This window comes from Wolbachia endosymbiont of Ctenocephalides felis wCfeJ, from assembly GCF_012277315.1.
In the GTDB taxonomy this organism is placed as follows: domain Bacteria; phylum Pseudomonadota; class Alphaproteobacteria; order Rickettsiales; family Anaplasmataceae; genus Wolbachia.
This window is the reverse complement of record NZ_CP051157.1, coordinates 1,037,570-1,095,240: the sequence shown is the minus strand read 5'-3', so window position 1 is coordinate 1,095,240 and position 57,671 is coordinate 1,037,570. Positions and strand designations below refer to the sequence as shown.

Here is a 57,671-nt window from a genome sequence, read left to right as displayed (position 1 = left end):
GTCAACAACAGAGATTATGCATTGCTCGTGCAATTGCAGTGAAACCAACTATTTTATTAATGGATGAGCCGTGCTCTGCGCTTGATCCAATGGCAACTAATGCAATCGAAAATCTTATACAAGAGCTGAAGTTGAGATTCACCATAATTATGGTAACTCATTCAATGAAGCAAGCTAAAAAATTATCTGATAGTGTAATTTTCTTTTGTAACGGCAAGATTGTTGAATCTGGAAGTGTCCAAGAAATATTTGAAAACGCTCGCTCTTCCTTAACAAAGGAGTATATTCTGGATCATTAAGTTCCTAGCTATACACAAGAGTTTTGTATTCAATAATTTCTTTGGCAACAACACGACTTTCAAGATCGATATTTATTATATCAGACAGTGAATTAATATTGGTGTAACTATCAAAACTTTCTATTGTTGACTCTACCACTTTTACTATCTCTAAAAAGCTGATTCGCGACTTCAAAAATTCGTTGACAGCTACTTCATTTGCAACACTTAGCACAATGCTGTTTATGTGTGGTGAAGATGAATTTAACACTTCCATGCTAAGTTTTAGTGCAGGAAAACGCTTGTGGTCAGGTTCTTGGAAGGTCAATTTTTTTTGCTTTGTTAGGTCTAATTTATAGCTCAAAGCTGACCTTTCTGGCCAAGACAGAGCATATGAGATGGGAATTGCCATGTCAGTCTCTGCGAGCACGGCAAAATTGAAGCCATCCTTGTAAACTACAACTCCATGTATTATCGACTCAGGGTGCACCACTGCTTCAATTCTATTTGGGCCAATATTAAACAAGTTATGTGCTTCTATTATTTCTAGCACTTTATTCATCATCGTCGCACTATCAATTGAGATTTTCTTTCCCATGTTCCAAGTAGGGTGGCTTAGCGCTTGATCTGCTGTAACGTTTCTTAATTGCTCAAGGCTATAATTTAAGAACGGTCCGCCAGAAGCAGTGAGTATAATCTTTTCTACGCATCTATCGTCATTTTGCAAAACTTGAAAAATTGCATTGTGTTCAGAGTCAATAGGAATTATCTGTACGTTTTTTTCTTTAGCTTTACGAAGTAACAGCTCCCCACCACAAACAATACTTTCTTTATTGGCTAGTGCAATGGCTTTAGTACCACTCTCTATTATGTGCATGACTGGTTCAAGACCTGCAATTCCAACTACTGCAATAACTGAAAGATCAACAGGTAGGGCAGCAATATTTGCTAGACCTTCAGCACCAACTTCTACTTTAATGTCTGTACCAAATAAACCTTCTTTCAAATCTTTGTAAAATCTTTCATCAGAGATAGCAACATATTTTACATTTAGAAGTTTTGCTTGATGTGCTAGTAAAGCAAAATTCGAATGGGTACTAAGTGCTTCTACCTGATATTCTTCTTTTCTCTTCAGTAGTAAGTCTACAGTCTTTTTTCCAATACTTCCTGTTGATCCTAAGACTGAAACTTTTTTCACTAAAACAAACTCACGTTAATTAAACGAGCTAAACCTATTCTCATTTAGCAGTTTCTGGATTTAACCACCAACCTCATGTCCATGATCATCGCCAACAGATGGTGAAGGGCCAGGTGAAAAGGACTGACCATGGTGATCACCTGCATTATGCATGTCATGTAAACCTTCAGCGCTGTGAGCCATTTCATCGCTGGCATGGGGATAATCGTCCGGATGAGGTCCCTCATCACCGTGACCCATATCCATCCCTTCCGATGGCATATCTTCCCCACCTCCACCACCTGAAAAATGTTCTGCAAGATTTTCAAAAAACTTTATGCCAAACATATTACCTGATTTACCGAACAACGTTGCTAAGCTACTACCACTTACCAAACCTTCAAACACGTTGCTATAAGCGGGAATTGCTCCTTCATGAAAGTTGAACATCCACTTCATTCCATCCACAACCGTTGCAACAGAGTCACTATGACCAAGACCAAAGCCACTTTTTCCTCCTTGCTGCTCTTGGTGTTGTTGTTGAGCTTGCCACTCTGAAATGTTTGGACCTTGGGCTTCAGTCATAAACTTTTATTCTAAACCTTAGACTACTATTTTACCACAAATATTGAAAAATATCAATAGGGAACTACCATTTTCTGAACGACAACACGCTTTGAAGCGCTTATTGATGAGACTAGCGAAATGGTTTCACGATAACTGCAATAATTATAATTACTATTAGTACTGTAACTATCTCATTTAGAACGCGGAAATAAACGTGATTTTTCCTATTTAAACCCATTGCAAAATTTTTCCTATGTTTTGCAAGTAGTCCGTGAATAGCGAACATAAAGAACAAAGCTAGTGCTTTTATGTGAAACCACCCCTCACGGTATGCTTCTCTTATCACCATTAATGTAATGCCAAAGCCTAGTGAAAAAAGCATTGCAGGGTTCATAATATATTTAAGTAGCCTCTGCTCCATTGTTTGAAGTAAACTGTAACTTTCCGATCCTAGCTTTACAGCTGCATGATAGACGTAAAGCCGAGGCAGATAGAGCATGCCTGCCATCCACATAATGACAGAAATAACGTGAAAAGCTTCAAGCCAGTGATAATAATCCATTACAAAATGTTAAAAATTTCTGATATTATCTGAGTTTAATGAAAAAGAAATCGATATGAAAGCAGAAAATTTCACCAAAGAACAGGTGATCAGATTCTACAGAAAAATGCTACTCATACGCAGGTTTGAGGAAAAAGCAGGACAATTATATGGAATGGGGTTAATAGGAGGATTTTGTCACCTATCAATAGGACAGGAAGCAGTTGCAGTTGGAACTCACGCTGCATCAAAACCTGGTGATGCTTTTATCACAAGTTACAGAGATCATGGTTTAATGCTTGCCTGTGATTCTGATCCGAATGTTGTGATGGCAGAACTGACCGGTAAAGAAACGGGATGCTCAAAAGGCAAAGGTGGTTCAATGCATATATTCGATATCGAAAAAAAATTTTTTGGTGGACATGGAATAGTGGGCGCACAAGTTCCAATTGGAACGGGGTTAGCATTTGCTAATAAATATAAGAAAAAAGATAACGTGGTATTCACGTATTTTGGTGACGGTGCTGTCAATCAAGGGCAAACGTATGAATCATTCAATATGGCATCTTTGTGGCAGTTGCCTGTGATTTATATTATAGAGAATAACGGGTACGCAATGGGTACTTCTGTAGAAAGATCAACTTTAATAACTGAGCTATATAAAAGAGGGGAGGGTTTTGGTATTCCTGGAAAACAGGTCGATGGAATGGATTTCTTGTCTGTTTATGAAGCTACAAGCGAAGCAGCCAAGCATGTACGTAGCGGAAAAGGGCCTACTTTGCTTGAAATGAAGACATATCGATATCGTGGTCATTCAATGTCAGATCCTGCTACTTATCGCTCGAAAGAAGAAGTTGAAGATATGAAGCAAAATCATGATCCTATCAGCACGTTGAAGAAGTATATGATAGATAATAAGATCGCTTCAGAAGAAGAATGCAAAGCAATCGACAAAGAAGTGCGTGATTTAGTGAAAAAGTCAGAGGATTTTGCTAAAAATAGCAAAGAACCAAGCGTTGATGAGCTGTATACTGACATTTACAAATCTGCTTGACAACCCCCAAAAGTCTGCTTACCATATGATTGAAGCTATTTATTTATCTTCAGTCTGTGCAGATAAAATGACAAAAAAACTCAATGTATTTGGCGTCTCATGTTTAATTTTTTGCACTATGTGCACTTATGTCTTTAATAAACTTTCAGGGTTTTTACCTATATAAGCTAAAATGCGCTTGTTAAAGCGTTTAAAACAGTAAAAAACGCCGATTAAAAGATAGATAGTGAATAACTAGCTAACAGGGTTTCTTTTGCCTTTTTTCTGCTTAGTAAATTTCTTAACGTTTAAAATTAGATCAGTTGCGGTTTAAAAGCAGCGAAATTAGACGTTTAGAATAAAAAAACGCCAGTTTATAAAGTTAATATAAATAATTAGCCACCAACGGGGCTTCTTTTGCCTTTTTTCCTCATTTGGTAAATTTCTTGAACTCTGTCATTCCAGCGCTTGACGCTGGAATCCAGCCTTATTTTCATTTTTACGCAAAATCGAAAATAAGAGATTTTTTATGTTCATCCACGCAAATAGATAAGCCTTATTTTCATTTTTATACAGAATCGAAAATAAGAGATTTCTTATTTTCATCGAAGGGTGTCATTCCAGCGCGTAACGCTGGAATCCAGTAGAGTTTGCTTGCTAAACTAATCTTGTGAACATAGAAAGTAGCTAATTTTAATTTGAAACACAACATCTTAATTATTATGGAAACCTGGATCCCAGTGTCGGAGCACTGGGATGACACCCATAACCCTGTCATTCCAGCGCGTAACGCTGAAATCCAGCCTTATTTTCATTTTTACGCAAAATCGAAAATAAGAGGTCTCTTATATTTATCCACGCAAATAGATAAGCCTTATTTTCATTTTTATACAGAATCGAAAATAAGAGATTTCTTATGTTCATCGAAGGGTGTCATTCCAGCGCTTGACGCTGGAATCCAGCCTTATTTTCATTTTTACGCAAAATCGAAAATAAGAGGTCTCTTATATTTATCTACGCAAATAGATAAGCCTTATTTTCATTTTTATACAGAATCGAAAATAAGAGATTTCTTATGTTCATCGAAGGGTGTCATTCCAGCGCGTGACGCTGGAATCTAGTGAAAAAAAAGTGGATCCCATTGGATGACAAGAAGAGGAGCTACTTGGACGACAGAAAATGGCTACTTGGATGACATCGTAGAGGCTACAGGGATGGACACCACTTTTGCTTCAATATTCGCACATTAGCCACGTTCCTGAACAGACAATGTTCTTAACTTAAGTTTACTTAAGAAGACCAGTTACACCTCTGGTTTGGGTTGAAAATAGGTGTACTTATGGGGTTTCTTTTGCCTTCTTTAGTAGTTGCCTGGCAATGACCACTCAAAGGGGGGATATAATGCCTTGATGGAGTTTTCAAAGTGCTCAGGAAGAAGAGCAGTAATAGTGATCTTTTTGTCACTTGGCAGTTTTAAAGACAAAGAATGTGAATGAAGGTGAATTTTGTTTGCTATTCCTTCAACAAAAGCCTTTCTGCCACCATATTTACCGTCACCAAGGATGGGACAGCCTATATGGGCTAAGTGCGCCCTTAATTGATGAGTCCTGCCGGTAATGGGTCGTAGTTCCAAGTAAGCAACATTGTGCTCTAGCCTTGCTACAATTGAAAAACGTGTGGTGGCACTCCGAGATGAATTTTCATCAATGACCACTTTTTCTTGACCTGAAACATATTTTTTTGTCAACGGATAGTTTATTATTCCTCTACTCTTGTTTGGTATGCCAGAAGTTAATGCTAAATAAGTTTTTTTCACTCTACGTGCCTTAAATTCCTCCATAAGATATCTGGCAACATCAGCATTGCGTGCAAATATTATTGCTCCGCTTGTATCCCTATCCAGTCTATGGACAATTTTAAATGTTTCTCCCTCTCTTATTTGATCAAGCAAATCACTAATGCTAACCGTTACCTTTACACCACCTTGAACAATTACTCCGGCTGGTTTGTTGATAGCTAAGATATATTCATCCTCATACAATATGTTATCTCTCAGTAGATTCACTAATCCTTCGTTATATTTGCGATCGGAGCTGGTATTTCCAATATAATCCAGGTATTTTATTGTTATAGTTTGCCCAGAGTTTACTCTATCACTAGACTTTGCTTTACAAGCATCAACTTTGATCAATCCTCTCCTTAAAGACTTCTCAATTGCAGATTGCTTTAAATTAGGAAAAATTCTTCTTATGTACCTATCGAGTCTAACATTGTTATCTTCTACTAGTATAGTTTTGATATTTTCCATTATCTCTTGCTCTTAACTTCTGTTTTATCTTGTCAATTATGTTACCCTTGCTTAAATCTTTTTCGTTATTAACTTCGTTTAATATTTTTCCCACTGTTCATATCGCATCAGAATTGACCTCTAAGTTTAAATAATATTTTTAATCATTGTGTATTATAGCAAAAAGTCAATCCTTTAAGTGTCTTTCAGTATATTTAAGCAAGCAGTATATAAGAACTGCAGTTGTAGAACATGCGACTGTTAGCAGTGCATTTGACAAAATGCCATAAGAAAAAAATTCTCCTATTATATATATTCCAATAGCCCCAAACATCATGTTGCAGAACGAAAGAACTGCACTCCCAAGTCCTATGCCTTTAATCGTTTCCAGTGCAGAAGTTACGTTGTTGCTTATTACGAGTGCAAGACCTATGTTGCTTGGAATCCAAAAAGTTTGCAGGACAAACATGTTCAATTTGTTTGTAGAGTAAAAATACGCCAGTAAACTTTCAGGTATTATTGGCAACATCAACCCTATTATTAACATCCGGCTAACCCCTATTTTTGGTACACACTTTCTATTAATCAGAGTCCCAATTATGAAAAATATAACTATAATTGATATAAAGTACCCGAAATACTGTACTTCAATACCCATAGACTCAAATATGAACGGGTAGTTAGCAACATATGCCCAAAGCCACATGAAAGTCAATCCATGAATAGTTGAAAATCCAAGAAAACGATAATTTCTAAATATTAATATGTACTGTTTAAAAATACCAATGATCAAATTAGCCACGCTAGTTTCATTTTTACTTACAGTGAGTGTCTCTTGTAACTTAAAGTAAATAAAAATGAGCATAGCAATTGCTGCTAGTGACATAATAAAAAACAAAAATTTCCAGTTATAACCGTGTGAAACTATATAACTACCTACCACTGGCGCTATTCCAGGTGAAAGCGCTACTACCATATTTAACTTTGAAATCACCCGCGAATATTCACTACCTGAGTACATATCCCTTATTGCCGCATAGCCAACAACACTTGCAACACCAGCCCCTATTCCTTGTATAAAGCGAATAAGTATTAAGAGCACAATATTGTCAGCTACGTAACACATAACACTTGCTAAAGCAAAAATTGCCATGCCAATTAGCATTATCGGGCGTCTACCGTAGTGATCAGATAGTGGACCATAAATTAATCCAGATATCGCAAGGCCAACTAAATTTAAGCTAATTGTAAGCTGCACTACACTGCCTTCTACATTAAAATGATTGGCAATACTTGGTAGTGCAACTGAGTACAGGTCAGTTGCCATATCGGCAATTGCTACAGATAATATCATGATCAAAGAGATAATATTTTGTATTGCCACTTAATGGATTCGCTAAACTATAAAGGTTTTATTATAATACATTTTCCCATTGGTTACATTAATTTAACTACTGAAGTTTAAAACAGTTATGCAAGGCATCTATTAAAAGACCTGTGAAAATTTCATAGAATTATCGTATAGTGTAATGGTTGATATAATAGATAGCATGGATAAGTCACAGTTGGTCAAAGAGGTTTTCGATTCGGTAGCAAGTCGCTATGACATAATGAATGATATAATGAGCCTTGGAATGCACAGGCTTTGGAAGGATAAGATGGTAGATAGTGTGCATTTTACAAAAAACTCTAAGGTCCTGGATGTTGCTGGAGGAACCGGGGATATAGCAATAAGAATAGCGAAAAGAGAACCAAGTGCTCAAATCACAGTATGCGATATAAATCAAAACATGCTAAGCAGAGGACGTGATAGAGCTATAAATTCAAATCAGCTCAACTTCAATTGGGTGTGTGCAAATGCAGAAAGTTTACCATTTGAAGACTCCAACTTTGATTATTGTACAATAGCTTTTGGTATTCGAAACTTTTCTAACCGCAAAAAGGCTTTAAGTGAGGTGTATAGGGTATTGAAATCAAGCGGGAAATTTGTCTGCTTGGAATTTGCACCTATGCACTACCAAAATGAGATGTTTACCAAATTTTATGACTTATATTCATTTAAAATAATCCCCAAAATCGGCAGCATCATTGCTAAAGACAAGAATTCTTATGAATATTTAGTGAAAAGCATCAGAGAATTTCCAACTCAAGCTGAGTTTAAAGTGGAAATTGAAGAGGCAGGCTTTCAGAATGTTGAGTTTCATAATATAAGCTATGGGGTAGTAGCATTACACATCGGAACAAAATGAATATCAAACTCTGGTATAGAACACTTGACTACTACCTCATCGTTCCAGTAATTTTTTTACTTGCTATAAGCTTTGTTCTTGTCCATTCAGCGAGTCCTGTAATTGCACAGCGTCTTTCTTTACCACAAGATTATTTTATACGACGTCATATAATTTATATAATTCTGTCGCTGGTTACCTTAATAACATTCTCTTTTCTCAATGTAAAAACCATATTTAACCTCTCATTTGCGGGTTTTACTCTATTTATTATTCTCATGGTAGCTGTGATAATACTTGGTATGGAAGCAAAAGGGGCGAAACGATGGTTACATATTTTCAAAATTTCAATTCAACCATCCGAATTCATGAGGCCGTTTTTTTCTGTTGTCATAGCTAGTATCTTAGCTAGCAGAATGAAGTTTAGAGTGCATATATCAATTGTAGTATTTCTACTAATTTTTGCATTATTACTTTTGCAACCTGATTTTAGTATGTCCATGCTTCTGACATATTCTTTTGTTAGTCAAATGCTCATCGCATGCATACCACTTTTATACTTTCTGTGTATTGCAGGAATAGTCACAACTGGAATCACGACAGCTTACTTATGTTTTCCCCATATAAAACAAAGGGTTTACAATTTTCTCTTCTTTACGCAGCGCGATAACTTTCAAGTTACAAAATCATTAGAAGCATTTAAAAGGGGCCAATTAACTGGAGTTGGGCCTGGTGAAGGTAGCGTAAAAACTTTTCTTCCTGATTGTCATACGGATTTTGTGTTTTCTGTTTTGGCAGAAGAATTTGGTTTGATTATGTGCTTAGCCACATTAATGTTATTTGGTGTCATCTCAGCCCGCTTATTTTACGTTGCATACAGGGAAAGTGAATTATCTAATTTGTTGACGATTCTTGGCATTTCAATGCAATTTATCACACAGTTTATAATAAACATAGGGGTAACGCTGAGCATTTTTCCCACCACCGGTATCACTTTGCCGCTGCTCAGTTATGGTGGTTCCTCTCTTTTATCTTCAAGCATTGCAATTGGTATAATGCTGTCTTTTAGTAGAAATCAGGCCATCGCATTAAACATCCGTGAGCGTATCGCACTTGGAAGGTATATCATAAACCAATAGCCTAACGCTATTAGTTTCCTAACCTCTGAATTTCATCTACAGAAAGACCTGTAGACTCAGCTATTAAGTCCACAGATACGCCAGATTTAAGTAGGTTTTTAGCCACTGCGATTTTAGCTTTCATTTCACCTTTTTCTTCGCCGATTTGGATGCCTTCTTCCCTACCTTTTTCTTGAGCAGTCTCAAGTTTGTATTCAAGGATAGCTTCCTCTTTGTAAAGATCCATTATTCTTTCTTCATATGCCGTTAGATCTTTTTCATTCCAGTTAAACCTGTCTAATTCATCATATGCTCTCTTTATTATAGGCGCTTCTCTTGCAATCTTCTTTAGATCTTTTTCAGTGGTTTCTTCTGCATGCTTGAAAAAGTAACACCAGCGTTCTACTATGCTTGTTAATTGCTCTACTTTATTTTTAGGAAATTTAGGTAGTTCAATAAACACAAATTGAAAATCTTGTAAGTCATGCTCATTAGTCTTCTCATCTCTGATGGTGTGGCTAGATATGTAATTGGACTTATCAGGAAATAAAACACAATTTGAAATCGCAATAAAGAAGATCTTCTGTAAATTAGCGTACTTACCAACTTGCCTTGAGTAAGCTTTAGCAGCATAATATTGAGCGCGTTTTTCGAAACCTTTATCACGAGTAAGCTGCATTTCAACCACAAATCTGTTGCCAACAGAATCCTGACAGAGAACATCAACTATACTTTGTCTCTCAGAGGCAATTTCAGGGTTCAAAATGGTGCTGATAAATTCTATTTCTTGTATAGTATTAACTTCAGTACACCCTAGAATATCATTTAAAAAATGGATAAGGATTTTCTTATTTTTTTCAGTACCAAAGATTTTCTTGAAGGTTAGGTCCAATTTTGGATCGAGAAATTTAGAAAAAGCCATAACAAGTGAACTTAAAAAGTATTAAAAATTATACACAATTATGAGAAAATATTCAACCTTTTTACATATCAAGTCCTTAGTTTTTTAAACTTTAGGCAGATAATTTATACTATCTACTTCATGTAAGAGGTTCAAGTTGCAGTGCTGTTGAGCTAACCATCAATCCATATTTGCACGTATAGGTGGTTAAAACAAGCTCTGCAGCAAATTTTGTACTATATTAAAATTAGCATACGAAGAGAACCAAAAAAAAGTGGTGCACCCTGAGCGACTTGAACGCCCGACCTTTTGATCCGTAGTCAAATGCTCTAATCCAACTGAGCTAAGGGTGCCTTTATATAAAATGAATTTTAACAGGTTTCGTAGTTTGATTCAATCAGTTTGGCTGAAAATAAAATAGACTACAAAGCTGAATTGATGATATGACAAATTTACTAATATTCTTAACTCAAATTTAATAAATGCAATGGAAAATCTAGCATAAAATTATTGGAGTCATAGTGAAAAAATTTCTTGTATTTATAACTTTAATTCTCTTTTTTGCATTTGATGCAAATGCTGCTAAGCAAAATAAAATAGGTGATGAAACATCAGAAGTGATGTGCAGCATAGTAAAATATACCCAAAGCATAGGTGGATCGATGATTACAGCAGTAATAATAGGCGCAGCTTTGCTTGCAATATTTGGTAGAATGCCGTGGCCAGCACTCTTTGCACTAGGTGCATTTACTGCTGTGTTCTTTGGTGCACCTAAGATTGTAACAGCAATAGCACCGGGTACAGTACAGGCATGCATCCCGTAGAAAAAAATATAAGTTTCATGAGCTAAAGAGCCTCAATTTAGGTAAGTGATACTTCTTGTATCATTTACTTAAATTTAATTAAAGCAGAGTAACATACAGCAAAAATTATTGGAGGCATGATGAAAAATTTTCTTCTACTTGTGGCTTTGGTTCTTTCCTTTGCGTTTGACGCAAATGCTGCTATTGATACCACAAAAGATGCAACAGCAGCAGTAATATGCAATATCATACACTATACTAAAACATTAGGTGGACCAATGATCACGATAGTGATAATTGGTGCAGCTTTGCTTGCGATATTTGGCAGAATGCCATGGCCAGCACTCTTTGCGCTGGGAGCATTTACTGCTGTATTTTTTGGTGCTCCCGCGGTTGTAAGTGCACTGATGGGTGGAAACGACAAACTATGTCCTGGCAAACAGACAGTAATTGATGGCTCAAGTGGTGGTGGTACAGCCAGTAAGCCAGCTGAGAAGCCAGCTAGTGGACCATAGTACAGAAGGAGAGATCCTACTAGTGAAATTTATTGTTTGATACACTTAACAGATGTTCGAGTTTTCAAAAAAGTTTTAAGTAAATGATACTTATTGCATTATTTACTTAAATTTAATCAAAGCAGGGTAGGATAAAATATGAAATTATTGGAGGCGTGATGAAAAAGTTTTTTCTACTTATGGCTTTAGTTCTCTCCTTTGCATTTGACGCAAGTGCGGATGATACAACAACAAAGGTAATATGCAATATAATAAACTATACTAAAACATTAGGCGGACCAATGATTACGATAGTAATAATAGGTGCAGCTTTGCTTGCGATATTTGGCAGAATGCCATGGCCAGCACTCTTTGCACTAGGGGCATTTACTGCTGTGTTCTTTGGTGCTCCTGCAGTCGTAAATGCGTTAATGGGTACAAGTGGAGAGATATGTCCTGCAGACAGTCAAGCGATTAGTAATGACTAGTTAGTACAGAAGCAGGATATTGTTTATGCTGCTAATAAAGCTTGGCTTGGTGATCGGTACACTTAATAGATGTTGAAGCCTCAAAAAAGTTTTAAGTAAATGATGCTTATTGCATTATTTACTTAAATTTAATCAAAGTAAAGTAACATAAAAAATAAAAACTATTGGAGGCGTGATGAAAAATTTTCTTCTGCTTGTAGCTTTAGTTCTCTCCTTTGCATTTGATGCAAGTGCGGATGATACAAAAGATAATACAGAAAAGGTAATATGCAACATAATAAGCTACACTAAAACATTAGGCGGACCAATGATCACGATAGTGATAATAGGCGCAGCTTTGCTTGCTATATTTGGCAGAATGCCATGGCCAGCACTCTTTGCACTGGGGGCATTTACTGCTGTGTTCTTTGGTGCCCCTGCAGTTGTAAATGCATTAATGGGTGAGGATAAAAAGATATGTGTTGACGGCAAGCAAGCAATTAAATGACTAGTGTACAGAAGCAGGATATTGTTTATGTTGCTAATAAAGCTTGGCTTGGTGATCGGTGTACTTAATAGGTGTTGAAGCCTCAAAAAAGTTTTAAGTAAATGATACAAAATATCATTTACTTAAATTTAATCAAAGTAAAGTAACATAAAAAACAAAAACTATTGGAGGCGTGATGAAAAATTTTCTTTTGCTTGTAGCTTTAGTTCTCTCCTTTGCATTTGATGCAAATGCTGATGCAACAACAAAGACAATATGTAACATAATAAACTATACTAAGACGCTAGGTGGACCAATGATCACGATAGTGATAATAGGTGCAGCATTACTTGCGATATTTGGCAAAATGCCGTGGCCGGCACTTTTTGCACTCGGAGCATTTACTGCTGTGTTTTTTGGTGCTCCCGCAGTTGTAAAGGCAATAACAGGAAAAGAGACGACTTGCACTCAAGAAGGATGTACTGCGAATAAAGGAACTTGGGATCCAGCTAATAAAGAATGTAACTTTACTTAAAAGTGGCAAACTTAGCCACTTTTAGTATTTACGATTCCCTATTCAAAACTTTCAATATTAAGTTGAGCTCATCTGGGTTATTGTACCGTATCATAACTTTACCCTTAGAATTGTTATCATTAATTTTGATCTTTAACCCAAGTTGAGAAGATATGGTATTTTCTATCGCTGCCATATCTCGATTTTTAGTGTGTTTCTGCTCTTTTTGATCATTGCTGTGATGCAAGTCTCTTATCAACTTTTCCGTTTGTCTAACGCTTAAACCCTGGGAAATTATCTTTTCTGCGATACTTTCTGCATTTTCAACATTAATGAGCGCCCTTGCGTGGCCCATAGACAACTTTTTTTCATTAATCATTTTTTTTACACTGTCAGGGAGCAACAGCATTCGGGTCATATTGGTTATGTGACTGCGGCTTTTACCCAAAGTTGAGGCTAATTTTTCATGTGTATAAGAAAATTCATCTATTAGTTTTTTGTATGCTTCCCCTTCTTCTATCGGATTAATATCTTGTCTCTGTATGTTTTCAATGATGGATACCTCGAGGCATTCCCTGTCACTTAAATCTTTTATAATAACTGGTACACTATCGAGATCTGCAATCTTCCCTGCTCGCCAACGACGTTCTCCAGCTATTATCTCGTAGCCATCATTATTTGAACCCTTGCGTGCTACGATAGGCTGTATAATGCCATTTTTCTCTATGGAACTTGCCAGCTCTTTCAGCGATTCTTCATCAAAGTGCTTCCTGGGCTGAAATTTGCTTGGGTGCAACAGTGAAATAGGTAAATACTCTTGCCGATTTTCTTTGTTATCATAATTATCACCTATAAGACCAGCAAGGCCTCTGCCTAAGCGTCTGTCATCCCTCATACTATACACCCTCACTCACTAGCTTTTTCTCCTTACAGCTACTTGCATGCTTCTTCAAAATCTCCTTGGCTAAACTTATATATGCTTGTGCACCGGGACATTTAAGATCGTATACGATAGCAGGCTTTCCATGAGAAGGTGCTTCCGATAGTCTGACATTACGTGGAATGATGGTTTCATATAATGGGATAATAGTCTTATACACCTTGTCATTTAAATACTGACAAATATCATTTTTTATCTGTTCGCTGAGTTTGTTACGTTTATCGTACATTGTAAGTAATATTCCCTCTATCACCAAAAAAGGGTTTAAGTTATTTCTTTTTATCAACTCTACAGTTTTAACTAGATGACTTAATCCTTCCAGAGCAAAAAACTCACACTGGAGAGGAACAATAATAGAGTTAGCAGCAGTCAAAGCATTGATAGTGAGCAAACCAAGTGACGGAGGACAATCAATAATTATATACTCATAATTGTCGCGTATTTTTTCTAATGTGCTCTTCAATACAAATTTTCCCCGTTCAAGTTGTGATAATTCAATTTCCGCAGCCGATAAATCAACTACCGACGAAATTAGCGACAGATTTGGAATTTCCCTTATATTGAAGATTGCTGACTCTATCAGTGTGTTTTCATTACCTAATAGTATTTTATATATATTTTTTTCTTCTCTACTACGATAAGAAACCCCAAGCCCGGTACTAGCATTTCCTTGAGGGTCAAGATCTACTAATAAAGTATTTTTTCCTACAGCAGCAAAGGCTGTCGATAAATTTATACTGGTTGTAGTTTTACCAACCCCACCCTTTTGATTTACTATTGCAATAACCTTGCTCACGCTCTTTATCTTATGTGTAAAATAACTCTATTGTATATATGCTAGAAACTTTTGCATTAGAAAACTTTTTTATCATCTAAAATTAAACTATTTTTTTGCCTTGTGTAGTACACTTTCAACTTTATTCCCCAATTCACTTAGAGTGAATGGTTTTGGTAAAAAATGAAAATCTTCTATATTAATGCTGTCGTTTTTCAGAAATGCATCCTCTGCATACCCGGAAATAAAAATGACATTGATATCTGGCCTGTGAATCAAGGCTTCTTTGACTATCTCCGGACCACTAACTTCTGGCATTATCACATCAGTGATTATGAGATCTATATGTCGGCTTTTTTTACTTATTATTTCCAGCGCCTGATTGCCCATGCTAGCTTCTATTACATCAAATCCTTTTCTTTGTAATGCCTTAGTAGTAAATTCCCTTACTGAATCTTCATCTTCAATTAATAAAATCGTACCATTACTTTTAACTTCATTTACTATAGGTTTTTCTATTTCTTCGGTGTCTTCCTCTATATTATTTTCATCCGATATGTAAACCATAGGCAAAAATATGCTAAATTTAGTTCCACTGGTCACTTTACTAGAAACATAAATATACCCTTCAGTTTGCTTAATAATACCATATACAGTAGAGAGGCCAAGGCCTGTACCAGAAGTAATGTCTTTAGTAGAAAAGAATGGGTCAAATGCCTTTTGAATTGTATCGCTTGTCATTCCACATCCTGTATCAATTACTTCAATTACAACATAATTTCCATGTTCAATTGCCTCCTTGTCTGGAGAAAACATATTCTTAGGTGTAGAATTTAGTGAATCAATCTTTTTATTAAAAGTGCGTATAGTGAGTTCTCCCCCTTTTTCCATGGCAGCACTAGCATTGACTACTAGGTTAAAAATAACTTGTTCTAGTTGCCCTTGATCAGCCTTAACCATGCCTAAATCTCTACCATAATAGGCAGTAAATTTTATATTCTCACCTATCAACCTTTTTATCATTTCGTAAAGGTTGGCTATCGTACTATTTACATCGATAATTCTTGGCTGCATAGTCTGCCTTCTTGAAAAGGCAAGCAACTGCTTTACTAAATTTGACCCACGTTTTGCATTTTGCTGTATTTGTATTATATCTCCAAAAGATGGATCACCAGCTGAGTGCCGAAGTCTCAGCAAATCACAAAATCCTATTATCCCAGTCAATATATTATTGAAGTCATGTGCAATACCACCTGCCAACTGTCCTATAGCCTGCATTTTTTGGTAGTGTTCAAGCTTTATTTCCAGGTTTTTATGCTCAGTGTTGTCAACAAAATAGCAAAGTATAAACATCATTCTATTATGAAGAAACTTATTGAAATATATCTTCATATTATCGTTATTGCTGAGCTGCACATCAAAAGATGCGTTATTTATCCTGTTACTCGAAAAATATTCGCGTATTTTAATATGATAGTCATCCGATATTAATTTAAAGATTGAATTGTTATCTGGACCTGCAAGTTTTATTAGTGCTGTATTTTTCTTTATGAAGTTGCCACTTGAATCACACTGTGCAACAGCAATTGGTGAATTTGTAAAACATGGGTGCAGTTGGTAATCAGTTATGTTTGACTCAACTGGTGTAACAAAGCCATATATATAGTTATGATTATGTTTATCACAAAACATAGCAGTGTTCATATGAGCCTTAAATGGAACACCACTTACAGTACAAAACAAAATTTCATTGCCAGTTGCTGCATTGCTATGATTAGATTGGAATATAAAATCATTAATTGAGCTACCTTTTTCGAGTCTTTTCAATTCGAATATGTCTAAAAACCTTCTATTTGCAGATAGAATCACCCCTTTAGTATTGGCAATGTAAGTTCCTATATTGTGCTTTTCTATTAATTCTTCGTACACTTGCTCTTTATTCATTTGTGTTGCTTTTAGCACAAAATACCCATGCGGCCTTGCTATTGGCGCTAATGATAAGTTAAAAATCTTATTACTATCCAGGACAACTTGGGGATTATCTGGTATTGGGTCAAAAAGCAAGAAAAAATTGAATGTTCTATTTTTCTTGCTTAAAGTGATGCGTACCTGTACAGAAGAGCTGTTTTTTAGCGCATTATGTAATGCCTTTTTGTCTTTCTCTGAAATATCTCCTGCTTCGAGAATCTTGTCTAATGTAACGTCATTATCTATGTGATCTTTGAACCTTTCATAGAATCTTGCATCAGCATAAACAATGCCCTTGTCTTTGTGCAAAATAAGGCAGAATTCTGTATTATGATTCAGCGCATTTGCAAATATTGCATTTTGAAATTCTATACTATTAAGTAGGTACCTATGACGTTTCACATTATATGCCATAAAGAAAGTCATTAGTGTACCAACCAATAAATTGGCCCCTATATTAATATGCCAGTCATACATATCAAAGAAGTAGAGTGCTGATATTCCTATTGGGGGTAAGGACATAATAATTGCTATAAGGATAATTGACATTCCATGGTTTCTTAATATGAAGTCAACCCTGTTTTCTTTCTTGCTATCTATGTACCTTTTACTCATTTTTGCGTATAAAAATGATTTATTGTATTTATTTAATTATTATAGATTCATTAACATCTTTGATATGTAATTACCATTAAAATTTTATTGAATATTGGCAAAACATTATGAATGAACAAAAAACACAAGCTTTTGAGTGGTTCTGCGCACTAAGAGACGAAATTGTGGAATCTTTTGTGTTGATCGAAAGACAGTTACTCACAGACCCAAAGATTGAAAAAAGACGATGGGATCGTTCAGGTGGCGGAGGTGGTGAATCTACAATCATTTACGGTAACGTTTTTGAAAAAGTAGGAGTAAACGTTTCAAAAGTACATGGAAAATTTGCAGATTCAATTATAAATGAAATTCCTGGTGCCAATGAAAGCAATGGAAAGTTTTGGGCAAGTGGCATATCTTTAGTATCTCACATGCAATCGCCCCTTATTCCTGCAGCACATATGAACACAAGGCTAATGTACACGTCGGAGCAGTGGTTTGGTGGTGGAATGGACTTTACTCCAACATATAAAAACGAAGAAGATTATAAGTATGTTCACGAGTCAATTAAGAAAACATGTGATAAGTTTGATGCTGGATATTATCCAAAATTCAAAGAGCAGTGTGACAATTACTTCTTCTTAAAACACAGAAAAGAACCGCGTGGCATTGGTGGAATTTTTTATGATAATCTTAATTCTAGTAATTGGAAAAGTGATTTCGAATTTACAAAAACAGTAGGCAAAGCTTTTTTAGAAATTTATTTGCATATCATACACCAACACATGCAAAAACCTTGGACAACAGAGCAGCGAGAAGCCCAATTAATAAAACGTGGCAGATATGTAGAATTTAATCTGCTCTATGATCGTGGTACAAGGTTTGGTTTAATGACAGATGGTAATCCAGATGCAATTATGATGTCGATGCCACCTCTCGTTAAGTGGGTGTAGGAAAGCTTTGTTGCACTGCTATTTATGCAGGACTCACTAGAGTTAGGATTACAAACAACTTTGTGGAAGAATCAACGTATCTTCTCGCACATACATAACGTTGAAGGTTAAAATCCCACTCTTGCCTTCCGTAGAACTAGTGAAACCAGGCTTGCTTAAAACCACTTAATTAGGTATAGTGTGAACTTTCAATTGTAATAAAATGATTGCTTTTATTCCCCTAGTTATCTTTTTAACCTTATATCTTGGAAGTGGTACTTATTTTTCTTTTATCGGAATTGACAATCCACTTCGTCAAGTTTCACCAGTCATTTGCTTATTGCCAGCATTGTTTTTTGCTGTTGCGCGCAACACAAATAAAGTTCAACGGAATATTGATACTGTTATTGAGGGTATGGGTGACAAAAATACCCTTACTATGTGCTTAATTTTCTTATTTTCTGGGGCATTTTCTTCTGTTACTCAATCAATTGGTGGTGCAGACACTGTTGCTAATCTAATTCTCAAATTCCTTCCAGCAAGATTATTGTTGTCTGGGATATTTTTGGCTTCTGCTTTTATTTCAACTGCAATTGGCACATCCATGGGAGTTGTTGCACTGATGGTACCAATTGCTGTCAACCTAGCAAAAAGTGGAGCTTTTGGTCTTGAGATAGGTGCTGCAACTGTGGTTGGGGGTGCTGTATTTGGTGACAACCTCTCAATGATATCCGATACCACTATTGCATCTGTTTCCTCACAAGAAGCTACAATAAAGGATAAACTTAAAATCAACTCTAAGGTAGCATTCGTTGCCAGTATTATAACGCTTATCTATTTAGCAATCACTGCAGGTAGTACAGAAGTTGCTGCTATATCAAACTTAGATTATTTATCAGTAATAAAAGTCATTCCTTATATTTCTTTAATAATTATGGGTCTATGTGAAGTTAATACTTTGATAACGATAACTGTAAATATTATCATTGCTGGTGTACTAGGAATGACTTTTTTTGACTATGCTATCATTCAATTCTCTCATGACATATATAATGGCTTTAAGAAAGTAAATGAAATAGTGATCTTTGCCCTATTTATTGGTGGGCTAAGCCATATAATGTACAAACAAGGTCAAAAAGCATTACATAAACTCATCGATGAAAGTAGTATCACAAAAACTAAAGCTGAGTTTGTGATAGCGGGAATAGCATCCATGTTTACTATCTTAGTTGCCAATAATACCATTGCTATTTTACTAAGTGGTGGCATTGCAAAAAGGCTTGCAAAAAAGCATGATATTGCACCATACCGTAGTGCATACTTATTAGATGTTTTTGCTTGTGCTACAAAAGGTGTTTTGCCTTATGGTTCTCAACTACTGCTAGCAGGCAGCATTGCTTCTGTATCACCTATTTCTTTATTAACACAGGTATATTACTGCTTTATTCTAGCAGCAGTTGCAGTAGGTGAGGTAGTTGTCAATAGCAGAAAAAAGAAACATTGCACAGCTACAATTTAACGCACAAGCGTTTATGCGTAACTTAATGCTATACTTTCCGCTCATTTCCGGCAACTTGTTCAACACTAGGCTCTGATAGCATATATGTAATACTACCAACTGTCAGTGCTGCCACCGTAACTGCAGCAATTGCTATTAATATAGATGTTAACTCAACTGCAACCGTCCCGGTTGCGAAAAGTGCCACTGCAACAGCAGTGCTTAATAATGCAGTTAGCAATAAAACTTCTTGTAGTTGCTTGTTGCTTCAGTTGTTTTTCTTCTGCTTCTTTTAGAAGATTCTCTATATCATTCGCAGCTAAGTCTATTGGGATACTATATTCATCTTCTAACAAATCTCCTGGAGTTATACCAGATTCATTCTTTAATAAGTCTCTTGGAGTTCTGCCATGTTTATCCTTTAATAAAGAGTCCGCTCCATTTGCTAGTAGAGCTTTTACTACTTCTATATGGCCCAAAATAGCAGCATCATGTAAAGGGGTATTTCCATCTTTAGCTATTGCATTAACATTTGCCTTTCTTTCTACTAGAGTACTTACTATCTCTACTTGACCATTTTTAGCAGCTAAATGTAAAGGAGTCCATCCCTCCTCAACTACTATGTTAACATCGATTCTTTTTACTTTTAACAAGGCTCTTACTATCTCTGTACGAGCATCTCTAGCAGCTAAATGTAATAATGTTTGACCATTTTCCCTATCTAAAAAAACAACTTGAAACAAGTAATTTACATCAAAACCAGCTCCTTTCCACTTTTTATACTCGTCTCCACCTTCTGCTTTTAATTTCTCTTTTATTTTTTCAATTATGTTATCCCCATTTAAATCTTTCTCTCTCTTAATCGCACTTAATATTTTCCACCACTGCTCATCTCTCATAGCTTTACCCCTGATTTCAATAATATTTGAATCATCATGTGTATAGCTAAAAAAGTCAACTCATCTCTTCCAAAGGCTCTATATTAAAGACAGAGAGTCCAGAAGCGATGACGTGTGCTAAGGCTTGGACGAGAAACATTCTTGCAGCAGTGAGGTTTAAATTGTCTTCCAGTATGAACCGCATGTTTAAGTCGTTTTTGCCATACCCCCACAGAGCGTGAAACGCTTCTGCAACTTCAAGTAAGTAGAAAGTAATTCTATGTGGCTCGTAAAGCCTTGCTGCAATTTCTACTACATCTGGCCACTTTGCTAAGGTTTTTATAAGGAAGAGCTCTCCATCTGTCTTTAGAAGTGAAAGGTCTGCACTTGGAAGCTCTTTTGGAGCATTACGCATTAGTGAATGAGCACGAGCGTGTGCATATTGTACATAAAAAACAGGGTTGTCTTTTGATTGTTCCTTCACTTTAGCAAAATCAAAGTCCAAAACCATATCATTTCTGCGTGTTAGCATTATAAAACGGGTAATGTCCTTGCCAACCTCTTCTACCACATCTCTTGCTGTGAGGAAATTTCCTGATCTTTTTGACATTTTAACAGGTTTGCCATTTTCGAAAAAATTCACAATGTTATGTAGTTTTACCTCTATTTTTGCTTGCTCATCACTCAGTGCAGAAACAACTGCTTTGAGCCTTTTTACATAACCACCATGGTCACTACCAAGCTCTACTATCATATTGTTAAAGCCACGTGATATCTTATCAAAATGATAAGCGATATCTGAGGCAAAATAAGTCCAACTACCGTCCTCTTTTTTCAGTGCACGATCAACATCATCACCAAATTTTGTCGAGCAAAACAACATCTCTTTTCTGGCAGTCCAATTTTTGCTCTCCTTGCCTTTCGGTTTTTCCAAATATCCTTCATACACTAAACCCTTATCAGACAACACCTTTATGCTTTCTTCGATTTTGCCACTTTTTTGTAGCTCATACTCTGAAGTGAAAACATCGTGACTTACTCCCAGCAAGTTCATATCTTCCCTGATAAGTTCTAAGATATAACCTAAAGTGTACTCTCTAATTACTTGATTATCTTGCTTTTGTAGAAGCTCCTCACCATATTTTTTAGCTAGCCCTTCCCCTATCGGTTTTAAATATTCACCTGGGTATAAACCTTTTTCAATGCTAATTTCTTCTCCCAGAGCTTCCCTGTATCGCAAATATACTGATCGAATTAGCGTATCTATCTGTGCTCCAGCATCATTGATGTAATACTCCTTAGTGACTTTATAACCAACTTTTTTCAGTAAATTTGCTAAGACATCACCAAACACTGCTCCTCTTGCATGACCGATATGCAGTGGGCCAGTTGGGTTTGCAGATACAAATTCAACATTGACAGCCTGGTTATTTCCAATGTTTAGAGTGCCAAACTCTGTTTTCAGCTCATTTATTTGTTTGAGGATCCCATGCCATACTTCTATTTTTAAGTGGATGTTGATAAAGCCTGGGCCTGCTATTTCTATTCTCTCAACTTCATCAAAAAGTTGAAATTCTCCTGCTAACATTCCTGCAATCTCAATAGGATTCTTCTTTTCATGCTTTGCGAGCACCATGGCAACATTTGTATAGACATCACCATGTGCTTTATTGCTTGGAGGTTCTACGATAAAATTTGCTGCACTTGTATTGATGATACCCCTTTGCTTTAGTTCATCTAACTTGCTCAAGATTAGCGAGGAGACCCGCTTAAAAATATTCATTAACTAGAAAAACTATGGAAACCTATAGGAGTATAGTGAATAAGTAAGACTAGTTAAAGGGTTATCTTGTGTCAAAATGATTCCTTTTCCGAAGAATTCAAGGAGAGCTTCAGTGTCTTGCCATTCATCTTCGTAAAAGAACTTGTTTTCTTGTAAAGATATTTTTCTGAATCAGAGAATCCAAAAAAAGTTTAGCTATATTAAATAATCCTCTTGATTAATGTAGCCAATAGTTTCATTCTGATCATTAATAACAACAGGAGAGTGGGAGGGTTTTTCTCCAATATTCTCAGGAATTTTTAGCTCTACTTCCTTATCAGAAGTCCATAGAACTTGATCTACTATTTTAGCGTATTTTTGACAATCTACATTATCCCCACAGTCTTTCATTGTGCCGTTAGGGTTTAAATATGGTTTTAATTCTACATAACCTATACCAGTATTATTACCATCTTTGTCTATCACCTTGTTATAGTAGTCAAGAATTACTAATGGTGATTCTAATCTTGCAACTATAGTTTTACCCGCACACTCTTCCAATTCTTTCTCTTTAAGGTCTAATATTAAATTAGGACACTTATCAGTTAAAAAGAAATTTCTACTGTATATATAATCATAGTAAGGTGCATCAGATGAGCAACAAACACTCGTTTTGTGGTTTAAAAACTCCTTTGGACACAACAAACCAGCATCTCCTTGCTTACCTTCCTTATTACACCACATGTTACTAGGTGCACCCCATGTAAAGTTTACGTTGCTTCCACATTTTATATTTTCCTTACACTTAAAAGTTATAACAAATTGTTCTGCATGGTACTGTTGCGTACTTCCCGTATACAAATGATCTACAATCTCTTTTTTGCTCATCAGGTCAGGAAGAAATTTCTCCAAAAGGTCTTTTGTAAACCACGCAGGTTTACCAATATGACTATTGCTTGCTGATTTATAATACCCAACATAACTTCCACAGTGGTTTGTATCTGCAGCGTGTTTTTCGGTTATGAATATACCTTCTACATTTTCATTGTGTGCTACGACCTTACTATCGTCACCTGTGTTATCTTGATCTTTACTATTTTTGTCTTTAGCTTCATCTCTAGTCTCATCTTTATCAAGTTCGCTTATACAAGCTCTTTTTTCTTTTTCTTCGCTTACTTCATTTTCTTGAACTTGTTTTACCTTTTCTTCAAGTTTTGCTCCTATTTCCTGATACTCAGTTATAACTTGATCGTCAATTGGGGTCTGGTCTTCATCTACACCTTCATCATCAAGTTCGCTTATACAAGCTCTCTTTTCTTTTTCTTCGCTTACTTCATTTTCTTGAACTTGTTTTACCTTTTCTTCAAGTTTTGCTCCTATTTCCTGATACTCAGTTATAGCTTGATCGTCAATGGAGTCTGGTCTTCATCTACACCTTCATCATCATAAGAGAATTTGTCGGTGTATAATTGTGTTAGGATAAAACAAGTTATGAAGGCAATGTAAATAATGCCGTGGAAAAAACCAAGGATCACAAGATTTCCTGATAACTATGGAATGATTATAAATTAAAATAGTTAAGAATTCAATAACTTTATCACGGATTTAGCATATCAATCTAATTTACGACAGCATAGTTTGATTTTTTTGATTGATATTATACTTCAATGGATTATTTACTATATTTTTGCTAATTTTGCATACAGTCCATTTTTGTTTAGTAGAGAGTCATGAGTTCCTACTTCTTCTATTTCTCCATGGTTGATTACTATAATCTTGTCGGTTTTGAGTGCAGTTGACAGCCTGTGTGTAATCATGATCGTTGTTCTATTTTTCATTAACTCATTAAGTGCTTTTTGTACAAGGTTCTCGCTTTTATAGTCAAGAGCTGAGGTTGCCTCATCCAATATTAGAATCTGAGGGTTTTTGAGTATAGCTCTCGCTATTATAATACGTTGTTTTTGTCCTTCAGACAATTTTAACCCTCTTTTTCCTACAAATGTGTCAAACTTATCGGGTAGCTTATCAATAAACTCCACTGCATAAGCGCTAATTGCTGCTTGTTTGACTTCCTCAGGCCCAGCACCTGGTTTGCCATACAGTATATTTTCCATTATTGAGCAGGAAAATATCATGTGGTCCTGCGGTACCAAACCAAATAATGACCTTAGGTTACTTAGTGCAATTGACTGAATATTGTGTCCATCAATGGTAATACTACCTTCATTTGGATCATGAAAACGAAGCAAAAGCTTTAAAATGGTGCTTTTACCGCTACCTGACGGCCCAACGATTGAGACAGATTGACCAGCTTCTATAGAAAATGATACATTGCTTAGCGCTGGTTTATTAGGGCAAGATTCGTAAAAAAATGTTACATCGTTAAACGCAATTTCTTTTTGAACACTATGAATTTTTATAGGATTACTGGTGTCTACTATGGAGCTTTTCGTGTTTTTAAATTCAAACAAACGCTCTACAATTCCAAGACCACGTTGTAAGTCACTGATATTATCGCTTAAATTATTTACAGCTCCTGCTGCAAGTGCTGAATAAAACACAAATGAAGAGAGCTCTCCAATAGTCATATTGTTGCCTAGAACTTCTCTAATGCCAAAAAAGAGCAAAACAACTAGCGAACCTATCACACATGAGATAACTAAAGTGACCAAAATAGCGCGCAAGAGTACTAACCTTATGTATGATTTTGATACTGAGTTTAAGTGTTCTTTAAAACGAATTTTCTCATTTTCTTCCAACACAAACGACTTGATGGTTACTATAGACCTAAAGTTTTCCTCACTAAGTGATGCAAGCTCACTTAATTTATCTTGAGCAAAGCGTGCATAATTGCGTACCTTTTTTCCAAGTGAAGTCATGATAATGAGTAGTATAGGTATTATTGCGGCTGCATATGCAGTTAGGTGTATATTTGTATATAATAGCATGGCAACACTACCAATCAGTATTACGAAATTTCGCAATATGGTGAGTAAGCTGCTATTTATTATCGATTGTAGCACAGAGGTATCAGTAATTAGCGCTGAGATAACATCTTGTACACCCGTATTCTCGAAAAAACTTGGTTGTAAATCGGTAATACTGCTATATAAGTCATACCTGATTCTTGCAATAACTTTCTCGCTACCAATTCCAATGAAATAAAGTCTAATAAATGCAGTGAGAGAAATAGCTAAAACTATAAATATAGTGACTACTAATTTAGTAGTAAAATTGTGCTCTGCTCCAGAGTCAATTATGCTGCTCAAACCTCTACCAAAAAGGAGAATCGTTAAAGCGGAAAGTAGAACTGCAATAAAAGCTATAATGAAATAATGTAGATTAGGTTTTATGTAGCAAAATAATTGCCTAATACTAGATCGCATTTTATTTCAAAGTTTCTAGGGTTAAGTATATAGATTTTAGTTTCAGGAGAAAGGGGAAAGGCATGCTATACAAAATTAAGATCTTAGAACGCTCTTACCATTGTCAGTTCAGAGAATTTCTTAGGGGCCAAAATGTAAAAAGGTTGAATCTTTCTACAGAATATTGTATAATTATTAATACTTTTTAAGTTCATTTGTTATGGCTTTTTCTAAATTTCTCGATCCAAAATTGGACTTAACCTTCAAGAAAATCTTTGGTACTGAAAAAAATAAGAAGATCCTTATCCATTTTTTAAATGATATTCTAGGGTGTACTGAAGTTAATACTATACAAGAAATAGAATTTATCAGCACCATTTTGAATCCTGAAATTGCCTCTGAGAGACAAAGTATAGTTGATGTTCTCTGTCAGGATTCTGTTGGCAACAGATTTGTGGTTGAAATGCAGCTTACTCGTGATAAAGGTTTCGAAAAACGCGCTCAATATTATGCTGCTAAAGCTTACTCAAGACAAGTTGGTAAGTATGCTAATTTACAGAAGATCTTCTTTATTGCAATTTCAAATTGTGTTTTATTTCCTGATAAGTCCAATTACATATCTAGCCATGCCATCAGAGATGAGAAGACTAATGAGCATGACTTACAAGATTTTCAATTTGTGTTTATTGAACTACCTAAATTTCCTAAAAATAAAGTAGAGCAATTAACAAGCATAGTAGAACGCTGGTGTTACTTTTTCAAGCATGCAGAAGAAACCACTGAAAAAGATCTAAAGAAGATTGCAAGAGAAGCGCCTATAATAAAGAGAGCATATGATGAATTAGACAGGTTTAACTGGAATGAAAAAGATCTAACGGCATATGAAGAAAGAATAATGGATCTTTACAAAGAGGAAGCTATCCTTGAATACAAACTTGAGACTGCTCAAGAAAAAGGTATAAAGAAAGGGAGAGAAGAAGGCATTGCGGAAGGGGAAAAACAGGCTAAAATTGCTGTAGTCAAAGAAATGCTTGCTGACAAAATGGATATCAGCATTATTGCCAAATTTACTGGACTACATATTAGTGAAATTGAGAAACTTCAAAAGGAGTGAAGTAAAGTGTGAAAACTTAGCTAACTCTTTTGCATCTTCGTTGTCAATTCTTACTCGTTTTAACTGAATCTTGTAATGCTTCCTAAAAAGCTTACGAGCCTGCTTATATCAACTGTAATGTTTGATATTTTTAAAGTGTTACTTACATATTGGTTGCAGTTCATCTTACCCTTCTATTAATATATTATGGGAATATTTTAGTTGGTACTCCAGTAACTGTTAAATGCTTTATATGGTCTTATATAGGATTTTATGTAATTAGTGACGCAATAAGTTTATTATTTTTTTATGGAACCAACCTTTTTTTAGTTATAGTATGGCAAGATAAATAGTTGAGGTAAAAGTATGTCATCTGTATGGTCATTATTATCAGAAGCATTATGCAAAATAAATGAGTTAAATGAGAGTAATATAATTGAAAAAATAAAAGATGGATTAGGGATACACCCAAGCATATATCAGGAATGGGAAGGGAATAGCTTTGATATAAATCATGGGTTTGATAGTGGATTTACGTTGTTAACTGTAGCTGCTGGGGATGAGCTTACAGCAATAGCGAAGCTTTTAATAGGCAAAGGAGCTAATGTTAACGCTAAAAGAAATGACGGGTCGACTCCACTACATTATGCTGCGCGGAATGGTTGTATGGAAATAGTGGAAGCCCTACTAGAAAAAGGAGCAGATGTTAATGCATTAGGTAAAGATGATTTAGTACCACTACATTATGCTGCTATGAAGGGTGAGACAGAAACAGTAAAAGCCCTACTAAAAAACGGAGCAAATATTGATGCAGTAGATAAGAATAAGATAGTACCATTACACTATGCTGCTCAGAATGGACATACGGAAACAGTTGAGGTCCTACTAGAAGAAGGAGCTAATGTTAATGCAATGGAGGAAGGTGGTTGGATTCCTTTGCACTGTGCCGTTCGACATTGTCGAATAGAAATAGTAAAAAAACTTCTAGAAAAAGGTGCAACCGTTAACGCAGCAGATAGAGATGGAAAAGCTCCTTTACATCTTGCTGCTGATAGGAACCATATAGAAATAGTAAAGCTCCTCATAAATAATGGAGCAAATGTTAACACAGTGGATAAATGTGAACGCACTCCACTATATTGGGCAGCTCTTGAGGGCAATGAAAAAATAGTAAAATCTTTGCTTGCCAAAAAAGCAGATCCTTTACTTGGGAGCAAAAGTGTTAAAATGCTCAAACCCTTAGTTGAATTAATGAAAAATGGTAGCTTAAAGCCAGCAAAGCAGGGGCAAGTTGATGATGAATATGACTTGATAAAATATTCATTGCTACTTCGTAGCGATTCCCCTTTCATTGACGTTGTAGAAAGAGGCACATTTGATAAGTTAATACACCCATGGTTTTCTGAGACATCTGATTTAACAGAGGAGCAAAAGAAGTTAAGCAAAGAATTGCTAAGTATGCTTAAAGATATACCATATCTTGCTCGTAATGAGCATGAAAGTCAAATGAAAGCACTAGGTGATTTTTTACGTAAGAACGCAAATAATGGAGATCTGAAAAGAGTTCTGAATCTTCAAAGAGGAGAATTTAAGCTAACAATATTACATATAATGTCAAGTCTGGATTGGTATGAGGCAGGGGAATGTGTAAATTCGCTTGTGAAAGCAGGGGCTGATCCTAACATATGTGATGATACAGGGAAAACGCCTTTACATTATGCTGCTCGTTTTGGTTGTAGTACATTTATAAGTTTTCTCCTTAGCAAAGGAGATCTCAACGTGCCTGATAAAAAAGGAAAAACACCACTAGATATTGCAATTGAAAATCATAACTATCATGTTGAAGTGTGCTTTTTAACTGGTGAACAACAAGATTTAATGGAGAAATTATATAATAACATAACTGATCCTAATAAATTACAAGAGTTATTGAGTGAACATAAGAATAATCAGGATTTAAAAAAGTGTTTAGTTCTTCGTGATCGTGAAGGAAAATCGCAAATTCTTCAACATGCTAGGAATGTTTTATGCAATAATGGAACTCTTTGCAAAAGAATAGAAAGCTTATTGTTGGAAGCAGGAGCAATTGACTATAAAGGATTAGATGGGGAAGAGGATGTACCAAAATCTGATATTATCTGGGGTAATTTAATATCCTACCAAAAAGAGTTACTGAAGGAGTATTTAGACAAGGTAAATAAAGCTCAAAGTATGAGGGAATTGCAACAATTTGTAAATGAGGCCATAGCGAATGGTGTGAGGTTTAATTTTCTTCACCAAGGCAGTCTATATGGAGCAATATACGAAAGCAAGTATAGTTTCATGGATTGTGTAGTAAAAAGAATAAAAGAGATGAGTGAATCTAAATCAGAAAAAAATCCCGAAGTTGCTAGTAAAATAATATGTACATTAGTATCAAGAGGAGCAGTTTCATATAGCCTAAATAGTATAGTTGTGATCGATAAACTAGAATCAGAGTTGAAAGACCACAAGGATAATATGAAGAAAGCTTATTCAGACTATGTAAGTCGCACTAGAGAGTTTGCAAAAGTTGCGAGAAGTGCCGCTACTGGAGAGGTAAAAGATGCAAAATGTGATAATACCACTATCTACTTGGAATATTCGGGAAACAGTGCAGTACGCCCTGCAAAGATTACAAAGGGAGTAAGAGATCTAGGATTAATGCAAGAAAAAACAGGATATAGCAGGAGTATAATAAAGATAGGCAAGGATGAGGTAGAGGTTATAGAGTGTGAAGGTAACAGGCATTATACTGATCTTGCAGATGGTAGTGATATAGCATTAATTTTTTCTACTAGTTTGGGAGAATTAGAGGTAAGATTATATCCTGACAAACTGAATAAAGAACGAGTAATAGTAGAAGTCAGAGACCAAGAAAAGTTAAAGAAATTAAAGGATAGCAACGAAGAAATAGGAAAAAAGTGCTTTCTTGGCGAATTGTCAGTGTATGATGCCATTAAACAAGGATATTTTGAAAAACCTAAAAACCTACATAAGCTTTCTGATCAGCTTTCTGAAAAGATTATGCTACCTAAACAAGTTTTAGTAGAAATCTCAAAAGCAGTGGAAGGTTTAAATAGTGGTGATATGGTGAAGTTTGCACAAAGTAATAGATTCTTTCAAGGAGGGAGTGGGGGAAGAGGAGTATAGGCGAAAATGAAGTATCAGGGAGGTCCTGCTAAACAATCAATCAGAAAATGAAAGCCTGTGTTAGCATTTTACTAAAAACTTTATAATCTTGCTTGGCATAATCGTTTTTTAGTAGTAGATTAAATTAATTATGATGAGTGAGAAATATGGTTTTGAATACTGACAGTAAAAATCAACAAGTTGATACTAATTTGTCTGGTCCTGAGAAATTAAAGGGTTCTATTGATGAAGTAGCAGAGAAGAGGAGAAAAGTGAAATTTAATGAAAAAGTTAAAGTTCAATATATTCCACAGATAGGAAAGACGAAAATACCGGCGAGATAGGGTTTTACTGTTCATATAAAGCAAATACAGCACTTAATGATGTTCAGCAGATGAAACCCGCCAAACAAATGCGTACGCTGTAAACATAAGCTCAAGTTGAGAAAGCAGTTAACATTCTAAAGTTTTTTGTAAGTTCTCAATTAGGTGTGTCCCTTTACGTAAAAAGAAATTGACAAAACACGTTCAATATGTCTAATTTTGTTAAATTAACCACCAGGCGTAAGACGAGTTCTTTTTTGTAGCGTGAGGTGCATCCTATTTTTAAAATACATGGGAAGCTACACTTGAAATTGATATATGCAATACCTATCTTTAAGGGTTAAATACTGAACTATTGTATATGAACACAAAAGACTACTATGAGCTACTGGGAGTGGACAGAAATGCCAGTATTGATGAGATAAAAAAAGCGTATAAAAAATTAGCGCTAAAGTACCATCCAGATAGAAATCCTGGTAACAAAGAAGCAGAGGAAAAATTTAAAGAAATAACGGCTGCATATGAAGTCCTGTCTGACTCGGAAAAAAAGGCGGGTTATGATCGTTATGGCCATGAAGGTGCTTCTGGTGGGTTTGATTTCGGTCAGGGTTTTGGTTCTGCAGGAGATTTTAGCGATATATTCAATGACTTTTTTGGTGGAGGATTTGGTCGCTCAAGTAGGTCAAGGGCAAAAAAAAGCGCAACTGGAGTACCTGGATCAGACTTACGTTATGATCTCGAAATTACCTTAGAAGACGCATTTAAAGGGATAAAAGCGCCTATACATTATGTTACGAATGTAAAATGTGACGCATGTAAAGGTACTGGCAGTGAAGGTGCAATCAAGCCAGTTCAGTGTAATACATGCCAAGGAAGCGGTAGGATCAGGACTCAGCAGGGCTTTTTTACAATTGAGAGAACCTGTACCACATGTTATGGGGAAGGAGAAATAATACAAAATAAATGTAAAAAATGTGGTGGACATGGGCACAGAAGAGATGAAGTAAATATATCAGTTTCAATTCCAAAAGGTATAGAAGAGGGTGCTAAGGTCAGGGTAAGTGGTAAAGGAGAAGCTGGAGCAAGAGGTGGAAAGAATGGAGATTTATATGTATACGTTACAATCGCTCCACACAAAATCTTTACTCGAAATAAAGCAGATTTACATTGCAAGGTGTCTATCAGAATGACACTAGCAGTGCTTGGTGGTGAAATCGATGTGCAGTCAATTGATGGGGCTAAAATAAAAGTCAAGGTTCCAGAAGGCACTCAAACTGGTACCAAACTACGCTGTAGAGAAAAGGGTATGCCATATATGAATTCAAATGTACGTGGCGATTTGTATGTACAGGTAACAGTTGAGACTTTAGACCCAAAAAGTTTAACTAAAAAGCAAATTGAGCTGTTGAAAGCATTTGAGGCAGAGGAAAATGCAAATATGCAACGGCAATCTGAAGGGTTCTTTAGTAAAGTAAAAAAAAAATAAGAAATTTACTAAATAATGTTAAAAGTAGTTAATTACTATTAGTTTTTTGCTTTATCACCAATACCTTAGCGCACGGTTGTACGAGTTGTGGAAGGTCTAGATTCCAGCACCAGGAAGTGAACCAACATTACACGCTGGAATGACAGAGACAGACTACTTGGATGGTTATGAAAGAGGTCTGATGAAATTAAGATAAAACTTTCATATGTATGGTATAATGAATTTTACTGTAGATGTAATATATAAAATTGTGGGCCCAAACATTTTAAAATACAAAAATTATGAACCGAAAATAAACGAGAGTGCCTTCATTGCAGGTGGTTCGCATATCATAGGCAAGGTCGAAATAGGAAGGGATACGAGTATCTGGTTTAATTGTGTGGTTAGGGGAGATGTTGGATCGATCAAGATAGGCGATGAAACAAATATTCAAGATGGCACAGTAATTCATGTGGATAGACATCCAGGTGGTGATACAATTATTGGTAGTATGGTAACGATAGGACATTTTTGTATGTTGCATGCATGCACGGTACATGATAGGGCATTCATTGGCATGGGCTCTACCGTGATGGACCATGCAGTTGTAGAATCTGAAGCTATGGTAGCTGCTGGCTCGCTGGTAACACACGGAAAAGTGATAAAAAGTGGAGAAATATGGGCTGGCAGGCCAGCAAAATTCTTCAAAAAGATGTCAAGTGAGGAAATTGAACATATTAGACAATCAGCACAAAATTATGTTGCGTTAATGAGGGAGTATAAAAATTAAAGTGCATGTATCTGTTCAGGCAATGGCGTCAACTTAAGAGCCTCCGTTAGCAAATAAAAATGAAAATAAGGCTTATCTGTTTACGTGGGTGAACATAAGAAACCTCTTATTTTCGATTTTGCGTAAAAACGAAAATAAGGCTTATCTATTTGCGTGAATGAGCATAAAAAATCTCTTATTTTCGATTCTGTATAAAAATGAAAATAAGACTTATCTATTTGCGTAGATGAACATAAAAAACCTCTTATTTTCGATTCTGTATAAAAATGAAAATAAGGCTTATCTATTTGCATGGATAAACATAAGAAACCTCTTATTTTCGATTTTGCGTAAAAATGAAAATAAGGCTTATCTTAATGGTGATAGACTTCTTGCATTATGGTTGTACGAACATTGCAATCAGCAGGTAATTTGCGGGTGTCATCCCTTTAGCCTCTACGATGTCATCCTAGTAGCTAACACTGGGATCCATTCTTTTTTTCACTGGATTCCAGCATCACGTGCTGGAATGACAGGGTTTATGGTGTCATCCCAGTGCTACTTAATAATGTCATCCCAGTGCCCCGACACTGGGATCCACTTTTTCACTGAATTCCAACGTCATGCGCTGAAATGACAGGGTTGTGGATGTCATTCCCATATGTCTTTTTGTCATCTGAATGGCCCAACAATGTCACCCGAGTAGCTTAATAATGTCATCCCAGTGCTCCGACACTGGGATCCTATTATAATGTAGCACATTTTTTTTTTGCATTTCCATAGCCAGTTCTTGAAATCGAAACACTATGCGCATATCATCGTGGTTAATTTTAATGCTTCTCACTAAGTATAGAATTATACTTAGTTTAGTCTCCCAATCTGCTTGATCAAGTTCTGATCTAATCCCAGAGACAAAGCCTTCTATACTACCTATGGTAAAATCTAATTTCCTCTGCAGCTCCTTTTCATCGACCATTTTTTCCTGCTGCTCTCTAATTACTTTTAGCCTCTTCTCCATTCCCTCAACTTCTTGGTCATATTCCTCCTGGCTTATGTGTCCTCGAGCATAAACATAAGCTAGTCTTTTAATACCTTGTTCTAATTTGCCTCTTTCTTTTTCAAGCTCATCATTTGGTTGTCCATTTTTATGTTCTAAAAGCCTATGTTTATACTCCCTTGCAATTGCATCTGGACCCTTTAGTGTCTTTTTTATTTCGTCCCATACAATTATTTCTAGTATCTCTGCTCTGATTGATTTACTGTTACATACCCTGGTCCCACCGAAACGATTTGCATCTATTCCACTACAACGATAGTATCTGCTTCCTATAGCATTTCTTGCTATATAATAATTATATTTGCAATACCCACATGCTATTAGTCCTTGTAATAAATGCTTTTTTCCACTTTGTCGTACTCTTGCTCTCTCTCTATTTTCATCAAGTTGTTTTTGTACTATATTAAATAATTCGTCTTCAACTATCCTTGGTACTGGTATTTTTATCCGATCCTTTTCATCTGTACTATAAACAGAAAAGTTCAATTGCCGTATTTTCCACCTTGCTCTTATTTCTTGTTTTATTGCTCCTACCTTTGTCTTACCAAATTCCATTTTTCCTTTGTATGCTTTATTTCTCAATATTTTACTAATTGTAGATTTGCTCCATACTTCTTTGCCAGTAGGAGAAAGAATGCACCTATCTTGTAGTCGTTGTACAGCTTTGTGTAAACTTATTCTTTCTAAACCTATCCACTTGAATAGGTCTTTCACTACTTTTGCTTCCTCTTCATTTATTTCAATTTTTGTTTTTTCTCTGTCTAGATGCTTTATAAGGTAATAACCAAAAGACCTATGGCCCATTACACTCACACACCCTTTGCTTGCCCTATGAATTTTTCCCCTCATACATCGTTCTGATGTTACTCCAAGTTCATGCCTTGCTACTGCTCCTTTTATATCCACTAGCAAATTAGATGATGGAGTATCTTCAATCTTACAATCTAAAGAGATTATGTCTACTCCTACACTTTTGCATTTATCTATTATATTTCTTTGATCCCTACCGTCACGTGACAAGCGATCAAGTGAATGAATATATATCTTATTAATTTTTTTTTCTTCTACTTTACTAAGTAACTTTTTTAAACCCTCTCGCTCTAAGTTTGACCCAGTAAAGCCATTATCCTCAAATTTATTCTCATCTAGTAGCTTATGATTGTCTTGGGCAATTCTACGCTCAAGCTCTGCAATTTGACTCTCTATTGTATTCTTCTGCGCTTGGAGTTGCGATGAAACTCTTGCATACAAGGCCACTATTGTCATTTTTTTCTACCTCCTTTTTATTTAAAGATTCCTTTTGCTTTCTTTCAATCATCCGTCTTATTATTATTTCATAAGCACCTGATAAACACTTATCTGATGACTCATCTGGTTCATAATGACGGTGAATAGTAAATGTTCTTTTTTGCATGATTTTTCTCCTGTAAATATTTTCAGGAGCCTTATACCAAGTTTCTTTGATAATCGAACAAATAGAAAAGAGCTCTTTTTCCCTATAATTTAGGGAGTTAAGCGAATTTATCCATTTATTTTTCCAATTTTGGCTCCCTTTTTACATAAATTCATTTATCAGCTGCCCTTATGCAAAAAATGCAACTGTTATGCTAGCTACAGCCCTCCTAAGTTTTTAAAAAGGCTGCAGCTACTCTTTTACTCATCCATAGTTTCTACCTCCTCTTTTGCTAATCTGCTGCTTTTTTTAATATATTCCCTTTGTTTATTTACTATTTCTGCTGTTTTTAATACCTCCATTATTTCTTGATTGTGTCTAGCATAATCCATTGGTGTTTTTCCTATATTACATAGTACATTCGTGTTCGCTCCCCTCCTTATTAATTCTTTTACTATTTTTAATTCTTTTTCTCCTTTTGCTCTTAAGCATACTAGATGTAATGGGGTACATCCTTTTTCGTCTCTCTCATTTACATTTTCTACTACTTCTAGTATTGTTCTCACGTTTCCTACTTCTCTCATAAGTGCTGCATCATGTAAAGGAGTCCTTTTTATATTAACATCTGCTCCTGAACTTATTAATTCTTTTACTGCTTCTTCGTACCCCATAAAGCTTGCACGGTGTAATGCCGTACATCCCCCATCGTTTTTTGCATTTATTTCTGCTCCGCCCTTTATTAGTTCTTTTATGCTTTCTACCTCCCCATTTATTGCTGCTTCATGTAACGGTGTATCCCCGCTATCATTTCTTATATTTACCTCTGCTCCTTTTTCTATCAGAGCTTTTATATTTTCTACCTCTCCACGCAATGCGGCTAGGTGTAAGGGAGTATCCCCCATATCACTTTTGATATTTACTTCAGCTTCTTTTGCTATCAGCGCTTGTATTCCTTCTGCGTCTGATAGTTCAGCTGCTTGATGTAATATCGCAAGACCCCTTGAGTCTTTTTCATTAATATCACCAAATTGACCTTCTAATAATATTTTTAAATACCTACTAAAAGTATCTTTATTTTTTTGATTATATTTTACCATAACATACCCCACTATTCAATTTATTATTTTTCAGTTCCAGGCAAATTTCTTTTGTTTACCTGCACTTATTTAACTTATGGCCTTTTTGGCATGGAAACGGGTTTTTTTTTACACAACATGCATAAAACGCTGTATTAAGATATAAATACATATATTTAACATATTAGGTAAAAAGCAAACCTATAAGTTCCTTTTTCAGTTTTTCATTTTTCTGGATTTCATAACTACCCCATCAATAATTAAAACATAAAACTGCCTAATTTGGCCAACTTTAGCAAGAGGTAAATTTATTATGTTTACCCAGTGCTTCTTCAGTTATACCTGTTTTGATATCGGAAATGCAAGTTTTTTTTTCGTTAATTTACCTTGTTATTTAACTAAATATTAGCGAGATTATTAAGATGTAAATACATATACCTACTTTATTAAACAAACAATCTGTTTTTCCACCCATTTTCTATTCAAATGACGATGTTCGTGCCAGGTGAGGACTCCGGAATAAAATACTAAAATGTAATTTTCTAACTCGTGGATCGGATCTTTTTGTTTTGAATCTAAATCGTTTTTAAAATGAATGTAGTGTTTTGCTATACCATATCTTATAATTTTTTGATTGGTATGGTTTGCTGCTGTGTAATTATAGGTAACACTGAACCTTTCTAAAATTGGTTTGTATTTTAAATTCCATAGTTGCTGAGATAGCCTATCACTTCCCAATATAAATTTGTTACCTTCTTCTTCTACGCTAGCAACTGGAAAGCAAGCATTTATTTCACCTAAGTTCCAACTATCCGATAATACTATTTCGGCTTTGGCAAATTTAATTTCTGGTAGTAAACTTTGGGGTAGAGGATACAGTGTTTCGAAGTTGTACCATTGATGACCTCTTTCGTAGACGCATTTGTAACTCTTTGTGTGAGGCTCTGTTTCTCCAAGTATAGCTACATCTAAACGATATATGTCATTGCTGAAAGCTTGTTCATAATGGTTCCGTAGATAGCTATTTATAATTTCAACTAGTGGACCTCTAGAACTGAAGAAATTTATTCTTCCAAATGATAATACTGGTCCGTTTTTTTCGACCTTTGTACCAGAGTAGTCTGATAATAAGCTGCCAAATAAACTTTCATCATAATAATCTTTTTTTGTTGGTTCATGCATTAGGTCTTCCGCATCCTTTGATAATTCTTCTGCTATTTCATGTAATGTTTCACCTAAAATGATAACATTTCCCTGTTCACAGTTATATATTTTTGAACTTGATACACCTAGCTTTCCCGCTAAATATTCTTGTGTATATCCTCGTATTATCCTCCACTTTTTTATCTCTTCTCCTTCATCTTGACGCTTGGGTGGTTTTTTCTCTTTGTTATTGTACTCATCAGCTAATAAACCGGTTGCTTGGTAGATAACGTCAGCAGAAAATCCTACTTCAAGCATATTCCTTGCCATTTTTATTCTTGCTGTTTTTGCATTGCTTTCTTTTTGAGCTCGGACAGATTGTGTTAATGCATAGATTGCTTTACGTGACTCTCGCTCTCTTGTTTGTGTGTACCTTCCCATGAAATTATACATTATTTGGTCTTTAACCTTACCAAAACCGTTCTCTTTTAGCATTTTGCGTTTAGGGAATAGGCTTCTGACATCTAGAGCACTTGCTATTTTTTTTAATTCTCCAGTTGGAATGCCACATTTTCCTTGTACATACCTAAGTAGCGTGTAGTATCCTATGCCTGTTTTATTTGATAAATCTTTTACAGTATATTTTCGCTTTAATATCCAGCTTCTTATATTTTCGGCTATTTTGTATCTTGCAAGAATAGTATGCTTATTATAGCTATTATTACCAGTGGCCACTCTTTTTCACAAAAATAAACATTACACAGGTTAATATGAAATTTCTACTAAATGTTGACGTTAAACTTTAGGTTCTCTATTATGTCAAAATGTAGGGGATCGACAAGCTCGTCCTCGCGATATCGCATTTGAGTTTTAACGCTCGTTTTTCTTGAGAGGTTGATCTACTACACTAAAAACAGGTATTTTTAAAGCTTTTTATAGCAGTTAAATCTATGAATTCATTCGCTAGCCTTTTTAGGCATGTTACAGAGGTAGTTGTGAAAGGATGATCCAAACCTACACCTAAAGCCTTAAATGCGATTGTAGAGTTGTCTCTGGCGGTCGTTTTTTTCTTTTATGCACTATAAAGTTTAAAAAAGTAAGATTTATTAGCATGTTACTGTGTATATAGGCACCGATCAAATGGACATCAAAACCATCGCTAAATTTACAGGGCTGGCTACTAGTGAAATTGAGAAACTTTAAGAGGCTATAAGCTCCGGAATAGTGTGAAGGATCATATCGTTGTATTTTGTTAGGTAAAACTCATTATCTGCGTCTGTTATCTTATATTCTTTATCAATTTCAGCAGGATCATAAATTTGATATTTGCTTCCTGTATGGTAATTACAATGCATAAACATGCCATCTTGATTAAAATAGCCAAATTCATCGATTAATATGGCCATTTTTCTGCCTTTTCCAGCAGGTGTTAACTCGAACACCTCAGCCACATGTTTATCTAAATCTGGACCTAGTTCAAGAGACCCTTCTGCAATAAAGAATGATGGTCGATGGCTAAGTAGTTCCCCAAGACTGGGATTGTATTCTTTTTTTGTGCAACTTAAGCTTATGAATTTGTATTCATCTGGAACATTTGAGTACTGTGGATCATATTTTTTATACTCAAAGAATTCATTACCAAGAACATTACAAAAAGTTAGTTTGTAATCATTATCACCAAATTTGATAACTTTTAAATAATGGAAATCGCTGGGAATGACCACTGTCTCTTGCGTAACATGATTGCGTATGACTAATTGATCATCAAGCATGTAGTAACCTACTTTTGGTAGAGTGGCTATTACCTTATCATCCAAGGCAATATTTGCTTTATAAGTATTATCCCGTAATTCTTCTCCCTTTTGCAAAGTAAATTTCGGCTCTAAGCTGTCTATTATTGTTGATATATCACTTATTGTTAAAGGATCACATGTATTCAATGTGTACTGATTGTCACCATATACTGTAATAGGTCTTCCATTTTTATCTGATATATAGATAGTCTTAGAACAATCTATATCATTATCTTTTATTGTAAAATAAAGTTCGCCCTTTTCTTTCTTGATTTTTTCTAGTACTGGATCATTTTCACCATAAAAATTGATAAAGTTCAATTCCCATTTATTAGGTATTAGTTTGAGGTAATAAGAACCTATAACACCTGTTATTTTTCCAGATGCAGTGCGTACTTCATAGGATCTGAGTTCTTCTATAATATTATCCCTACTTCCACCTATCGTAGCTTCTTGTTCTATAATAAGGTCTTTTTCTTCATTACCTTTTTTTGCTTTCAGAGGTAAGTTTTTTTCACATAAAACTATTTTATCACCCTTCTTCCTTAAATTTAAGTCAATAGCATTCTGCACTTTGGCTGTACCAATATGTGATTCAATAGTGTATGCATCACCATTTCTTTTGAGTATGTAATATGCAGTAGGAAGCTTGAGTAGCTTTTTATAAATCGGATCTTTATTATCTGCTCTAAATGTATATTGTTCCATACTACTTTCAACAAATTTGCTTTGACAGCTTTTTTATCTTAAATAGCCGACAGTCTTTTGATTAATAGCACTGAAGCTTTTTGGAGAAGAGACGTCACTCATAAAACTCCTTGGCTTCTCGTTTCTAGCTACTATTCCTTGAGTGTTACTTAGATGCTCATTATTTGCTAATGCTCTTGTATCTTGAAGAAAGCATCTAATGTTTTAAGCTTAAGCATTAGATGGAGAAGGGAAGAACTCTGTTATAGCCCTTAGATATAAAATCTGTTAGCAAGGTAAGAGTTCCCTTCTCAAAAGTAGAGGCTGGACGGTATCGTAGAAAGACCTAAATGGTTCTAATTCTGTATCCACAAGACTAGCCTTACTTTTCATTTTTAATGGTAACGTATGGGGTTATATATGATCAATAACTTTTTGGGCATCGATGTATCAAAAGATCGCTTTGATGTTTGTCTCTCATTTATAAGTAAAAAAGGAAAACGTGAAACTAGGAGAAGGAACTTGAAAAACGATGATAGCGGATTTCAAGGTCTACTGAACTTTCTACAAAAACATAACGTAGAACAAGTGAAAGCTTGTATGGAAGCTACTGGCTGTTATAGCGAAGCTTTGGCTGAATTTCTGCATAATGCTGGACATTTTGTTAGTGTTGTCAATCCTTATTGCATTAAATCTTATGCGAGGAGTAAGCTTGCACGACAAAAGAATGATCAGATTGATGCAGAAATTATTGCTGATTATTGCCAAAGACAGGAGCCTTCACGCTGGACACCGCCTTCTCCTGAATTGAAAAAATTAAGACATCTTTATCGTTGTTTGGCTGCGTTAAAAGATGAATTGACATTAATGAATAATCATCTAGAAAACAAAGAGAGACTGCCTAAAGAAGTTGCAAATGCTTGGGAAGACCTTGCAATAAATATAGCTCAAAAAATAGAAACAATAAAAGACTCCATACGTGAATTATTAAAGCAGCACAAAGAATTGTTGGAAAATTTTCAACTTCTATTGACTATTCCAGGCATAGGAGAAGAATCAGCAATAGCTATTTTAGCTGAAGTTCCTGACATGGAGGCTTTTAGAGATGCTAGACAATTGGCAGCATACGCAGGAGTTACACCACGAAATATAACGTCAGGTTCATCTGTATATGGCAAACCCAGGTTAAGTAAATCAGGTTCACAAACATTACGAAAGGCTTTGTTCTTTCCTGCCATAGTAGCTAAGAATCACAATCCTATCATTATGAGTTTTTGCCAAAAATTAAAGGAAAAGGGTAAGCATAATATGGCCATCGTTGGTGCTGCAATGCGTAAACTTCTGCATATTATCTTCGGTACTTTAAAATCCAAAAGTGCTTTTAATCCTGATCATATCAAAAACTACAGAGCTAGGAGGTTGACTGAAGGTTTAATAATTTAAAATCAAAAGATGCTTCCATTTTATCTTATGTAAAATGGTATCATATACAAATTTATTGAATGTAATTGGTTAGTGTATATGTTGATAAGTAAATTTCTGCTGTCTTATATGTATAAACCAATTTACTTATCAACATAACTATAACTTGTATACCGCTATACAAGGCGTGAATTGGTAGTATTTTTTGATTTTACAATACAGCTTAGGCAATTTAGATCCAATTTTCATAATTTTCTTGTTGACTGGCGAGACGGTATCTACCAAGTAATTAGGTTAGCTATAGCAGTCAATCTATAGTGCAAAATAATTTCCATTAATACTTTTTATTGCATTATATTGTTTGTTTTGGTATAAACACAGAGGAATATTTTTAAAATAGGAGGTAGAAATGCTAGATCACTATGATATATTAGGTGTAAAATTAGATGCCACTCTAAGTGAAATAACAAAATCGTACAAAGCGTTATCTCTAAAATACCACCCAGATAGGTTGCCACCAGAAAAAATAGTAAGGTATAACTACCTATCGCAAAAAAGAAAAAATGATGATCTATCAGAAGTAGAAGAAGAGGAGTTAGATAATTTGGATGGAACTTTTAAAAGGCTACAAGCTGCATATGATACGTTATCTGATCAAAATAAAAGAGATAATTACACGGAAGATTTAAAGTTGCAACTATATACTAAGTTAGTTCAGTTTATTGAATGCAATAGTCTAGAAAAAATAAGAAGTCTGATAGAAAAATGTGGTTCAGTGGCTCACAGGGTTATTAACATACATAAGAATGAAATAAACTGGACAGCATTACATTATGCTATTGAGGCTGGTAATCCAGAAGTTGTAAAATTTCTTACGGAGAAAGGCGCTAATATTGATGCAAAGGACAATCACGGTAAAACACCTTCAAATATTGCTAAAGAAAAAGGACTCACAGAAATTGTGGATATATTGGCTAGTACAGAAAGAAAAAGTCCTACTTATACTTCTCTACATGACGCTGCTAGAGAAGGAGATTTAGGAGCAATAAAATACCTTGTTAGTAAAGGAGCCAATATTAATGACAAAGATAGAAGCGGTTGGGTACCTCTACATCGTGCTTCGCAAGAAGGAGAACTAGAGGCAGTACAATATCTGGTTGACAAAGGAGCTAATTTAAATATAGCTGACATCCATAATAGAATGACCCCACTTCATTTAGCTGCTTATAATGGCAGATTGGAAGTAGTACAATATCTAGTTGACAAAGGAGCTGACTTGAATGCAGCTACTATCTCTATCGGCCACACTCTCTTTTTTACTGCTTCGAAGAGTAGAGCAGCCACTATCACTTATTTTAGCAGAACTCCTCTTCATCTAGCTGCTGCAAAGGGTAGACTGGAAATAGTGCAATATCTAATCGAAGATAAAAAAGTTGATTTGAATGTAGCTGATTGGCTTAATAGAACTATTCTTCATTTGGCTTCTCAATATGGAAAACTGGAAGTAGTACAATATCTAGTTGACAAAGGAGCTGATTTAAATGTAGTTGATAAAGATGGTAGGGCTCCTCTGCACTTGGCTGCTATGATTGATCTTTTCGATAAGGATGATAGATTGAAAACAGTAAGATATCTAGTCGATAACGGAGCTAGTTTAAATGCAGCTGATAAAGATGGCATGATGCCTCTTCATTGGGCTGCTTTAGAAGGCAGATTAGAAATAGTAAAGTATCTAGTTGATAACGTGGCTGATCTAGATGCAGCTAATAAAGATGGCATGACGCCTCTTCATTTGGCTGCTTTAAAAGGCAGATTAGAAATAGTAAAGTATCTAGTCAATAATGGAGCCAATTTTAAGAAAACCACTAAAGATGGTACAACCTCTCTAGATTTAGCAGGGAATCGGCAAGTTGTTAACTTTTTAAAGGAGTGTTATATAAAACGGGCACAGAGAAAAAAGTGTAATATTCAATGTTATGAAAAGCAACAAAAAACATTTTTATATCTATCTAAGTTTGTTTCTAGTTATATTCCAAATTCAGAGGTAAAATCTCTAGAACAAGGCCTCTATCTCCCTTCTTTTGCGGCAAGGAATGTTAAATTTGAAGGCAAGTGTATTGCTATTACTCGTGGCTTATCCCAGGCTTTATTATCACGAAGTGGTGAATCTTTTGTAAGTAATCTAAAAGCTTCAGCCGAAATTTATGAGCGTATAGCGCAGGGCAAACAGGTATCAAAAAGAGAGGAAAGGGAAGCTTTTGCTTTTAGTAAATTACTGAGTAGCTTTGAAAGACAACAAGATTCTACTACGAATAGTTTACCTTCAAGCTTAATTCGTACTCAGGATCATAAGATGTTGAGCGAACTATCAGATTATATAGCTGGAATTAAAGGTGATTTTGCTATTCATCTAGTTACAAGTAACCACGTTGTTGCAATTTATAGAAAAGGTGATAATTATGCCTATTTTGATAGCAATGCAGCGTTTGTTTCTGGACTGAAAAGTATTGATCAACTGATGCAAGTTGTAGAAAAAGGAATAAAATCTGCTGGCTATGAAATGGGAGAAAAGGGTCTGCTTGTTGAGCACTTTGATGTTGCTAGAGCTAACAGCTTACTGTCTGATAAGGATAAGCAAATTTTAGCAAAAGAAATCAAAACAGAGCGTCAACTTCTGGCAGAGCAGGACAAGGAGCTTGGTCTTATTAAGTTTAATGGCCAAGAGATATCCAGAGTACAGCTATATGACTTTGGCACTAAAATTAACATAGGAGGCGGTGTACCATTACTTATCAATGCTGATATGAATTTAAGTAGTAAAAAATTTCAAGAGCACTTAGATAGAAAAGAAATAAGTATGACAGCTAGAGATTATCTTGATAGTTTAAAGAAAGGTCAGAATATGAAGGAAGTAGTGCAAGCAACCAAAGTAATTCCTTTTATAGGTTCAAGACGTGAAATTGAAGAAGCAGAGCAAACGCGGAAGCTAAAACAATCTTTATCAGAGTTGGCTAAAGGAGCGATTAATCATGTACTTGCTACTGTTGCTCTTACTAGTGTTATTCGTTCAGAAGCAAAAACTGGTGGACCTGAATCTCATTTTAGCAGCGTGACCGTGGACAAGCAGTTAAAGAGATCGCCAGGGCATTAAGTAATTTCTTTTTGTAGTTGTTTTATTTCATCTACTGAAAGGCCGGTAATTTGAGCGATAACATCTACAGAGACACCTGCTTTAAGTGAGTTTTTAGCAACTTCTATCTTTTCTGCTGCCCTACCTTCATTAAATTTCTGGTTGAGGCAAGATACATTATCATCCTCATTTTTCTTAGCCTGTCGATATATATCCCGCTCTTCCTTAGTCCAATTATACTCTATCAACTCATTATACGCTCTGCCAATAATCTCATCACTTCCTACTATTTTCTTTAGATCCTCTTCACTCGTTTCACTTGCATACTTAAAGAAATATATCCATTTTTCTACTATATTTTCTAATTGATCCTCTTTTGTTTTTGGAAACTTCGGTAATTCTATGAAAGTAAAACTAAAGTCCTTCAGGTCATGTTCGTGAGTAATCTTATCAAGAGTAACATGATCTGATTTGTAGGCTGATTTATTAGGAAATAGAACAAAATCAGTGATGGCAATGAAGATAACTTCTTTAAGTTCATGATATTTGTCACCTATTCCGGCTTGGCTAAAATAAGCTCCAGCAGCATAGTATTGAGCGCGTTTTTCAAAACCAGTGGTTCTAGCGACCTGCATCTCGCATATGAACTGAACACCTGAAGAATCTCTACAGAGTACATCGACAATACTCTCCTTTTTAGCAGCAATGTCAGGGTTTTGAATGGGACTTAGAAACTTTACATCCTTTATTTTAGCTTCACCAGTGAGGTTTAGAACATCATTGAGAAAATGAATGAGTATATCTTTATTGGTTTCAGTACCAAAGATGCGCCTGAAGGCATAATTATTTTTAGGATCTAAAAACTTTGACAAAGCCATAAGAAGTCAAGTGAAAAACCATTAATAATTATACACAATTCTGAGAAAATATTCAAGTTTTTTACATTTCAAAACTTTTGGGTATGTTAAAGAAAAAAATGAACGCCAGAGATGATCTGAGAAAGGAGTTTGGGGCTTTGGACCTCCTTTTCTATATCTCATCTCAATCGCCTCTATAAGCGACCTAAAAAGCCAGAGAAATGAATTTATGAGTTTAATAGCGTAAAAGACCTCAAAGATGCCAATTATTCTAGATTCAAAAGAGGCTGAGCGGTAAATTTCTCCATATCTTTCGTTTCTTCGGGTACTGCTATCTGCAGTAGTTGGTGCGTTGGTAGGTTATGGTACTGGCAAGTTTTGTGAGAAGGTTAGTAGCAAGCTCTCTGATACATCTAATGAACGTTCTGGACTAGGACAGAAGGTGTAATTCAAATTGTTGAGTGCATGCTGTGAGTTTTTATCCATTTGAGGATAAAGTACACCCAATATCGCGTAACCAATCACTGAGCTCTTCACGTCCTAGTACAAGTAATACTTAGATAATCGATACCAATGTGCTAACTAAGTTGCACGCTGCTGATTACTGCAGCACTGACTTATTGTTACATCAACAAGATATCCTGCTACGCCACCTACCACAGCACCAGTAATTCCTGATAGCACAACTGTTGCAGTTATTCCAATAGCAGCAATTTCAGGTATAATTCCCCTTGTAGCCAGCGTAGCACCCATAGCACTACACAATAATGCTGGAACTATAATCATCCATTTTCCTCTTGAGGACTGTTTTTGTGGAGAGTTATGTGTTGTATTATCTGTTATAGGCTGCTGAACACAATGTAAATCATTGTTAATTGAGTTCTCTTCGCGTCCATTAAATAATTTTACAAGCTTACCTTTTCCCTTTAACTTAGCACAGTGTAATGCGCTGGAACTTGATTTCCCTATTCCTGCCTGAATACAAAACTTAGGGTCAACACCTGCCCCCAACAGTAATTTTGCAATCTCAATATCGTGATTAGTTTCCATGCTGTCACCCGCAGCAATATGATGCAACATCAGATTTTTTGTTGTACTGGATAAATGAGGCAAGAGCATTTCCACTACACCTCTGCTAAATTTTATGATTTCAAGAGAGTTTAATTCTTCAGCCTTAGCACCATGCTCAAGAAGTGCCTTAGCAATATCAATCTTATTTTCTTTTATAGCAATATGCAGCGGTATACACGAAGTACCATGTACATTAGGATTTGCACCGTGCCTTAAAAGTATATTTACAACATCAAGGTTGCCTAGCTCACATGCAATATATAAAGGAGTCTTGTTATAATCACCAATAATATTTACATCTATAGCGGATGTTGGGTCGTGTGTATTATCTTTTGACAAAACGTCGTTAAGAAAATCTATCCAACTAGGATCTTTGCAGGCACTTTTCACAATATAGTGAAACATCCTTTGCTTATCAGATGCGTATGGTAAGAGCATTTCTATTGTACTACGGCTAAAACCTCTGTAGTCTAGGTCATCAGTTTCAGCACTACGCTCAAGAAGTACCTTAGCAATATCAATATTGTTTTCTTTTATAGCAATATGCAATGGTACAAACGAGATACCACGTATATTAGGATCTGCTCCGTACTCTAAAAGCATATTTACAACATTAAGGTTGCCTAACTCACACGCAACACATAAAGGAGTGTCACTTTGACCATTTCTCCTATTCACATCTATAATTCGATTTTCCCTGTCTGAATTATATTTTAATAAAACTTCAAGACATTCTATCCAACTAGGATCCTTGCAGGCACTTTTCACAATATAGTGAAACATCCTTTGCTTATCAGATGCGTATGGTAAGAGCATTTCTATTGTACTACGGCTAAAACCTCTGTAGTCTAGGTAATCAGTTTCAGCACCGTACTTAAGGAGCGCTTCAACAAAGTTAACTTTGTTTGTTCTTAAAGCATAATACAGTGGTGAATCACTATGATATACATTAGGATCTGCTCCGTACTCTAAAAGCATATTTACAACATTAAGGTTATCCAGTTCACACGCAACATCTAAAGGAGTCTTATTATGATCATTCATAATATGTACATTTATAGCTGACATTGAAGTGTTTGAATTAGATTCTGATAAAACTTTTTCAAGACATTCTATCCAACTAGGATCCTTGCAAGCTTTTTCCACAATATAGTGTAATATCTTTTGCCTATAAGGTATATATGGTAAGAGCGCCTCTACCGCACTCTTACTAATACGTTTTATCTCTTTAAGACAGTTAAACTCTTCAGTTTTAGCACCGTGCTTAAGAAGTGTCTTAGCAATATCAATTTTGTTCGTTCTTAAAATTGTTTCACATTCATATTGAGCCAGGGCTTACCAGTAGCAAGAGCCAATCCTGCATGGTAATTTCGGGAGGCAGACCAACCCACTTTGAACAATCCACTCTTGAACAACTTATTTCACCTACCATAAAGCTACCAAAACGCTGTAGTTTAAAACGTTATACAATTGGAAATTTTTACCTAGAGACATGGTATAAATAAACGTGTACATATATATACGTAACGAATCGCAAATTCGTCCAAAAAAAATGCAAAAACTTGAATTTTTTTTATAGTTTTTGTACTTCCATGCCAAAAGACCAACAATCTCTCAATTGTAGGTTTCAGATTGTTGAGCTTTTATTTATAAAAACTCTAACTAAAGTATTTTAATATTCATGCCAATTGCAAAGCATATCTTTCAAACATTTCAGCTACCACATTCAATGGGTTATTTGGATTTTGTTACAGAGGCTCTTTGGGTGAGGGTAGTCAAGCCCACCTAAAGTCATTAGTAGTTTTAAAAAACGTATTAAAACTTACTTGTGTAAATTCCTACTAGGTTTGTTCATCAATATCCATGCTCATATTCGAGTTTTAAAGGGTGTTACAGACGATCTTTGAATAAAACTATACAAACCAAACCCCCCATATCTAATTACAAGTGGCTCTATAAATGCCCTCTAAATCGTTTTAAATGGCTATCACGTTTTTACCACCTTGTAACAAGTTTTTTTCTTTTCTCTCCCCCTTATAGCTCATAGCTTAAGCTTATAACTTAATTAGCTTTATATTCATAGTTTTATTTTTATAGCTTTTATATTTTTATATTTATTTATATTTATATTTATTATGTATATAATATTTACATATATTATATACATATATAAGATTTTCGGAAATCTGAAATCAGCCAGACTGGCGGGTTTGAACCGTTTCCAAAATGTAAAATTTAAAATGATGGAAATGCAAGATTTTTGCATATAAGACAATCAGGAAACATAGAACTTTAATATCTTAGGTGTAACGTACTATGCGTTTCCAAATTTGCCAAAAATCCCGAAATCCCAAAAACCGGAAATCCTATTTTAGTACCCTTTTCTTACCTTTTAGAGCCCCTTTGTGATCTCAAAAAAGAAACGTTCTCTGGTTGAGCGACTACCTACTTAAAAACGTATTTTTTAAGGTTTTCTTTACAGTCCTTTCAATCTTAACTTGTGTAGCTGTTTTACTACTTTTGCATTCTCTTTCACATACTGTAAAATTCAGGTCCATTGTTCCTGTATAGATGCCCTAACAAGGCTGTGGTTGCTTAGGACTATGGCTTTTATCAGCATTATCAACTTTCGTACTACTAACTAAGCTATCTGGCTGTTTACCACTTCCATCTGGAAAGAAGCACTCAATTACCTTATCGATCACAAAACCTAAAAGATACAAAACAGCTAAAGCTGCTACCAGAGTTACGGCACATATAGCTGCAGGTGATGTAAGTCCAAGAGCAACTAGTCCTGCTCCGATTCCAAAGGACACAGCAATATTAGCAATATGCCTGACACAACTCTTAACTTTATACTCAGTGCTATTGTAATATTCTGTTAAAATTTGTTGATGCTTTGAGGACATGACTTCTTTATTTGATAACCATGGTCTGAAACTATAACAAGCATCGATTACAAACAATACTAACGGTATAACAGAACCAATGATTCCACCTGCAATGAAAGGTGATAAATTAACATAACTTAGAGCTAAACCTGTAAGAGTTCCTATACCAGCTGCAATTCCTGTTACTGTTCCTACTGCTGTTCCTAAAGATAGTACTAGCATAAATACCATTGCTGGGCCAAGTTCAAAACATTCTTTTACAAAACCATTTTTCGCTTGAATTGCTTCGTTTAATTGTTCTCTTGTATAGGCCATAGTTAACTTAAAATTAATAATCACAATAATAACATTTTTGGTTCATACAGGCAACTTATCTTACAAAACCTCTTTAAATCTAAAAATTTTTCTTTTAAGGAGCATAAAAAAGCTATTAAACTTAAATGTAATTTTACTCCGTGACAGTGTAAGCACTAAGAGTGCCTCTTAATAAAATTTTAAGGTATGTTATAGGCGTTTTTCTATCCTAAAAATCTTACCCAGCTTAAAAAGAGGTTTTCTAGCCTTTTCTTAAAAGATCAAGTTTTAAGCATATAATGGAGACAAAGATTTACATTTATTATTTTACGTCTCCAATTTTATCACATCTGTTGAAGAGATTTTAAGTTGGCAGTTCTTCCACTCAACTACTAATATATACTATGAGTAATAACATAGTATATATTTATATATATAGCTTTGTGCCATCTTGCCAACTTGCCTAAGTCAGCCATAGAAGAGGACTTTAGCCATGCTGTTAAGATGGCAACTTTTTGCCATCTTGCCAACTTACTATTTTCTTAAACTGTTGATTTCCTTGCATTTTTATTAATCTTAAGATGGCAAGATGGCGAATTCTTGAGTTTGCCATCTTCTTTTATAGCATTATGTACAACCCAAATATCTGGATTTTCAACTGGTAGTGGTACCCCTTCATTTGCTGAAATATAATAATCTGGTTTTACCAATACATAATTATCTTCAGAAACTTTTAACTCCATGTCTTTCACACATAAATAACCATACTTTGATTTAGTGTTTGATGATTTATATCCAATAGCTTCTTTAAAGAATTTAATATATCCAAGGGCTGCAAGATGGCTTATCCTTTCACGAATACTACGTTCGCTTCCAAGACCTAACTTCCCTTCAAAGCACTTGGCAAAGTGTGCAGCAGTATAAATTTCACCTTTATATGCCTCATTAGCAATTAACTCTAAAATAATGTCATGTCTTCTTGACCGTTCTAAATCAAGTTTTCGACTATAATTATCTCTTACTACTCTTCCTGGATCAAAGTTTATACCATGCTGCATAAATGATCCGTCTTGCCAATAAAACAAAATTTTATCTTGTACAGATGCAGAATAATTAGCTTTCATTCGACTAAGAACACGATCATTAGGGCTAGTACCAGCTTTTTCTGGTCTTGATAAATACCATCTAGATCGAACAGAATTATTCCATGCTGTTGAACCTCCTGTACCTGTTTTTCGTACTATTCCTGAGTCAGAAGGATGAGCACACAACAGCACAGCTCCTTTTATTACTTCTGCTATTCGACCACAGCAGTTTTGAATAAATTGTCTCACATGGGAACGATTATTTTCATTACCTCCGAATAGATCTGCTGCTGTATCTAAAATTACTAGTTTTGGCTGAAATGATTCGATATCCTCAAGTAGTTCTTGAAAGTAAGGAGTTAATTGACCTATATCTTTGTTATTAAAAACCATCAGTACATTATTTTTCCATACTCGAGATGACAAGCGAACATTGTCATGAAAATCAGAAGATTCCATGTCCAATTGATATAGTTTATGTATTGCACATTGCCTACGCCAAAGCTCTTCCTCCTCATCCTCACAAAACACACCATATGTTTTTATCTGTTCAATATCTATACCAAGCCAAGATTTGCCAATACCAGCGGCTGTTATTAATTGTTGAGCAAGGAGAGATTTTCCAACACCACCATCACCATAAAGAGCTGTAACACTTCCCACAGGTAGCCAGTCCTTAATAATCCACTTTCTTTCTGGAGGAGTGTTGGTCCAAGTTGTGGTATCAATTGTCTTTGACTTTCTGGGAGTTTTATTTTTAAGAATAAATTCTTCAACATTTACTCCCTCTAGTATACAATCAGCAGCATCCCAACCTTTTGGTTTATCCTGTGGAATTCTGAGCGTAACAAGTGAGGTAACTCCTAGTTCCAAAAGCTTCTTTTTAGCATTTTCAGCATATCTACTTCCTGCTTCATCGTTATCTGGCCAAATAATAATATGTTTACCTTTTAGTGGTGACCAATCAGTTTTTTCAACTGGTGCTTTTGCTCCAAACATTGCTGTTGTTGCAGTAATTCCTTGTTGTATAAGCGCTTCTGCACACTTTTCCCCTTCTACAAGCATAACCTTTTCAGACTTTAGAATACCTGGAATATTATAAAGTGGCCTCACATCTGGTTCTTTAAATCTCTGTTCTTTGACATCAAAAGGGCGATATTCTTTTCCTTCAGGTGGATCATAGCGATAAACTTTAGCAATAACCTGATTATTTTCATCTAGATAACTCCAACTACAAGTTAGGTATTGTTCTAGCTCTCTGATGCTCTTTTTCCCTTTGGGGTGCTGTCTGCCAAGCCATTCTCCTATTGAATTTATAACCTGAGGAAACTCTGTCCTTGTACTTTTCCCATGTACCGCTGCCCAAAGATCGATGATGTCACCTTTATCTTCAGTCGCAAAGTCATGCCATAATCCTGCTTTTTCACCTCTTGTTTCTACTACCAAGCTTTTTCCCTTATCTCCCCTGATGTTACCAACATAGAATACCCCGTTACGGAAAGTGCCATTTGGTAGTAGATAAGACAAACACAAGTTTATTCTTGAGAGTAGCTCCGCTTTCACTTCTGCTGCTTTTTCAAATAAAGTTTGCTCAGCGTGCATATTTTTTTCTCCTTTTAATAAATGTTAGATTAATTCCTTAGTGAAAATTCTTTTGACAATAGTGTGATACTTTAAAAGGTAGTTTTACCTCAGACATAATGAGTGGAGAGATGTTTCTACACCCTATACTAAAGTAATACCGTGTTTCCTACGGGCCTTTATGAAAATAAAGAAAATTTTTTTCAATGCTCTACTTTTTTATATTTTGGTAATAAAATTACTGAGTATTCGATAGACGATAAACTAGATAACAATAAGTATTTTCAAGATTTTTTATACGACAAGGCGGTTGTTATTCCATTGATAAAGTTGACAGCAGAATTTGATAAACTGTGTAAAAATATAGCAGAAAAATAACTCAAGATATCTTTTCTTCAAGAGTACTTTTGCTTTAATTATCTTTAAACTCCAACTTTCACACGCTGTGATAGAATTTTGTGAATTTTTGTTTTATAAACTAAGCCATTGTAATCTTATCACAATTAAATATAGATGTCAATATTTTCTAAATCTATTTTAAAAGATGCAAATCATTGTCAGGAAAAAATTAATCAATATATTCATGGGCACAAGCATATGAGATGTAAGAAAGTTGACATAAGTAGAGTTGCTTACTCAAATAATCCCTTTATTTCTTATACCAGCAAGTGGTTATCTATTAAGGGTCTAGTATTTTATACCTTTGGTAGCTGTGTTCAGCTTTTTACACCTAAAGAGATTTGTTTAACAGTGTGCTAAGACCTTCTTTCCTTTAAATTACCTTCCAGAATAAAAGCCCTATTTGTTAAAGTTTTAAACAGTATTACGGTAGGCAAGAAACATTCAACTACACTCACATCCTTCATAAGCAGCTATACAACATAAGACAATTAATTCCTTAGTTTTCCATTGATCGAGCTTGGCATAAACTTTCTACCTTTGTGTCGCTCAGACTACTACTGCATCTCTCTGCTTTGGAAACAGCAAAATATTTAGCGCTGCTTTTATCTTCTTCAAATAAAGCTTTTCTCTTTATTCCTTTAGGTAAATTCTCTGTTGCTTTGTTTAAATTTTCTATATCATCATTTGTTAGGTATCTAACTATTTTTTCACTGACACTACTTACTTCAGGTAAATGCTTTCCACAACCAATATTAACAATTTTTATAATGCTGTCCTCACCCTTATCTAATAAAATTGCTCTGTCTTTTCCTTTCTTATACTGACTTTGTATTTTACTAGCATATATAGGAAATTCTGTTTGATAATTTCCTGTTTCTAGCCTTTTTTTTATGTTTTTATTCTTTATGTAAGATGCTAATTTATTGTCTTTGCTTATTAAAACGTCATAAAATGTTATACCCTGATCGATCTTTTCTTCTTTCATTTTTTTCACTTCATTTAGACATTTATCCCAATATTCAGAAATTTCTCTATGCTTTGTTAGGTAACCTGGCTTTTGTGCCTTAGAACCCTTTAGTTTAATTTCATGTGCTATTAGAAACTTTGCTACATCTAATTCACTAATTTGAGCAGCTAAATGTGAAGCAGTGTTGCCGTTATTATTTATTATATTAACATCAGCCCCTTTTTCTACAAGGTATTTAACTATGTCTAAGCAGCTTGTGAGAGTAGCATAATGTAAAGCAGTGTTGCCGTCATTATTTGCTTTATTGATATCAACATTTTCTTTGTCTACAAGGTATTTAACTGTATCTAAGTGGCCATTCAAAGCAGCCATATGCAACAAAGTACATCTAATATCAATTTGGTAATGTAGTGTATTCAACAATACGTTGAATAGGTGGTTCACATCAAAGCCTTTTCGTTTCCACTTTTGATATGTGTCAAAGCATTGTTCTTTTAATTTTGCTTTTACCTGTTCAAGTACATCACCTGGGTTGTTGTTGAATTCTATCGCATTTAGTATTTCTTTCCACTGTTCCAGCGTTAAAGCCATATCTTCCCCTTAAATATCAATAGAGTTTCATTATTACACTTCTTAAACACGTGAGAGTCAAAATTTGTCTGTATGAATTTTTAGTTTATTATAGCTTAGTTAATACAAAAATACACGCCAATATTTGTTTTGATACGAAGAAGGGATATTGATTTTAGTTCTACTGAATATAGTAAACTACCGGGTAATTTCTTCCAGCAAAGGCTAATTGTTAAGTAGGGATCGAGCTACACCAGCAGTAACTTTACCAAATTGATAGAGCATTTAATTAGCATTTTTGTTTCTTACCTACCTATTAAGATTATTTCCAAAGCCACCTACTTCTACATTAGAAAAACAAGTTGACACTTTGTCTTCTCCAAACACATTTTTACAGAAACATTTTTTACATTCTTTTAGAACATTATCCAATCCAACATTACCACTAAATTCAACTCCTCTTCTTAAGCTGTCTTTTATTTTCGGATATGCTCTTTTTAGCTCAGCACGTACTATAGCTTTTTCTTTTGAACCCAAATTGCTTATTTCATCTTTTACAAATGAATTAAATTTCTTAAGAGCAAACTGAACCGCAACACTGGTATTTGGTATAACCTCAATCCCTTGACTTGTTAACTTTTGATAACGTTTACTTGGAGCGTCATCTAAAGCATCTAGAACATCTCTCATACAAACAACAAGAGCAACATTTTCACTATTTAGAAAGCTACCAGCATTACTAGTTTTAACTGTCTTATTATGTTGTGATATACCAGGCAAACTTTGTTCTCTAGAGTTCCCTAATTTTTCAGGTACAACAGCTTGAAACCCAAACAACTCACCTATAGAACCTTTTGCCCAACCAAATAAACCATTTATCCATAAAGATGGCTTACTCCCTCTACTTGTAGCTTGATTATTTTTTATCATGATATTGTCATCCTCAACACTACGTCGACTACGAGTATCTGTTGACAAGATTTCCTCTTTCTCTTTTCTCATACTTTCCTCTAACAAGCTAACTATTTCTATATGATTTGCTTTTGCAAGATCTAAAGGTGTTTTACCTTCATTATCCTTTGCATTAACATCAGCTCCTTTTTCTATGAGAAGCCCAACTAACTTTAAATTCCCTTCTTGGGCAGCATAGTGAAGTGCTGTTCTATGGCGATTATCTTGTACCGTTGCAAGAAAACTAGCTACTTCTGTTTTACCATTCTTACATGCTAACTCAAAAGGTGTTTTATTATCATCATTTTTAGCGTTAATATCAGCACCCATATCTATAAGAAGCTTAGCTATATTTCCTGTATTGGAGACAGCAGCGGAATGTAAAGGTGTCCAACCAAACCTGTCTTTAGCATTAATACTAGCACCTTTATCGACAAGAAACTTTACAACTTCCAAGTTACTTAATGATGCGGCGTGATACAGTGATGTACGTCCTTCTTTATCAGTATCATCGCTCGCACCACTGCTTAAAAGAAACTCTATAATATCTGTATTGCCTGTAATTGCAGCAACATGTATAGGTTGTTTGCCAGAATCATCCTTAGTAAGAATATCAGCCCCTCTACTAAGACATTCTTTAACCCTATCAAGATTACCTTACTTTATAGCGTTGAACAATTTCCTATCAACTTCTCTCATAAACCCTCCTATGATACTAGTCTTTCTTTACGCTATAAAATTGTTATTAAATTATGTAAATTTCAGTATACGTAGCACAGATATTTTTGGCATGCAACAAATTTTTTTTCTGCACGAAATTACCATTACAACTATATGCGATTCTTTTAGAGGGTTTTAAAATAGAGCTCTAGCATAATCTAAAAAGAATAGTGTAGGTGATATAAAAAACATTAATATGAAGTTCTCGTAAATTCTTATACAACAAAGCAATTGACAGTTGCTGAAACGCTAACTACGTTATACCTATGTTAATTGGGGGGTAAAGTGAATTTTAATCAGTACGTAAAAGGTGACGCTTTAGAAGTATTATATGTAAAAATCAATGTAAACGAGCTGGTAAATTTTTTACAAAATAATACACACATTATAAGGCTTAGTTTAGAACGAGCAGGAATTGATGATGAAGGTGCAAAAAGATTAGCCGAGCTTACACATCTTACTTCGCTTAATTTAGTAGGTAATGAAATTAGTAACAAAGGTGCAGAGGCTTTAGCTAATGGAAATCTTTTAAACCTTACTGAGCTTTATTTATCACATAATGGTATAGGTGACAAAGGTGTAGAAGCCTTAGCTAAGCTTACATATCTTACTTCACTTGGTTTGGGGTGGAACAATATTGGTAATAAAGGTGTGGAAGCCTTAGCTAAGCTCACACATCTCACTACACTTAATCTAGAAAGTACCAAAATCGGTAACAAAAGCGCTGAAACCTTAGTCGGGCTCACACATCTTACTGCACTTAGCTTAGGATGGAATAATATTAGTAATAAAGGAGCAGAAGCTTTAGCTAAACTTTCAAATCTTACTTCACTTAGTTTAGGGTGGAATAGTATAGGTGACAAAGGTGTGGAAGCCTTAGCTAATGGAAATCTTACACAACTTACTGAACTTTACTTAAGTAAAAATAATATTAGTGACGAAGGCATAAAAGCTTTAGCTAATGGTAATATTTTGAGCCTTACTAAACTTAATTTAAGGTATAATAGTATAGGTGACAAAGGAGCAGAGACTTTAGCTAATGGCAGTCTTTTAAACCTTACTGAGCTTTATTTATCATATAATAGTATAGGTGATAAAGGAGCAGAAGCCTTGGCTAATGGAAATCTTACACAACTTACTGAACTTTATTTATCAGATAACAGTATAGGTGATAAAGGAGCAGAGGCCTTAGCCAATGGCAATCTTTCAAACCTTACAAAACTTTATTTACATTTCAGCAAAATCAGTGACAAAGGTAAAGAGGCTTTGGCTACCCTTTCACATCTTAATGAACTTCACTTAAGTATAGGTAGCGTTGGTGACGATGATGTAGAAACTCAAGTTAGGTTTTCAAGATTTACTAAACGTGATTTACGTAGAAGAAATTTTAGGACCCGGTATATAGAAGATATCTTTACTTTACCAGAAAAAAGATATCTAGAAGAAGAGTTCAAAGAAGAAGGTATAAACCAGATAAGAGAAACGGAAGAAAGTTATCAAACTGAAATAACAGCATTAAGGGAGGAGAATCAAAATATAGCTAGAGAATTAACAGATAGTCAAAATAGAGCAAGAGAAATAGAAGAAAGGTTAGAGGAGGAAAGACAGAGCAGAGCACGGGAAATAGAGGAAATTCAAAAGAGAATAAAGAAAATGGAAGGTAGGTGTCAAACTGAATTAATGAGCTTAAAAAAAGAAAGTCAAAATGAATCAAGAGAAATAGAAAAAGTCAAAGCTCAATACACCCAATTTATAAGGAGTGTTATACAAAATGCTACAGAAGTCTTACAAAAAGTAAGTGCTGGCCAACAATGGACTCGAGATGCTGCCAATGATCAAACTACGTATCCAGGCAGTCAACTAGATGAGGTACAGCCAATGTCGCGTAATCAGTTACTGAACTCTTTATGTTCTAGTGGCAGTGGAGATTAACAGGCAGGTCTTGTTGCATTGCTAATTATATAAAGTATGCAATTCATGGAGTGGAATTGTTTTATGAGAGAAGTTAATTAAAAATTATAGTCAATCTATAATCTTGATAGTTCAAAGGTTTTTTAATAAAGGAGCTGATGTTAATGTTAGAGGATGGTAAACCTTTGTGTGTTGCTAGAGAAAAGAGGCATATAGATGTAGCTACACATCTTAAAGGTAAAATGGCTGAAATATTATATAGC

At 35.2% G+C, this 57,671-nt stretch carries 49 protein-coding genes, 1 tRNA gene and 1 pseudogene (2 of these 51 running past the window's edge); 24 read left to right on the top strand and 27 right to left on the bottom strand.

The genetic code is table 11. From position 1 onward, the window contains the following. Positions 1 to 299 carry the 3' end of a phosphate ABC transporter ATP-binding protein PstB gene (gene pstB, locus HF196_RS05190; RefSeq protein WP_168456114.1) on the top strand. 460 nt of this gene lie to the left of the window's left edge, so 299 of the gene's 759 nt are visible here — the last part of the coding sequence; the start codon falls outside the window, past its left edge; the stop codon is at positions 297 to 299. A gap of 4 nt (positions 300 to 303) precedes the next feature. On the opposite strand, the gene dxr is transcribed toward pstB, so the two are convergent. From dxr to hemJ, 3 genes are all read right to left on the bottom strand, one after another. After that, positions 304 to 1,476, bottom strand: a complete 1,173-nt coding sequence (gene dxr / locus HF196_RS05185; RefSeq protein ID WP_168456113.1) for a 1-deoxy-D-xylulose-5-phosphate reductoisomerase — start codon at positions 1,474 to 1,476, stop codon at positions 304 to 306. 60 nt (positions 1,477 to 1,536) lie between these two features. Continuing rightward, entirely contained in the window at positions 1,537 to 2,040 is a 504-nt protein-coding gene (locus HF196_RS05180; RefSeq protein ID WP_168456112.1) for a hypothetical protein, read from the bottom strand. Between the two features lie 112 nt (positions 2,041 to 2,152). Beyond that, positions 2,153 to 2,584 (bottom strand): protoporphyrinogen oxidase HemJ, encoded by a 432-nt coding sequence (hemJ, locus tag HF196_RS05175; RefSeq protein ID WP_168456111.1) that lies wholly within the window; start codon positions 2,582 to 2,584, stop codon positions 2,153 to 2,155. A 55-nt stretch (positions 2,585 to 2,639) separates the two neighbouring features. Here hemJ and pdhA point away from each other — a divergent pair, with 55 nt between their 5' ends. From pdhA to HF196_RS05160, 3 genes are all read left to right on the top strand, one after another. Beyond that, entirely contained in the window at positions 2,640 to 3,617 is a 978-nt protein-coding gene (gene pdhA, locus HF196_RS05170) for a pyruvate dehydrogenase (acetyl-transferring) E1 component subunit alpha (protein WP_168456110.1), read from the top strand. A gap of 413 nt (positions 3,618 to 4,030) precedes the next feature. Beyond that, positions 4,031 to 4,243, top strand: a complete 213-nt coding sequence (locus HF196_RS05165; protein ID WP_168456109.1) for a hypothetical protein — start codon at positions 4,031 to 4,033, stop codon at positions 4,241 to 4,243. A gap of 75 nt (positions 4,244 to 4,318) precedes the next feature. After that, the gene (locus HF196_RS05160; RefSeq protein ID WP_168456108.1) at positions 4,319 to 4,717 is read left to right on the top strand and encodes a hypothetical protein; all 399 of its coding nucleotides are present in this window, start codon (positions 4,319 to 4,321) and stop codon (positions 4,715 to 4,717) included. Between the two features lie 239 nt (positions 4,718 to 4,956). Here the strand turns inward: HF196_RS05160 and HF196_RS05155 are convergent, their stop codons facing one another. Together HF196_RS05155 and HF196_RS05150 are read right to left on the bottom strand one after the other, a co-directional pair. Continuing rightward, positions 4,957 to 5,907, bottom strand: coding sequence for an RluA family pseudouridine synthase (locus HF196_RS05155; protein WP_168456307.1), 951 nt, complete (start codon positions 5,905 to 5,907; stop codon positions 4,957 to 4,959). 163 nt (positions 5,908 to 6,070) lie between these two features. After that, complete coding sequence (locus tag HF196_RS05150; protein ID WP_458694639.1) at positions 6,071 to 7,267, bottom strand: multidrug effflux MFS transporter; 1,197 nt, start codon at positions 7,265 to 7,267, stop codon at positions 6,071 to 6,073. Between the two features lie 166 nt (positions 7,268 to 7,433). Between HF196_RS05150 and ubiE the strand changes: the two genes are divergently transcribed. Both ubiE and HF196_RS05140 read left to right on the top strand, forming a co-directional pair. Next, a complete protein-coding gene (gene ubiE / locus HF196_RS05145; protein ID WP_168456305.1) occupies positions 7,434 to 8,132 on the top strand; it encodes a bifunctional demethylmenaquinone methyltransferase/2-methoxy-6-polyprenyl-1,4-benzoquinol methylase UbiE in 699 nt (232 codons plus the stop codon). Continuing rightward, the gene (locus tag HF196_RS05140) at positions 8,129 to 9,250 is read left to right on the top strand and encodes an FtsW/RodA/SpoVE family cell cycle protein (protein WP_168456107.1); all 1,122 of its coding nucleotides are present in this window, start codon (positions 8,129 to 8,131) and stop codon (positions 9,248 to 9,250) included. The genes ubiE and HF196_RS05140 overlap by 4 nt, the downstream gene beginning before the upstream one ends. A 10-nt stretch (positions 9,251 to 9,260) precedes the next feature. Here HF196_RS05140 and HF196_RS05135 read toward each other — a convergent pair whose 3' ends face one another. Both HF196_RS05135 and HF196_RS05130 read right to left on the bottom strand, forming a co-directional pair. Next, entirely contained in the window at positions 9,261 to 10,151 is an 891-nt protein-coding gene (locus HF196_RS05135) for an Rpn family recombination-promoting nuclease/putative transposase (RefSeq protein WP_168456106.1), read from the bottom strand. A gap of 254 nt (positions 10,152 to 10,405) precedes the next feature. Further along, positions 10,406 to 10,483: transfer RNA gene (locus tag HF196_RS05130), tRNA-Arg, on the bottom strand. Positions 10,484 to 10,651: 168 nt separating this feature from the next. On the opposite strand from HF196_RS05130, the gene HF196_RS05125 reads away from it, so the two are divergent. The 5 genes from HF196_RS05125 to HF196_RS05105 all read left to right on the top strand — a co-directional run bounded on the left by HF196_RS05125 (position 10,652) and on the right by HF196_RS05105 (position 12,916). Beyond that, positions 10,652 to 10,954 carry a TrbC/VirB2 family protein gene (locus tag HF196_RS05125; RefSeq protein WP_168456105.1) on the top strand — a complete coding sequence of 101 codons (303 nt, stop codon included), beginning with the start codon at positions 10,652 to 10,654 and terminating at the stop codon, positions 10,952 to 10,954. Between the two features lie 119 nt (positions 10,955 to 11,073). Continuing rightward, entirely contained in the window at positions 11,074 to 11,448 is a 375-nt protein-coding gene (locus tag HF196_RS05120; protein WP_168456304.1) for a TrbC/VirB2 family protein, read from the top strand. Positions 11,449 to 11,606: 158 nt separating this feature from the next. After that, positions 11,607 to 11,915 carry a TrbC/VirB2 family protein gene (locus HF196_RS05115; protein ID WP_168456104.1) on the top strand — a complete coding sequence of 103 codons (309 nt, stop codon included), beginning with the start codon at positions 11,607 to 11,609 and terminating at the stop codon, positions 11,913 to 11,915. 175 nt (positions 11,916 to 12,090) lie between these two features. Next, positions 12,091 to 12,402, top strand: coding sequence for a TrbC/VirB2 family protein (locus HF196_RS05110; RefSeq protein WP_168456103.1), 312 nt, complete (start codon positions 12,091 to 12,093; stop codon positions 12,400 to 12,402). 175 nt (positions 12,403 to 12,577) lie between these two features. Further along, positions 12,578 to 12,916, top strand: a complete 339-nt coding sequence (locus HF196_RS05105; protein WP_168456102.1) for a TrbC/VirB2 family protein — start codon at positions 12,578 to 12,580, stop codon at positions 12,914 to 12,916. 28 nt (positions 12,917 to 12,944) lie between these two features. Here the strand turns inward: HF196_RS05105 and HF196_RS05100 are convergent, their stop codons facing one another. From HF196_RS05100 to HF196_RS05090, 3 genes are all read right to left on the bottom strand, one after another. After that, the gene (locus HF196_RS05100; RefSeq protein WP_168456101.1) at positions 12,945 to 13,790 is read right to left on the bottom strand and encodes a ParB/RepB/Spo0J family partition protein; all 846 of its coding nucleotides are present in this window, start codon (positions 13,788 to 13,790) and stop codon (positions 12,945 to 12,947) included. Position 13,791: 1 nt separating this feature from the next. Then, complete coding sequence (locus HF196_RS05095) at positions 13,792 to 14,631, bottom strand: ParA family protein (RefSeq protein ID WP_168456100.1); 840 nt, start codon at positions 14,629 to 14,631, stop codon at positions 13,792 to 13,794. Between the two features lie 87 nt (positions 14,632 to 14,718). After that, complete coding sequence (locus tag HF196_RS05090) at positions 14,719 to 17,193, bottom strand: ATP-binding protein (RefSeq protein WP_168456099.1); 2,475 nt, start codon at positions 17,191 to 17,193, stop codon at positions 14,719 to 14,721. Between the two features lie 107 nt (positions 17,194 to 17,300). On the opposite strand from HF196_RS05090, the gene hemF reads away from it, so the two are divergent. Continuing rightward, complete coding sequence (gene hemF / locus HF196_RS05085) at positions 17,301 to 18,125, top strand: oxygen-dependent coproporphyrinogen oxidase (protein ID WP_168456098.1); 825 nt, start codon at positions 17,301 to 17,303, stop codon at positions 18,123 to 18,125. A gap of 202 nt (positions 18,126 to 18,327) precedes the next feature. Then, positions 18,328 to 19,623: a Na+/H+ antiporter NhaC family protein gene (locus HF196_RS05080; protein WP_168456097.1), complete on the top strand. Its 1,296-nt coding sequence runs from the start codon at positions 18,328 to 18,330 to the stop codon at positions 19,621 to 19,623. Between the two features lie 28 nt (positions 19,624 to 19,651). On the opposite strand, the gene HF196_RS05075 is transcribed toward HF196_RS05080, so the two are convergent. The 5 genes from HF196_RS05075 to HF196_RS05055 form a co-directional block, all read right to left on the bottom strand. Beyond that, positions 19,652 to 19,810 (bottom strand): hypothetical protein, encoded by a 159-nt coding sequence (locus tag HF196_RS05075; RefSeq protein ID WP_168456096.1) that lies wholly within the window; start codon positions 19,808 to 19,810, stop codon positions 19,652 to 19,654. Next, complete coding sequence (locus HF196_RS05070) at positions 19,776 to 20,501, bottom strand: ankyrin repeat domain-containing protein (RefSeq protein WP_168456095.1); 726 nt, start codon at positions 20,499 to 20,501, stop codon at positions 19,776 to 19,778. The genes HF196_RS05075 and HF196_RS05070 overlap by 35 nt, the downstream gene beginning before the upstream one ends. A gap of 55 nt (positions 20,502 to 20,556) precedes the next feature. Beyond that, positions 20,557 to 22,263: an arginine--tRNA ligase gene (gene argS / locus HF196_RS05065; protein ID WP_168456094.1), complete on the bottom strand. Its 1,707-nt coding sequence runs from the start codon at positions 22,261 to 22,263 to the stop codon at positions 20,557 to 20,559. A gap of 195 nt (positions 22,264 to 22,458) precedes the next feature. Further along, complete coding sequence (locus tag HF196_RS05060; protein ID WP_168456093.1) at positions 22,459 to 23,130, bottom strand: hypothetical protein; 672 nt, start codon at positions 23,128 to 23,130, stop codon at positions 22,459 to 22,461. A gap of 791 nt (positions 23,131 to 23,921) precedes the next feature. Then, complete coding sequence (locus tag HF196_RS05055) at positions 23,922 to 25,628, bottom strand: ABC transporter ATP-binding protein (protein WP_168456092.1); 1,707 nt, start codon at positions 25,626 to 25,628, stop codon at positions 23,922 to 23,924. Between the two features lie 199 nt (positions 25,629 to 25,827). On the opposite strand from HF196_RS05055, the gene HF196_RS05050 reads away from it, so the two are divergent. The 5 genes from HF196_RS05050 to HF196_RS05030 all read left to right on the top strand — a co-directional run bounded on the left by HF196_RS05050 (position 25,828) and on the right by HF196_RS05030 (position 32,428). Then, a complete protein-coding gene (locus HF196_RS05050) occupies positions 25,828 to 26,721 on the top strand; it encodes an Rpn family recombination-promoting nuclease/putative transposase (protein ID WP_168456091.1) in 894 nt (297 codons plus the stop codon). Between the two features lie 345 nt (positions 26,722 to 27,066). Then, positions 27,067 to 29,871 carry an ankyrin repeat domain-containing protein gene (locus HF196_RS05045; protein ID WP_168456090.1) on the top strand — a complete coding sequence of 935 codons (2,805 nt, stop codon included), beginning with the start codon at positions 27,067 to 27,069 and terminating at the stop codon, positions 29,869 to 29,871. Between the two features lie 146 nt (positions 29,872 to 30,017). Continuing rightward, positions 30,018 to 30,194: a hypothetical protein gene (locus HF196_RS05040; RefSeq protein ID WP_168456089.1), complete on the top strand. Its 177-nt coding sequence runs from the start codon at positions 30,018 to 30,020 to the stop codon at positions 30,192 to 30,194. A 340-nt stretch (positions 30,195 to 30,534) separates the two neighbouring features. After that, the gene (gene dnaJ / locus HF196_RS05035) at positions 30,535 to 31,659 is read left to right on the top strand and encodes a molecular chaperone DnaJ (RefSeq protein WP_168456088.1); all 1,125 of its coding nucleotides are present in this window, start codon (positions 30,535 to 30,537) and stop codon (positions 31,657 to 31,659) included. A gap of 250 nt (positions 31,660 to 31,909) precedes the next feature. Further along, complete coding sequence (locus tag HF196_RS05030) at positions 31,910 to 32,428, top strand: gamma carbonic anhydrase family protein (protein ID WP_168456303.1); 519 nt, start codon at positions 31,910 to 31,912, stop codon at positions 32,426 to 32,428. Positions 32,429 to 32,508: 80 nt separating this feature from the next. Here the strand turns inward: HF196_RS05030 and HF196_RS05025 are convergent, their stop codons facing one another. Then, entirely contained in the window at positions 32,509 to 32,721 is a 213-nt protein-coding gene (locus HF196_RS05025; protein ID WP_168456087.1) for a hypothetical protein, read from the bottom strand. A gap of 32 nt (positions 32,722 to 32,753) precedes the next feature. Here HF196_RS05025 and HF196_RS05020 point away from each other — a divergent pair, with 32 nt between their 5' ends. After that, complete coding sequence (locus HF196_RS05020) at positions 32,754 to 33,044, top strand: hypothetical protein (protein WP_168456086.1); 291 nt, start codon at positions 32,754 to 32,756, stop codon at positions 33,042 to 33,044. Between the two features lie 57 nt (positions 33,045 to 33,101). Here HF196_RS05020 and HF196_RS05015 read toward each other — a convergent pair whose 3' ends face one another. The 5 genes from HF196_RS05015 to HF196_RS04995 all read right to left on the bottom strand — a co-directional run bounded on the left by HF196_RS05015 (position 33,102) and on the right by HF196_RS04995 (position 39,577). Further along, positions 33,102 to 34,730: a recombinase family protein gene (locus HF196_RS05015; protein WP_168456085.1), complete on the bottom strand. Its 1,629-nt coding sequence runs from the start codon at positions 34,728 to 34,730 to the stop codon at positions 33,102 to 33,104. Then, on the bottom strand, positions 34,645 to 34,878 hold the full coding sequence (locus HF196_RS05010) for a hypothetical protein (RefSeq protein WP_168456084.1): 234 nt from the start codon (positions 34,876 to 34,878) through the stop codon (positions 34,645 to 34,647). Before HF196_RS05010 ends, HF196_RS05015 begins: the two co-directional genes overlap by 86 nt. A 239-nt stretch (positions 34,879 to 35,117) precedes the next feature. After that, complete coding sequence (locus tag HF196_RS05005) at positions 35,118 to 35,954, bottom strand: ankyrin repeat domain-containing protein (protein ID WP_168456083.1); 837 nt, start codon at positions 35,952 to 35,954, stop codon at positions 35,118 to 35,120. Between the two features lie 417 nt (positions 35,955 to 36,371). Continuing rightward, positions 36,372 to 37,811, bottom strand: coding sequence for a helix-turn-helix domain-containing protein (locus tag HF196_RS05000; RefSeq protein WP_168456082.1), 1,440 nt, complete (start codon positions 37,809 to 37,811; stop codon positions 36,372 to 36,374). Positions 37,812 to 38,275: 464 nt separating this feature from the next. Then, a complete protein-coding gene (locus HF196_RS04995; protein WP_168456081.1) occupies positions 38,276 to 39,577 on the bottom strand; it encodes a hypothetical protein in 1,302 nt (433 codons plus the stop codon). Positions 39,578 to 39,976: 399 nt separating this feature from the next. Here HF196_RS04995 and HF196_RS04990 point away from each other — a divergent pair, with 399 nt between their 5' ends. Further along, positions 39,977 to 40,999 carry an IS110 family RNA-guided transposase gene (locus HF196_RS04990; RefSeq protein WP_168456080.1) on the top strand — a complete coding sequence of 341 codons (1,023 nt, stop codon included), beginning with the start codon at positions 39,977 to 39,979 and terminating at the stop codon, positions 40,997 to 40,999. A 388-nt stretch (positions 41,000 to 41,387) separates the two neighbouring features. Next, complete coding sequence (locus HF196_RS04985; RefSeq protein ID WP_168456079.1) at positions 41,388 to 44,129, top strand: ankyrin repeat domain-containing protein; 2,742 nt, start codon at positions 41,388 to 41,390, stop codon at positions 44,127 to 44,129. Here HF196_RS04985 and HF196_RS04980 read toward each other — a convergent pair. The 4 genes from HF196_RS04980 to HF196_RS04965 all read right to left on the bottom strand — a co-directional run bounded on the left by HF196_RS04980 (position 44,126) and on the right by HF196_RS04965 (position 51,908). After that, positions 44,126 to 44,986, bottom strand: coding sequence for an Rpn family recombination-promoting nuclease/putative transposase (locus tag HF196_RS04980; RefSeq protein ID WP_168456078.1), 861 nt, complete (start codon positions 44,984 to 44,986; stop codon positions 44,126 to 44,128). The genes HF196_RS04985 and HF196_RS04980 overlap by 4 nt on opposite strands. Before the next feature lie 561 nt (positions 44,987 to 45,547). Next, the gene (locus tag HF196_RS04975; RefSeq protein ID WP_168456077.1) at positions 45,548 to 47,182 is read right to left on the bottom strand and encodes an ankyrin repeat domain-containing protein; all 1,635 of its coding nucleotides are present in this window, start codon (positions 47,180 to 47,182) and stop codon (positions 45,548 to 45,550) included. Positions 47,183 to 48,612: 1,430 nt separating this feature from the next. Further along, complete coding sequence (locus HF196_RS04970) at positions 48,613 to 49,242, bottom strand: hypothetical protein (RefSeq protein ID WP_168456076.1); 630 nt, start codon at positions 49,240 to 49,242, stop codon at positions 48,613 to 48,615. A gap of 521 nt (positions 49,243 to 49,763) precedes the next feature. Beyond that, on the bottom strand, positions 49,764 to 51,908 hold the full coding sequence (locus HF196_RS04965; protein ID WP_168456075.1) for an AAA family ATPase: 2,145 nt from the start codon (positions 51,906 to 51,908) through the stop codon (positions 49,764 to 49,766). 141 nt (positions 51,909 to 52,049) lie between these two features. Between HF196_RS04965 and HF196_RS04960 the strand changes: the two genes are divergently transcribed. Beyond that, positions 52,050 to 52,265: a hypothetical protein gene (locus HF196_RS04960; RefSeq protein ID WP_168456074.1), complete on the top strand. Its 216-nt coding sequence runs from the start codon at positions 52,050 to 52,052 to the stop codon at positions 52,263 to 52,265. A gap of 520 nt (positions 52,266 to 52,785) precedes the next feature. On the opposite strand, the gene HF196_RS04955 is transcribed toward HF196_RS04960, so the two are convergent. Both HF196_RS04955 and HF196_RS05950 read right to left on the bottom strand, forming a co-directional pair. Further along, entirely contained in the window at positions 52,786 to 53,847 is a 1,062-nt protein-coding gene (locus tag HF196_RS04955; protein WP_168456073.1) for an ankyrin repeat domain-containing protein, read from the bottom strand. Between the two features lie 288 nt (positions 53,848 to 54,135). Next, positions 54,136 to 55,422: pseudogene (locus HF196_RS05950) on the bottom strand (ankyrin repeat domain-containing protein); the annotation flags it as partial. Between the two features lie 360 nt (positions 55,423 to 55,782). On the opposite strand from HF196_RS05950, the gene HF196_RS04945 reads away from it, so the two are divergent. Next, complete coding sequence (locus tag HF196_RS04945) at positions 55,783 to 57,429, top strand: leucine-rich repeat domain-containing protein (protein ID WP_168456072.1); 1,647 nt, start codon at positions 55,783 to 55,785, stop codon at positions 57,427 to 57,429. 143 nt (positions 57,430 to 57,572) lie between these two features. Further along, on the top strand, positions 57,573 to 57,671 hold the 5' portion of the coding sequence (locus tag HF196_RS04940; RefSeq protein ID WP_168456071.1) for a tetratricopeptide repeat protein. 330 nt of this gene lie beyond the right edge of the window; the window shows 99 of its 429 coding nt (coding positions 1–99); its start codon is at positions 57,573 to 57,575; the stop codon falls past the right edge of the window.

Bases quoted from the DNA above. Each gene is read 5' to 3' on its own strand.
- HF196_RS05180 (WP_168456112.1), bottom strand. From the start codon at position 2,040: ATGACTGAAGCCCAAGGTCCAAACATTTCAGAGTGGCAAGCTCAACAA.
- hemJ (WP_168456111.1), bottom strand. From the start codon at position 2,584: ATGGATTATTATCACTGGCTTGAAGCTTTTCACGTTATTTCTGTCATT.
- pdhA (WP_168456110.1), top strand. From the start codon at position 2,640: ATGAAAGCAGAAAATTTCACCAAAGAACAGGTGATCAGATTCTACAGA.
- HF196_RS05160 (WP_168456108.1), top strand. From the start codon at position 4,319: ATGGAAACCTGGATCCCAGTGTCGGAGCACTGGGATGACACCCATAAC.
- ubiE (WP_168456305.1), top strand. From the start codon at position 7,434: ATGGATAAGTCACAGTTGGTCAAAGAGGTTTTCGATTCGGTAGCAAGT.
- HF196_RS05140 (WP_168456107.1), top strand. From the start codon at position 8,129: ATGAATATCAAACTCTGGTATAGAACACTTGACTACTACCTCATCGTT.
- HF196_RS05135 (WP_168456106.1), bottom strand. From the start codon at position 10,151: ATGGCTTTTTCTAAATTTCTCGATCCAAAATTGGACCTAACCTTCAAG.
- HF196_RS05120 (WP_168456304.1), top strand. From the start codon at position 11,074: ATGAAAAATTTTCTTCTACTTGTGGCTTTGGTTCTTTCCTTTGCGTTT.
- HF196_RS05115 (WP_168456104.1), top strand. From the start codon at position 11,607: ATGAAAAAGTTTTTTCTACTTATGGCTTTAGTTCTCTCCTTTGCATTT.
- HF196_RS05110 (WP_168456103.1), top strand. From the start codon at position 12,091: ATGAAAAATTTTCTTCTGCTTGTAGCTTTAGTTCTCTCCTTTGCATTT.
- HF196_RS05105 (WP_168456102.1), top strand. From the start codon at position 12,578: ATGAAAAATTTTCTTTTGCTTGTAGCTTTAGTTCTCTCCTTTGCATTT.
- HF196_RS05100 (WP_168456101.1), bottom strand. From the start codon at position 13,790: ATGAGGGATGACAGACGCTTAGGCAGAGGCCTTGCTGGTCTTATAGGT.
- HF196_RS05090 (WP_168456099.1), bottom strand. From the start codon at position 17,193: ATGAGTAAAAGGTACATAGATAGCAAGAAAGAAAACAGGGTTGACTTC.
- hemF (WP_168456098.1), top strand. From the start codon at position 17,301: ATGAATGAACAAAAAACACAAGCTTTTGAGTGGTTCTGCGCACTAAGA.
- HF196_RS05080 (WP_168456097.1), top strand. From the start codon at position 18,328: ATGATTGCTTTTATTCCCCTAGTTATCTTTTTAACCTTATATCTTGGA.
- HF196_RS05070 (WP_168456095.1), bottom strand. From the start codon at position 20,501: ATGAGAGATGAGCAGTGGTGGAAAATATTAAGTGCGATTAAGAGAGAG.
- argS (WP_168456094.1), bottom strand. From the start codon at position 22,263: ATGAATATTTTTAAGCGGGTCTCCTCGCTAATCTTGAGCAAGTTAGAT.
- HF196_RS05060 (WP_168456093.1), bottom strand. From the start codon at position 23,130: ATGAGCAAAAAAGAGATTGTAGATCATTTGTATACGGGAAGTACGCAA.
- HF196_RS05055 (WP_168456092.1), bottom strand. From the start codon at position 25,628: ATGCGATCTAGTATTAGGCAATTATTTTGCTACATAAAACCTAATCTA.
- HF196_RS05050 (WP_168456091.1), top strand. From the start codon at position 25,828: ATGGCTTTTTCTAAATTTCTCGATCCAAAATTGGACTTAACCTTCAAG.
- HF196_RS05045 (WP_168456090.1), top strand. From the start codon at position 27,067: ATGTCATCTGTATGGTCATTATTATCAGAAGCATTATGCAAAATAAAT.
- HF196_RS05040 (WP_168456089.1), top strand. From the start codon at position 30,018: ATGGTTTTGAATACTGACAGTAAAAATCAACAAGTTGATACTAATTTG.
- dnaJ (WP_168456088.1), top strand. From the start codon at position 30,535: ATGAACACAAAAGACTACTATGAGCTACTGGGAGTGGACAGAAATGCC.
- HF196_RS05025 (WP_168456087.1), bottom strand. From the start codon at position 32,721: ATGCAAATAGATAAGCCTTATTTTCATTTTTATACAGAATCGAAAATA.
- HF196_RS05015 (WP_168456085.1), bottom strand. From the start codon at position 34,730: ATGACAATAGTGGCCTTGTATGCAAGAGTTTCATCGCAACTCCAAGCG.
- HF196_RS05010 (WP_168456084.1), bottom strand. From the start codon at position 34,878: ATGCAAAAAAGAACATTTACTATTCACCGTCATTATGAACCAGATGAG.
- HF196_RS05005 (WP_168456083.1), bottom strand. From the start codon at position 35,954: ATGGTAAAATATAATCAAAAAAATAAAGATACTTTTAGTAGGTATTTA.
- HF196_RS04995 (WP_168456081.1), bottom strand. From the start codon at position 39,577: ATGGAACAATATACATTTAGAGCAGATAATAAAGATCCGATTTATAAA.
- HF196_RS04990 (WP_168456080.1), top strand. From the start codon at position 39,977: ATGATCAATAACTTTTTGGGCATCGATGTATCAAAAGATCGCTTTGAT.
- HF196_RS04985 (WP_168456079.1), top strand. From the start codon at position 41,388: ATGCTAGATCACTATGATATATTAGGTGTAAAATTAGATGCCACTCTA.
- HF196_RS04980 (WP_168456078.1), bottom strand. From the start codon at position 44,986: ATGGCTTTGTCAAAGTTTTTAGATCCTAAAAATAATTATGCCTTCAGG.
- HF196_RS04970 (WP_168456076.1), bottom strand. From the start codon at position 49,242: ATGGCCTATACAAGAGAACAATTAAACGAAGCAATTCAAGCGAAAAAT.
- HF196_RS04965 (WP_168456075.1), bottom strand. From the start codon at position 51,908: ATGCACGCTGAGCAAACTTTATTTGAAAAAGCAGCAGAAGTGAAAGCG.
- HF196_RS04955 (WP_168456073.1), bottom strand. From the start codon at position 53,847: ATGGCTTTAACGCTGGAACAGTGGAAAGAAATACTAAATGCGATAGAA.